General features: G+C 67.7%; 42 protein-coding genes and 7 pseudogenes. 25 read left to right on the forward strand and 24 right to left on the reverse strand.

Going from position 1 to position 43,819, the window contains the following annotated elements:
- Window positions 1-330 precede the first annotated feature (330 nt).
- The 7 genes from BN4348_RS32165 (at window position 331) to BN4348_RS32195 (ending at window position 6,794) form a co-directional block, all read left to right on the forward strand.
- Window positions 331-1,749: a WS/DGAT/MGAT family O-acyltransferase gene (locus BN4348_RS32165; RefSeq protein WP_066908244.1), complete on the forward strand. Its 1,419-nt coding sequence runs from the start codon at window positions 331-333 to the stop codon at window positions 1,747-1,749.
- Between the two features lie 44 nt (window positions 1,750-1,793).
- Window positions 1,794-2,660 (forward strand): polyphosphate kinase 2, encoded by an 867-nt coding sequence (gene ppk2, locus BN4348_RS32170; protein WP_066908248.1) that lies wholly within the window; start codon window positions 1,794-1,796, stop codon window positions 2,658-2,660.
- Entirely contained in the window at window positions 2,660-3,199 is a 540-nt protein-coding gene (locus tag BN4348_RS32175; RefSeq protein ID WP_066908251.1) for a DUF6912 family protein, read from the forward strand. Before ppk2 ends, BN4348_RS32175 begins: the two co-directional genes overlap by 1 nt.
- A gap of 101 nt (window positions 3,200-3,300) precedes the next feature.
- Window positions 3,301-4,446: a ferredoxin reductase gene (locus BN4348_RS32180; protein ID WP_066908254.1), complete on the forward strand. Its 1,146-nt coding sequence runs from the start codon at window positions 3,301-3,303 to the stop codon at window positions 4,444-4,446.
- An 85-nt stretch (window positions 4,447-4,531) separates the two neighbouring features.
- Window positions 4,532-5,821, forward strand: coding sequence for a fatty acid desaturase family protein (locus BN4348_RS32185; protein ID WP_066908258.1), 1,290 nt, complete (start codon window positions 4,532-4,534; stop codon window positions 5,819-5,821).
- A 114-nt stretch (window positions 5,822-5,935) separates the two neighbouring features.
- The gene (locus BN4348_RS32190; protein WP_066908261.1) at window positions 5,936-6,316 is read left to right on the forward strand and encodes a nuclear transport factor 2 family protein; all 381 of its coding nucleotides are present in this window, start codon (window positions 5,936-5,938) and stop codon (window positions 6,314-6,316) included.
- Window positions 6,317-6,452: 136 nt separating this feature from the next.
- Window positions 6,453-6,794 (forward strand): DUF732 domain-containing protein, encoded by a 342-nt coding sequence (locus BN4348_RS32195; RefSeq protein ID WP_066908263.1) that lies wholly within the window; start codon window positions 6,453-6,455, stop codon window positions 6,792-6,794.
- Window positions 6,795-6,870: 76 nt separating this feature from the next.
- Here the strand turns inward: BN4348_RS32195 and BN4348_RS32200 are convergent, their stop codons facing one another.
- Entirely contained in the window at window positions 6,871-7,560 is a 690-nt protein-coding gene (locus tag BN4348_RS32200; protein WP_084453913.1) for a TetR/AcrR family transcriptional regulator, read from the reverse strand.
- A gap of 132 nt (window positions 7,561-7,692) precedes the next feature.
- On the opposite strand from BN4348_RS32200, the gene BN4348_RS32205 reads away from it, so the two are divergent.
- Window positions 7,693-7,998 carry a DUF1330 domain-containing protein gene (locus tag BN4348_RS32205; RefSeq protein WP_066908269.1) on the forward strand — a complete coding sequence of 102 codons (306 nt, stop codon included), beginning with the start codon at window positions 7,693-7,695 and terminating at the stop codon, window positions 7,996-7,998.
- A gap of 82 nt (window positions 7,999-8,080) precedes the next feature.
- On the opposite strand, the pseudogene BN4348_RS32210 reads toward BN4348_RS32205, so the two are convergent.
- Window positions 8,081-8,299 (reverse strand): annotated as a pseudogene (locus tag BN4348_RS32210) (steroid 3-ketoacyl-CoA thiolase); the annotation flags it as partial.
- Between the two features lie 30 nt (window positions 8,300-8,329).
- Window positions 8,330-8,566: pseudogene (locus tag BN4348_RS62340) on the reverse strand (aromatic-ring hydroxylase C-terminal domain-containing protein); the annotation flags it as partial.
- A gap of 76 nt (window positions 8,567-8,642) precedes the next feature.
- On the opposite strand from BN4348_RS62340, the pseudogene BN4348_RS62650 reads away from it, so the two are divergent.
- Window positions 8,643-9,546: pseudogene (locus BN4348_RS62650) on the forward strand (IS5 family transposase).
- On the opposite strand, the gene BN4348_RS32225 reads toward BN4348_RS62650, so the two are convergent.
- Window positions 9,448-10,866 (reverse strand): FAD-dependent monooxygenase, encoded by a 1,419-nt coding sequence (locus tag BN4348_RS32225; RefSeq protein WP_142308611.1) that lies wholly within the window; start codon window positions 10,864-10,866, stop codon window positions 9,448-9,450. The pseudogene BN4348_RS62650 and the gene BN4348_RS32225 overlap by 99 nt on opposite strands.
- A gap of 211 nt (window positions 10,867-11,077) precedes the next feature.
- Entirely contained in the window at window positions 11,078-12,265 is a 1,188-nt protein-coding gene (locus BN4348_RS32230) for a thiolase family protein (RefSeq protein ID WP_066908282.1), read from the reverse strand.
- 95 nt (window positions 12,266-12,360) lie between these two features.
- Here BN4348_RS32230 and BN4348_RS32235 point away from each other — a divergent pair, with 95 nt between their 5' ends.
- Window positions 12,361-12,834, forward strand: a complete 474-nt coding sequence (locus BN4348_RS32235) for a winged helix-turn-helix transcriptional regulator (protein WP_066908347.1) — start codon at window positions 12,361-12,363, stop codon at window positions 12,832-12,834.
- Between the two features lie 139 nt (window positions 12,835-12,973).
- Here BN4348_RS32235 and rsgA read toward each other — a convergent pair.
- A pseudogene (rsgA, locus tag BN4348_RS32240) lies at window positions 12,974-13,756 on the reverse strand (ribosome small subunit-dependent GTPase A); the annotation flags it as partial.
- Window positions 13,753-15,036, reverse strand: a complete 1,284-nt coding sequence (gene aroA, locus BN4348_RS32245) for a 3-phosphoshikimate 1-carboxyvinyltransferase (protein WP_066908285.1) — start codon at window positions 15,034-15,036, stop codon at window positions 13,753-13,755. The pseudogene rsgA and the gene aroA, both read right to left, overlap by 4 nt.
- Before the next feature lie 69 nt (window positions 15,037-15,105).
- Here aroA and BN4348_RS32250 point away from each other — a divergent pair, with 69 nt between their 5' ends.
- Window positions 15,106-15,873 carry an SOS response-associated peptidase gene (locus BN4348_RS32250; protein WP_066908288.1) on the forward strand — a complete coding sequence of 256 codons (768 nt, stop codon included), beginning with the start codon at window positions 15,106-15,108 and terminating at the stop codon, window positions 15,871-15,873.
- A 9-nt stretch (window positions 15,874-15,882) separates the two neighbouring features.
- Here the strand turns inward: BN4348_RS32250 and BN4348_RS32255 are convergent, their stop codons facing one another.
- A complete protein-coding gene (locus BN4348_RS32255) occupies window positions 15,883-17,271 on the reverse strand; it encodes an HNH endonuclease signature motif containing protein (protein WP_066908291.1) in 1,389 nt (462 codons plus the stop codon).
- 162 nt (window positions 17,272-17,433) lie between these two features.
- On the opposite strand from BN4348_RS32255, the gene BN4348_RS32260 reads away from it, so the two are divergent.
- Window positions 17,434-18,300 carry a 3-hydroxyacyl-CoA dehydrogenase family protein gene (locus tag BN4348_RS32260; RefSeq protein ID WP_066908294.1) on the forward strand — a complete coding sequence of 289 codons (867 nt, stop codon included), beginning with the start codon at window positions 17,434-17,436 and terminating at the stop codon, window positions 18,298-18,300.
- Between the two features lie 8 nt (window positions 18,301-18,308).
- Here BN4348_RS32260 and BN4348_RS32265 read toward each other — a convergent pair whose 3' ends face one another.
- From BN4348_RS32265 to BN4348_RS32275, 3 genes are all read right to left on the reverse strand, one after another.
- Window positions 18,309-18,539, reverse strand: a complete 231-nt coding sequence (locus BN4348_RS32265) for a hypothetical protein (protein ID WP_096866051.1) — start codon at window positions 18,537-18,539, stop codon at window positions 18,309-18,311.
- Between the two features lie 85 nt (window positions 18,540-18,624).
- Entirely contained in the window at window positions 18,625-20,046 is a 1,422-nt protein-coding gene (locus BN4348_RS32270) for a phytoene desaturase family protein (RefSeq protein WP_066908300.1), read from the reverse strand.
- Window positions 20,043-21,815, reverse strand: a complete 1,773-nt coding sequence (locus BN4348_RS32275; protein WP_066908303.1) for a DUF3556 domain-containing protein — start codon at window positions 21,813-21,815, stop codon at window positions 20,043-20,045. The genes BN4348_RS32270 and BN4348_RS32275 overlap by 4 nt, the downstream gene beginning before the upstream one ends.
- Window positions 21,816-21,955: 140 nt before the next feature.
- Between BN4348_RS32275 and BN4348_RS32280 the strand changes: the two genes are divergently transcribed.
- Complete coding sequence (locus BN4348_RS32280) at window positions 21,956-23,263, forward strand: helix-turn-helix domain-containing protein (RefSeq protein WP_235852620.1); 1,308 nt, start codon at window positions 21,956-21,958, stop codon at window positions 23,261-23,263.
- Between the two features lie 50 nt (window positions 23,264-23,313).
- Here the strand turns inward: BN4348_RS32280 and BN4348_RS59860 are convergent, their stop codons facing one another.
- Window positions 23,314-23,463, reverse strand: a complete 150-nt coding sequence (locus BN4348_RS59860) for a hypothetical protein (RefSeq protein WP_160040271.1) — start codon at window positions 23,461-23,463, stop codon at window positions 23,314-23,316.
- Window positions 23,464-23,810: 347 nt separating this feature from the next.
- Between BN4348_RS59860 and BN4348_RS32285 the strand changes: the two genes are divergently transcribed.
- Entirely contained in the window at window positions 23,811-24,410 is a 600-nt protein-coding gene (locus BN4348_RS32285) for an HdeD family acid-resistance protein (RefSeq protein WP_066908306.1), read from the forward strand.
- Here BN4348_RS32285 and BN4348_RS32290 read toward each other — a convergent pair.
- Complete coding sequence (locus BN4348_RS32290) at window positions 24,407-25,630, reverse strand: PucR family transcriptional regulator (RefSeq protein WP_084453918.1); 1,224 nt, start codon at window positions 25,628-25,630, stop codon at window positions 24,407-24,409. The two genes, BN4348_RS32285 and BN4348_RS32290, sit on opposite strands and share 4 nt — an antisense overlap.
- A 144-nt stretch (window positions 25,631-25,774) precedes the next feature.
- Between BN4348_RS32290 and BN4348_RS32295 the strand changes: the two genes are divergently transcribed.
- From BN4348_RS32295 to BN4348_RS32310, 4 genes are all read left to right on the forward strand, one after another.
- Complete coding sequence (locus tag BN4348_RS32295; RefSeq protein WP_066908309.1) at window positions 25,775-27,286, forward strand: long-chain-fatty-acid--CoA ligase; 1,512 nt, start codon at window positions 25,775-25,777, stop codon at window positions 27,284-27,286.
- A 2-nt stretch (window positions 27,287-27,288) separates the two neighbouring features.
- Complete coding sequence (locus tag BN4348_RS32300) at window positions 27,289-28,989, forward strand: PHA/PHB synthase family protein (protein WP_066908312.1); 1,701 nt, start codon at window positions 27,289-27,291, stop codon at window positions 28,987-28,989.
- 77 nt (window positions 28,990-29,066) lie between these two features.
- The gene (gene phaZ / locus BN4348_RS32305) at window positions 29,067-29,879 is read left to right on the forward strand and encodes a poly(3-hydroxyalkanoate) depolymerase (protein WP_096866087.1); all 813 of its coding nucleotides are present in this window, start codon (window positions 29,067-29,069) and stop codon (window positions 29,877-29,879) included.
- Between the two features lie 5 nt (window positions 29,880-29,884).
- Window positions 29,885-31,138 (forward strand): acyl-CoA dehydrogenase family protein, encoded by a 1,254-nt coding sequence (locus BN4348_RS32310; protein WP_084453921.1) that lies wholly within the window; start codon window positions 29,885-29,887, stop codon window positions 31,136-31,138.
- A gap of 126 nt (window positions 31,139-31,264) precedes the next feature.
- Here BN4348_RS32310 and BN4348_RS32315 read toward each other — a convergent pair whose 3' ends face one another.
- Both BN4348_RS32315 and BN4348_RS32320 read right to left on the reverse strand, forming a co-directional pair.
- The gene (locus tag BN4348_RS32315) at window positions 31,265-31,753 is read right to left on the reverse strand and encodes a YbaK/EbsC family protein (RefSeq protein WP_066908318.1); all 489 of its coding nucleotides are present in this window, start codon (window positions 31,751-31,753) and stop codon (window positions 31,265-31,267) included.
- Between the two features lie 4 nt (window positions 31,754-31,757).
- Entirely contained in the window at window positions 31,758-32,606 is an 849-nt protein-coding gene (locus BN4348_RS32320; RefSeq protein WP_066908321.1) for an SDR family oxidoreductase, read from the reverse strand.
- Between the two features lie 254 nt (window positions 32,607-32,860).
- On the opposite strand from BN4348_RS32320, the gene BN4348_RS32325 reads away from it, so the two are divergent.
- Both BN4348_RS32325 and rsrA read left to right on the forward strand, forming a co-directional pair.
- A complete protein-coding gene (locus BN4348_RS32325) occupies window positions 32,861-33,511 on the forward strand; it encodes a sigma-70 family RNA polymerase sigma factor (protein WP_167670441.1) in 651 nt (216 codons plus the stop codon).
- Window positions 33,508-33,810 carry a mycothiol system anti-sigma-R factor gene (rsrA, locus tag BN4348_RS32330; protein WP_066908326.1) on the forward strand — a complete coding sequence of 101 codons (303 nt, stop codon included), beginning with the start codon at window positions 33,508-33,510 and terminating at the stop codon, window positions 33,808-33,810. Before BN4348_RS32325 ends, rsrA begins: the two co-directional genes overlap by 4 nt.
- Window positions 33,811-33,828: 18 nt before the next feature.
- Here the strand turns inward: rsrA and BN4348_RS62655 are convergent, their stop codons facing one another.
- Window positions 33,829-33,903 (reverse strand): 50S ribosomal protein bL37, encoded by a 75-nt coding sequence (locus BN4348_RS62655; protein WP_142308634.1) that lies wholly within the window; start codon window positions 33,901-33,903, stop codon window positions 33,829-33,831.
- Between the two features lie 181 nt (window positions 33,904-34,084).
- Between BN4348_RS62655 and BN4348_RS32340 the strand changes: the two genes are divergently transcribed.
- Both BN4348_RS32340 and BN4348_RS32345 read left to right on the forward strand, forming a co-directional pair.
- Entirely contained in the window at window positions 34,085-34,300 is a 216-nt protein-coding gene (locus tag BN4348_RS32340; protein WP_066908359.1) for a biotin/lipoyl-binding carrier protein, read from the forward strand.
- A 7-nt stretch (window positions 34,301-34,307) separates the two neighbouring features.
- Window positions 34,308-35,810, forward strand: a complete 1,503-nt coding sequence (locus tag BN4348_RS32345; protein WP_066908329.1) for a sensor histidine kinase — start codon at window positions 34,308-34,310, stop codon at window positions 35,808-35,810.
- A 57-nt stretch (window positions 35,811-35,867) separates the two neighbouring features.
- Here BN4348_RS32345 and whiB1 read toward each other — a convergent pair whose 3' ends face one another.
- Together whiB1 and BN4348_RS32355 are read right to left on the reverse strand one after the other, a co-directional pair.
- The gene (whiB1, locus tag BN4348_RS32350) at window positions 35,868-36,122 is read right to left on the reverse strand and encodes a transcriptional regulator WhiB1 (RefSeq protein ID WP_023371700.1); all 255 of its coding nucleotides are present in this window, start codon (window positions 36,120-36,122) and stop codon (window positions 35,868-35,870) included.
- 269 nt (window positions 36,123-36,391) lie between these two features.
- Window positions 36,392-37,357 carry a diacylglycerol/lipid kinase family protein gene (locus tag BN4348_RS32355; protein ID WP_066908332.1) on the reverse strand — a complete coding sequence of 322 codons (966 nt, stop codon included), beginning with the start codon at window positions 37,355-37,357 and terminating at the stop codon, window positions 36,392-36,394.
- Window positions 37,358-37,426: 69 nt separating this feature from the next.
- Between BN4348_RS32355 and BN4348_RS32360 the strand changes: the two genes are divergently transcribed.
- Window positions 37,427-37,885, forward strand: a complete 459-nt coding sequence (locus BN4348_RS32360) for a hypothetical protein (RefSeq protein WP_066908335.1) — start codon at window positions 37,427-37,429, stop codon at window positions 37,883-37,885.
- Here BN4348_RS32360 and BN4348_RS32365 read toward each other — a convergent pair.
- The 3 genes and pseudogenes from BN4348_RS32365 to BN4348_RS32370 form a co-directional block, all read right to left on the reverse strand.
- The gene (locus BN4348_RS32365) at window positions 37,837-38,319 is read right to left on the reverse strand and encodes a GNAT family N-acetyltransferase (RefSeq protein ID WP_066908338.1); all 483 of its coding nucleotides are present in this window, start codon (window positions 38,317-38,319) and stop codon (window positions 37,837-37,839) included. The genes BN4348_RS32360 and BN4348_RS32365 overlap by 49 nt on opposite strands.
- Window positions 38,316-38,576 (reverse strand): annotated as a pseudogene (locus tag BN4348_RS61020) (chorismate-binding protein); the annotation flags it as partial. The pseudogene BN4348_RS61020 and the gene BN4348_RS32365, both read right to left, overlap by 4 nt.
- Window positions 38,573-39,043: pseudogene (locus BN4348_RS32370) on the reverse strand (acid phosphatase); the annotation flags it as partial. The pseudogenes BN4348_RS32370 and BN4348_RS61020, both read right to left, overlap by 4 nt.
- Before the next feature lie 111 nt (window positions 39,044-39,154).
- Between BN4348_RS32370 and BN4348_RS32375 the strand changes: the two are divergent.
- Window positions 39,155-39,955 (forward strand): ParA family protein, encoded by an 801-nt coding sequence (locus tag BN4348_RS32375; RefSeq protein ID WP_066908362.1) that lies wholly within the window; start codon window positions 39,155-39,157, stop codon window positions 39,953-39,955.
- 68 nt (window positions 39,956-40,023) lie between these two features.
- Here the strand turns inward: BN4348_RS32375 and BN4348_RS32380 are convergent, their stop codons facing one another.
- Both BN4348_RS32380 and BN4348_RS32385 read right to left on the reverse strand, forming a co-directional pair.
- Window positions 40,024-41,238 carry an Rv3212 family protein gene (locus tag BN4348_RS32380; RefSeq protein WP_066908341.1) on the reverse strand — a complete coding sequence of 405 codons (1,215 nt, stop codon included), beginning with the start codon at window positions 41,236-41,238 and terminating at the stop codon, window positions 40,024-40,026.
- A 118-nt stretch (window positions 41,239-41,356) separates the two neighbouring features.
- Window positions 41,357-42,514: pseudogene (locus BN4348_RS32385) on the reverse strand (DEAD/DEAH box helicase); the annotation flags it as partial.
- A 253-nt stretch (window positions 42,515-42,767) separates the two neighbouring features.
- On the opposite strand from BN4348_RS32385, the gene BN4348_RS32390 reads away from it, so the two are divergent.
- Window positions 42,768-43,487: a ferritin-like fold-containing protein gene (locus tag BN4348_RS32390; RefSeq protein ID WP_066908344.1), complete on the forward strand. Its 720-nt coding sequence runs from the start codon at window positions 42,768-42,770 to the stop codon at window positions 43,485-43,487.
- Window positions 43,488-43,499: 12 nt separating this feature from the next.
- Here the strand turns inward: BN4348_RS32390 and BN4348_RS32395 are convergent.
- Window positions 43,500-43,819: MmpS family transport accessory protein (locus tag BN4348_RS32395; protein WP_235852621.1), on the reverse strand; the 320-nt coding region annotated here is incomplete at its 5' end.

The following is a 43,819-nucleotide window of genomic DNA, read 5'->3' on the forward strand; positions in this document are numbered from 1 at the left end:
CGGGCGCGCGGCGGCGCGGCGGTGCGTGCGCCGACGGCCGGCACTGGGGCACGTCCCGTCGTGGCGGCTCGTAGTCGACGACGGGGGTCACGGCGAAAACGGTCAACGCGCACTCTCCAAGTCGAACGGTCGCACGAGCGCCTGCTGGAGAGGGGCAGACAGCGGTTGGTCAGTGGTCATCATGGCACAGGTCGCGCCGGCGCGTTTCCGCCCCGATCGGGCCGACGCGTACCCGCGCCGAGCTTCGGCCCGGCCGGACGATTACCGTGGGCGGGTAAATCCGTGCACCCAGCGAACCGAGGACGAATTGACAAGAAGGACAGGGCCGTAATGGTGGCTCGGTTGTCGCCGGCGGACGCCTCCTTCTATCGGCTGGAGAACACGGCCACCCCGATGTACGTGGGATCGCTCTCCATCCTGCAGCGCCCGCGGGCCGGGTTGAGCTACGAGACGCTGTTGGCCACCGTGGAGAAGCGGCTGCCCCAGATACCGCGCTACCGGCAAAAAGTCCGGGAGGTGCGCGTCGCGGGGGCCCGCCCGGTGTGGCTGGACGACAACGACTTCGACATCACCTACCACGTGCGGCGGTCGGCGCTGCCGTCCCCGGGCAGCGACGAGCAGCTGCACGAGCTCGTCGCGCGGCTGGCCGCGCGGCCGCTGGACAAGTCGCGGCCGTTGTGGGAGATGTACCTGGTCGAGGGCCTGGCAAAAAACCGGATCGCCCTGTACACCAAGTCCCACCAGGCCCTGATCAACGGCATGGGCGCGCTGGAAATCGGCCACGTCATCGCCGACCGGGCGCGGCGCCCCCCGCCGTTTCCCGAGGACATCTGGATACCGGAGCGCGACCCCGGCAACACCCGGTTGGTCCTGGGCGCCATCGGTGACTGGCTCGCGGGGCCGGGCACGCAGCTGCAGGCCGTCGGGTCCGCGGTGGCCGGCCTGGTGACGAACTATGGCGAGCTGCTCGATGCGGGCCGCCGCGTCGTCGACATCGCCCGCGCGGTGGCGCGGGGCAACCCGCCCAGCAGCCCGCGCAACGCCACCGTTTCGCGGAATCGGCGGTTCACGGTCGCCCGCGGCAGCCTCGAGGACTACCGCGCCGTGCGCGCCCGCTACGACTGCGACATCAACGACGTGGTGCTCGCGGTCATAGCCGGCGCACTGGGCAACTGGATGCTGTCCCGGGGTATGGCGGTGTCCCCCACCGCGACGATCCGCGCGATGGCGCCGCTGTCGGTTTACGCCGACGACCAACTCGACTCGACCGGGCCCGGCCAAACGATCAGTCAGGTCACGCCTTTCCTCGTCGATCTGCCGGTGGGGGAGGCGAATCCGGTGGTGCGGCTGTCGCAGATCGCCCACGCCACCGAATCCAACGCGGCCTCCGCCAGCCTGGTCGACGCGCGCACCATCGTCACCCTGTCGGGTTTCGCGCCTCCCACCCTGCACGCCATGGGGATCCGGGTCGCCACCGACTTCCCGAGCTTCTCCAAGCTCACGTTCAACCTGTTGATCACCAACGCGCCGGGCGCCCAGTCGCAGATGTACATCGCCGGCACGAAACTGCTGGAGACCTACGCCGTGCCACCGCTGCTGCACAATCAGGCCTTGGCGATCAGTGTGACGTCCTATAACGGCATGCTGTATTTCGGAATCAACGCCGACCGCGATGCGATGAGCGATGTCGATCTGCTGCCGGGGCTGTTGAAGCAATCCCTCGACGAACTGCTGGAAGCTTCCCGCTAGTTATCCGGGGTGAAAATCGCTGCCCGGATCTATGATTCGTAATTGTGAGCACCGCGACAAATGACGGCGCGTCGGCCAAGGCGAGCGAAAGCACATCGCCCGCGCCGCCCGCGCATAAACTCTCCAATGCCATCTACCAGGCCGAATTATTCCGGCTGCAAACGGAATTCGTGAAGCTGCAAGAATGGCTGCGGGATACCGGCGCGCGTCTGGTGGTCATCTTCGAAGGCCGCGACGGGGCGGGCAAGGGCGGGACGATCAAGCGAATCACCGAGTACCTCAACCCGCGGGTCGCCCGCATCGCGGCCCTGCCCGCGCCGACCGATCGCGAACGCGGGCAGTGGTACTACCAGCGCTACATCGCCCACCTGCCCGCCAAAGGCGAGATCGTGCTCTTCGATCGGTCGTGGTACAACCGCGCCGGTGTGGAACGGGTGATGGGATTCTGCACGGCGCAGGAGTACGTGCTGTTCCTGCGGCAGACGCCGCTCTTCGAGCAGATGCTGATCGACGACGGGATCCTGCTGCGCAAGTACTGGTTCTCCGTCTCCGAGTCCGAGCAGCTGCGCCGGTTCAGGGCGCGGCTGAAAGACCCTGTCCGGCAATGGAAACTCAGCCCGATGGACATGGAATCGCTGTACCGGCGGGAGGATTATTCGCGCGCCAAGGACGAGATGATGGTGCACACCGACACCCCGGTAAGCCCTTGGTACGTCGTGGAATCCGACATCAAGAAGCACGCGCGGCTGAACATGATGGCCCATCTGCTGTCCACGATCGAGTATCACGACGTGGAGCGGCCCAAGGTCAAACTGCCCAAGCATCCGGTGGTGAGCGGGACCTACCAGCGCCCGCCGCGTGAGCTGTCGAAGTACGTCGACGACTACGCGGCCACCCTGATCGGGACGTGATGATCCAGGTCTACATCCCGGCCACCCTCGCGATGTTGCAGCAGCTCGTCACCGAAGGCTCGCTGTGGCCCGTCAACGGCACCGCGTTCGCGGTCACCCCGACGTTGCGCGAGTCTTACGCGGAGGGCGACGACGACGAGCTCGCCGACGTGGCGCTGCGCGAGGCGGCGCTGGCGTCGCTGCGGCTGCTGGCGTCCCAAGGGGACCGCGCGTCTGAAGGGGCTGAACCGGAGGCCGGTCTGCCGCCGCGGCGCGCGGTGCTGGCCGCCGAAGTCGAGCTGGGCGAATCCGGGGCCAAGTACCGCCCCGACCTGGACGATGCCGTCGTCCGGCTGAGCGCGCCCGTGACGATCGACCAGGTGGTGGCGGCTTACGTCGACAACGCCGCCGCCGAGCCGGACGTCACCAGGGCGATCGAGGTGATCGACGCCGCCGACCTGGGCGACGAGGACGCCGAATTGATCGTCGGCGACGCCCTGGACCACGACCTCGCCTGGTACGCGAACCAGGAGCTGCCATTCCTGCTCGAGCTGCTGTGACGCGCCGATTGTGACGCAGTCGCTGCCCGCGCCCCTCGATACGCCACCGTAAGTTACGGTACCGTAGGCTCTGTGAGGGGCGTCTTGAGCAGGAGTTTTCTATGAGCAAGCAATACGCACCGATCACCGCCAACCTGGCGGACACCAAGCGCCCGGTCGTCGCCGGCGCCGACCGGCATCCGGGCTGGCACGCGCTGCGCAAATTGGCCGCGCGGATCACCACGCCGCTGCTGCCCGACGACTACCTGCACCTGGCCAACCCGCTGTGGTCCGCGCGCGAACTGCGGGGCCGCGTCCTCGAGGTGCGCCGGGAGACCGAAGATTCGGCCACCCTGGTCATCAAACCGGGCTGGGGCTTCAGCTTCGACTACCAGCCGGGCCAGTACATCGGGATCGGGCTGCTGGTGGACGGGCGCTGGCGCTGGCGGTCGTATTCGCTGACCTCGAGCCCGGCCGAAACCTCCGGCGCGCCACGCACCGTGACGATCACCGTCAAGGCGATGCCCGAGGGTTTCCTGTCCAGCCACCTGGTGGCCGGCGTCGAGCCGGGAACCATCGTGCGGCTGGCCGCGCCGCAGGGCAACTTCGTGCTGCCCGATCCGGCGCCGCCGTCCATCCTGTTTCTGACCGCGGGGTCGGGGATCACGCCGGTGATGTCGATGCTGCGAACACTCGTGCGGCGCAACCAGATTGGCGACATCACGCACCTGCATTCCGCGCCCACCGAATCCGACGTGATGTTCCGCGCCGAGCTGGCCGCGCTGGCCGACAAGCAGCCGGGCTATCGCCTGGCTGTGCGCGAGACGCGCAGGCAGGGTCGGCTCGATCTGGCTACGCTGGACCACGAGGTCCCGGACTGGCGCGAACGTCAGACCTGGGCGTGCGGGCCGGAGGGCATGCTTGCCGCGGCCCAGAAGGTGTGGTCGTCGGCGGGCATCAGCGACCGGCTGCACCTGGAGCGCTTCGCGGTGTCCAAGGCCGCACCCGCCGGGGCCGGCGGGACGGTGACATTCTCCCGCAGCGGGCGCGTGGTTGCGGCGGACGCGGCGACCTCGTTGATGGACGCCGGGGAGGGCGCCGGGGTGCAGATGCCCTTCGGCTGCCGGATGGGAATCTGTCAGTCCTGCGTGGTCAGCCTCGTGGACGGCCACGTCCGCGACCTGAGAACCGGCGCCGAGCACGAACCCGGGACGCGGATCCAGACCTGTGTGTCGGCCGCCTCGGGCGATTGCACGCTCGACATCTAAAGGCTACTCACAGGTAACCTACGGATTCGTAGGTTACGATAACGTAGGTAAGTAAGAGGCAAACGACCGCAGAGAGAAGAAGACGATGGCGATCACCGACGTCGACGCATTCGCCCATTTGACGGACGCCGACATCGAAAGCCTGGCCGTTGAGCTGGACGCCATCCGCCAGGACATCGAAGACTCTCGCGGGGCGCGCGACGCCCGCTACATCCGCCGCACCATCGCCGCGCAGCGCGCGCTCGAGGTCGCCGGCCGGCTGCTGCTGACCGCCAGTTCGCGCCGCTCCGCCTGGTGGGCGGGCACCGTCACGTTGGCCGTGGCCAAGATCGTCGAGAACATGGAGATCGGCCACAACGTCATGCACGGCCAGTGGGACTGGATGAACGACCCCGAGATTCACTCCTCGACGTGGGAGTGGGACATGAGCGGGTCGTCCAAGCACTGGCGCTACACCCACAACTTCGTGCACCACAAGTACACCAACATCCTCGGGATGGACGACGACGTCGGCTACGGCCTGCTGCGCGTCACCCGCGACCAGCGCTGGAAGCGCTTCAACATCCTCAACCTGTTCTACAACACGCTGCTTGCGCTCCTTTTCGAATGGGGCGTCGGCCTGCAGCACGTGGAGCTCGGCAAGATCGCCAAGAAGCGCATGGACAACGACGACGCCCGGCAACGCGTCGACGAGTTCCTGGCCAAGGCGGGCCGACAGGTGCTCAAGGACTACGTCGCGTTCCCGGCGCTGACCTCGCTCTCGCCCGGCGCCACCTACCGGTCCACCCTGACGGCCAACGCGGTCGCCAACGTGATCCGCAACATCTGGGCCAACGCGGTGATCTTCTGCGGCCATTTCCCCGATGGCGCAGAGAAATTCACCAAGACCGACATGATCGGCGAAACCAAGGGCCAGTGGTACCTGCGCCAGATGCTGGGCAGCGCCAACTTCGAGGCCGGCCCGGCGCTGCGGTTCATGAGCGGCAACCTGTGCCACCAGATCGAGCACCACCTGTATCCCGATCTGCCCAGCAACCGGCTGCACGAGATCTCGGTGCGGGTGCGCGCACTGTGCGACAAGTACGATTTGCCCTACACCACGGGCTCGTTCCTGGTGCAGTACGGCAAGACCTGGCGCACGCTGGCCAAGCTGTCGCTGCCGAACAAGTACCTGCGCGACGACGCCGACAATGCGCCGGAGACCCGCAGCGAGCGGATGTTCGCGGAGCTGGAGCCCGATTTCGGGGGCACCGATCCCGCGACCGGGCGCCGGCGCGGGCTCAAGACCGCCATCGCCACCGTGCGGGCCTGGCGGCGCACCAGGCGCGCGAAAAAGCAAGCGGCGCAGACGGACACGGGCGACCTGGCCGCCTGACGTTCCGCTCCCAGCGTGCACTCAGCGCGAAATTTTGGGTGATTTTCCGCGGTGAGTGCGCGTTCGGGTTAGGGTGCGGCATCGGCATGTCATCCACCGGGAGGAGAGACGGCCATGGGTGATGACGATGTGCGGGCCGCGTTGCGCCGCCACTGGGCGGCCTCCGACGCCAACGACTTCGCGACGGAGCACCAAATCTACCGAGCCGACGCGGTTCTCGAGTACCCCCAGTCGGGCGAACGCATCCGGGGCCGGGCCAACATCCAGGCGTCGCGCGTTGCCCAGCCGAACGCGAAGCGCTTCACCGTGCGACGCATGCTCGGCGGCGGCGACCTGTGGATCAGCGAACTCGTCCTGACATATGACGGGCAACCGTATTACGTGGTCAGCATCATGGAGTTCGCCGGCGGCGAGGTGGTCCGCGAGACCCAGTACTTCGGCGATCCGTTCGAGCCGGGCCCATCGCGTGCGCAATGGGTCGAGTTAATGGAATGAGGCCCGGCCGGCCGGGCGCGTCATCTCACCCATCGTTGGGCCCGATTTGCTAGCCGGCGGGATCCAGCTAATCTAACTTCTACCGCGTCAGCGCCAGGGGGCTTGGAATCCGTCGTCCGCACCGAGGAGTCAACGAATGAAGAAGCCCGCACGACTGACCGGTTCGCTCGCCGCCGTTCTGGGTGGCATCGCCGCCATCGCCGCCATCGCCGCCCCGCTCGCCAACGCCGACTCGGCGGATGACGCTTACCTGCAGACGCTCAAGGACAAGGGCATCACCTGGCCGAGCGGTGCGGACCAAACGATGGTCCAAATCGGGCATGCGGTGTGCACGGACTGGTCCAAAGGGATGACGTTCGAGCAAACCCTCGCCGACGCCAAGTCGGGGATGCCGCAATTAGCCGACGCCTCGCTCGCCAAGATCATGGGCGCGTCGACGGGCGTGTACTGCCCCCAATACTCCAGCAAGTTCGACTGAGCAGCTGCCGCCGCTGAAGGCTTAGCCCAGCCGCTCGATGATCGTGGCGTTGGCCATGCCGCCGGCGCGAGTGTGGTCATGATGCCGGCGCCGCTGCAGCCAGTTTCGCGACAGCGTCGCTGACGTCCAGCTCCGGGTCGAGTTGGGCTGCGCAGCGTAACGACGTGACGAGGAGTTCGACGACAACTTCTACCATCGCGTCGGGTTCGAAAGGGCGGTCATTCTTCAGCCAGTAGGTGGTGGCCTCATCGAGACCCCCCGCACAGGAGCGCAGCATCAATCGCAGTGCTGGCCGAGCGAGGTCGAGTTCGAGTAGCTGACTCGTCCATTCGATGGTGTGCCAGCGCGACTGATCGAAGATCTCCCACGCTTCAGGGTCGCCGCCACCCCCGCCGAGGACCAACCGGAGTGCAAGGTCGTCGTGCTCGCTGAGGTACTCCAGGTGAGCGCGCAACATTTGCCGAAACCGCTGACCGGGTGTGCCGTCGCTGGGCGGCGGGGTGGCGGCGGCGTTCAGTCGGTTGGCCGCGTCGCGTAGCGCCTCGAGGTAGATGCCGCGCTTGTTCCCGAAATAGTGGAACAGCAGACCTTGGGCGACACCTGCGGTTCGGGTGATGTCGCTGGTCGCGACGTGGTCGAAGTGACGGGCGGAGAAGTGTTCGACAGCGGCGTCGAGGAGCTTCCGTCGAGTCAGTTCGGCCTGCACCTGACGTTGCGTTGCAGGTCGTTGCGCCTGTCGAGTCAGTTTGGCGTTGTGGGCGGTCATTGCTAGATCGTGCGCCAGCTCAACCGGCGAGCACAACTCAACGAAGATAATTCACCGATTCTAACTCATTGACCTCTAATCAATCAGGAGCCTATGTTTGCAGGACCGAAGGAGACACCGAGGAGACCGCTCATGGCCGAACTGAAGGCGTTTGTCATCGTGCAAATCGTGATCAACGACTGGGATGGTTACCGTCGGTACGGAAGCGCCGCTCACCAGGAGATCTTCGACAAGTTCGGCGCGAAGGTCGTCGGCATCGACGACGATGTGGAAATCGTCGAGGGGAGCTGGCCCTGCACGCGGACGGTACTGATCGAATTTCCGAGCAAGCAGCGCGCGCGGGCCTGGTACGAATCCGACGAATATCAGGCGGTGGTTGCCCTGCGCCACGGCTCCGCGACGTCGAACCTGGTCATTGTTTCCGGCTACACCGGATGAGGCGTGGGGAGTAATGACCCGCTGCGCCAACCAACTTCCGAGGTTGGCCGCGGGTAGTGCGGGGCTGCCCGTATGAGGGCGCCTAGCCCGACCGCTCGATGATGGTGGCATTTGCCATGCCGCCGCCCTCGCACATCGTCTGCAGCCCGTACCGGCCGCCGCGCTATTCGAGCGCGTTGACCAGTGTGGTCATGATGCGAGCGCTGCTGGCGCCCAACGGATGTCCGATCGCGATGGCTCCGCCGTTGACATTGGTCTTGGCCAGGTCGGCACCGGTGTCCTGCGCCCACGCGAGCGCGACGGCGGTGCGGAAGAGTACGTCCATAAGCAACTAGATACCGAACCAATGCCTAAGCGCACCAAACAGTTCTCCCAATTCCTCGGGGCCCGGTCTGGCGTGCGACGACGCCCAAGCCACGTAACCATCGGGACGCACCAACACAGCGGTGGCGGCGATCTCACCGACGGGCTGTCCGGCGGCGAGGTTGAGCTGGCCTGCAATATCGGTCACTGCCGCTGTGACGGCGGCGCTCTCGGTGAGATCGACGAGTACTGGCCGCCCATCGCGGGCTAGGGCGTGTCTCCCATATGGGGGTTAGTTTTGACGAGATGCTGTGGGGGTGACGACGGTTTCGCGGTTTCGGTTGTTCAATGACGCTCAGTGGGGACTGATTTCGGGGTTGCTGCCCTCGAACGAGGGACGGCGGGGGCATCCCTTCGGCGATGACCGCCGGGTCGTAGAAGGCATCATCTACCGGTATCGGACCGGTGTTCCGTGGCGGGATCTGCCGCGATCGGAGTTCGGGCCGTGGCAGACGGTGTGGAAACGCCATCGCCGTTACGCCGCGGACGGCACCTGGGACCGGGTACTGGTGAACCTGTTGGCGATGGCTGATGCCGACGGTCAACTCGACTGGACGGTGTCGGTGGACGCCACGATCAACCGGGCTCATCAGCACGCGACGAACACGACACGACCCGATCAGGACACAGGGGGCTGGGTCGAATTACACGAATCTGCCGCTGGCCGGGTGTGAACCCGCAGGTCACGGCATCGGACGGTCTCGAGGCGGGTTGACCACCAAGATCCACACTGCCGTCGACGGCAATGGCCGTCCGCTGGCCGTCGTGGTTACCGGCGGGCAACGCAACGATCAGGCGATGCTGGCCAGCGTGCTTGATGAGATCGTCGTGCCCCGCCTCGACGGGGGCCGCGCGCGCTCACGACCGGATGCGCTCATCGCTGACCGGGCCTACTCCAGCGGTGCAGCCCGACGGATGCTGCGTGGCCGCAAGATCACCGCGGTCATCCCGCAGAAACGCGACGAGATTGCCGCACGGCAGCGACGCGGACAAGCCGGTGGCCGACCACCGGGGTTCGATGAAACCCGCTACAAGCAACGCAATCTCGTCGAACGATCATTCGCGCTGCTCAAACAATGGCGCGCGCTAGCCACCCGCTATGACAAACTCGCCATCGTTTACCGCGCCGCAGTCGTCCTCAGCGCATGCATCACCTGGACCCGCCATATGGGAGACACGTCCTAGCTCCGCGATGCGTTGGGTTGTGCTGGTGCCCGCAACAGCGAAGTCGGGCACCCAGCGTCCAACGAGCGGATGCGCACTGGCGCCAAGAGTGCCCATCGTGTAGCGGTTGTCCGCGCCCGAGAGCAGGTCGCTGATCCGGCTAACGTTATTGCAGTCGGTGAGCATTTCGGAGAAGAGTTCGCGTTGCGCCGTGACTTCAAGTCCCGGTCGAAACAGAGCCAACTGGACCCGGCTTTGCATGATAAGCCGCTCGGCGGCGGGCCGACGCTCGATCTCGTAAGTGGCGAGCAATGCGGGCGGCGCGCGCCCACTGACAACCGCCGCCATCTTCCAGCCGAGGTTGACCCCGTCTTGCAAACTCAAGTTGAGACCCGGTCCGCCGATGGGCGAGTGGACGTGCGCGGCGTCGCCGACCAGCATCACCCTGCCTACCTGGTATCGGGAAGCGATCCTCGAGTTGATGCCGAAGAACCGACGCAGATCAAGTGGTGTGTCAGGCGATGTCCGCCGCAGCGGCACGTCGGAGCCGAGCACACGCTCGGCGCTGGCCTCCAGCTCGGCCAAGCTCATGGATGGCTCATCAGCTCTTTCCTCGCTGCGCTGTTCGCGGGCCGCGATGTCCAGTTCGTAGGTCATCACCGCCACACGGCTTCCCATCGCACCGCATGCGAACACACCTCGGTCGGTCCGGTAATACCGCTGGGGTGGAAGGTGATTGGATTCGGGTGAGTCGCTGACCGGTTCAAGCCACTTGTCGGGCGGCAGCACGTCGAAGCCGATCCGGACAACCAAGTCGTAGGAAGACATTCCGGGAAACTCAATGCCGGCGAGGTGGCGCGTTTTGCTGTGGCCGCCGTCGGCGCCGACCAAGTACTTGGCGGTCATGTCGTAGGCGCCGTCCGGCCCGGTGACATGCACCGTGACGCGGTCTTCGTGTTGGTCGAAACCGGTCAAAGCGTGACCCCAACGAATGTCCACGCCGTATTCGTCGGCCCGTTCGGTAAGCACTTGAACAAGCCCGTGCTGTTGAATCGGGACGACGAAAAGTTGGGAGTCCGGCACTGCGGCGAGCTCCAAGGGAAAGCCCGCGAACATCGCGCGCTCCGCGGGCCGGGGCGGTTCCGCTGACCCGGTGAGTGCACCGTAGAGACCTCGGTGATCAAGGATTCGAGCCGCTTGGCCCACGATGCGGTTGGCGCGCGCGCTGGGATTGGGGCCGGGTGCCGGGTCCAACATCACCGGCCGGACCCCGGCCAATCCCAGTTCGCAGGCCAGCATCAATCCATCCGGACCAGCCCCGGCGATGACGACATCAGTCACTTGGCCCGCCCAACTTCCAGCTAGCCTCCCTGATCACCGCAACGCGACGAAGTCCTCGAACGCCGAAGCGCCTGACACGCCATTAAGCCGACGGTTGCTGCCAAGTCGGAACGATACGTGTGCAATAGGACTCGGTAAAGGGCACGCAAGCGTAAGCGCCGACTGTACCCGTGGCTCGCGAGGCAGCGGCCTTTGTATCGCCGACTCGGAGTTAGCCCAGCCGCTCGATGATGGTGGCGTTGGCCATGCCGCCGCCCTCGCACATCGTCTGCAGCCCGTAGCGCCCGCCGCGCTGTTCGAGCGCGTTGACCAGTGTGGTCATGATGCGGGCGCCGCTGGCGCCCAACGGATGTCCGATCGCGATGGCGCCGCCGTTGACGTTGGTCTTGGCCAGGTCCGCGCCGGTGTCCTGCGCCCACGCGAGGACGACGGGCGCGAACGCCTCGTTGACCTCGAACAGGTCGATGTCGGCCAGCGTCAGCCCGGCGCGGCGCAACACCTTCTCGGTGGCCGGGATGACCCCGGTCAGCATGTAGAGCGGGTCGGAGCCCACCACGGTCGTGGTGTGGATCCGCGCCAGCGGGCGCAGACCGAGCCTCTTGGCGGCCTCGCTCGTGGTGATCAGGACGGCGGCGCTGCCGTCGGACAGCGGCGAGGAGTTGCCGGCCGTGATCGACCAATTGATCTGCGGGAAGCGCTCTTTGGCGGCCTCGCTGTAGAACGACGGCTGCAGTCCGGCCAGCGTCTGCACCGTCGTGCCCGGCCGGATGATCTCGTCGGTGCTCAGCCCGGCGATCGGGATCAGCTCGTTGTCGAAGAGCCCGTCCTTGGTGGCGCGGGCGGCCTTGTCGTGGCTGCCGGCCGAGAACTCGTCGAGCTGGGTGCGGGAAAAGCCCCACTTGGCGGCGATCAGTTCGGCGCTGATGCCCTGTGGCACCAGGCCGTCGGGGTAGCGGCGCGCCATGTCCTCGCCGAACGGGTTGGAGCCCGGCAGCACCGAGGTCCCCATCGGGACGCGGCCCATCGACTCCACACCGCCCGCGACGACGAGGTCGTAGGCGCCGGCGAGGACGCCCTGGGCGGCGAAGCTGATGGCCTGCTGGCTGCTGCCGCACTGCCGGTCGATCGTGACGCCGGGGACCGACTCGGGGAACCCGGCCCCGAGCAGCGCGTTGCGCGCGATGTTGACCGCCTGGTCGCCGACCTGGGTGACGGCGCCGGCGATGACGTCGTCGAGCTGCGCGGGGTCGACGCCGGTGCGGGCCACCAGTTCGCGCAGGCTGTGGGCCAGCAGGTCGGCGGGCAGCACGTCGTGCAGGGCGCCGCTGGCCTTGCCCTTCCCGATCGGGGTGCGGACGGCACCGACGATGACGGCGTCGCGGCCCTGGTAACCGGTCATGACTCCTCCTTGAGCCTCGAGCTAAGTATTACTCGCTGTACCCAGGTAAAACATCTAGGTACACTAAAATCAACCCAGACCGGGAGGTGATGTACATGACATTTCTGCAGGGCGCCCTGGCGGACCGGGAGAAGTGGTCAGCGGTCGGTGAGTGCGCGATCGAGAAGACCATGGCGGTGGTCGGCACCAAGTCCGCGATGCTGATCATGCGCGAGGCCTACTACGGCACCACCCGGTTCGACGACTTCGCGCGCCGGATCGGCATCACCAAGGCGGCCACGTCGGCGCGGCTGGCCGAACTCGTGGATCTGGGCCTGCTGGAGCGGCGGCCCTACCGCGAGCCCGGACAGCGCGGCCGCGAGGAGTACGTGCTCACGCGGGCCGGTGTCGATTTCATGCCGGTGGTCTGGTCGATGTTCGAGTGGGGCCGGCGCCATCTGCCCGGCCGCAACCGCCTGCGGCTCACCCACCTGGGCTGCGGCGCCGAGGCCGGCGTCGAAATCCGCTGCACCGAGGGGCATCTGGTGCCGCCCGGCGAGCTCGGCATGCGGCTGGCCAAGTCTGGCTGAGCCCCCAAGCCGCGTCGGTCGGCGAGGGTGCGCAGATCTACGCCATTTCCGGCGTGTCGCCGGACCGACACGCACGCTCGCCCGGCTGGTCAGCTTTCCCGGAGCGCCGCGAGCAGCCGGCGCGCCGCGGCGACGCGNCGAACGAGCGGATGCCCGGGGTGTCGACCACCCACCCGGAACCCGCGAGCGGCAGCGCCACCGACTGTGTCGACGTGTGCCGGCCCCGGCCCATGTCGGTCACCTCGCCGACGGCCCGATCCGCCTCGGGCACAAGGCGATTCACCAAAGTCGACTTGCCGACTCCGGAATGGCCCAGCAGCACCGTGATCTTGCCGGCCAGCAGGTCGGCCACCGCGAGCAGCGGATCGTCCACGCCGGCGGCGACCACCGTCAGGTCGAGGTCCACGAACTGCTCGGCGAACGGCTCCGGCGCAGCGAGGTCGGTCTTGGTCAAGCACAGGATGGGCGCCAGGCCGCCGGCATAGGCGGCGATCAGCGCCCGGTCGACCAGCCCGGTGCGCGGCGGCGGGTCGGCCAGCGCCACCACGATCAGCAGCTGGTCGGCGTTGGCGACCACCACCCGCTCGGTGGGATCGGTGTCATCGGCGGTGCGCCGCAACACCGTTCGCCGCTCGCCACGGCGCACGATGCGGGCCAGCGTGTCCGTCCGCCCGGACAGGTCGCCGACGATGTCCACGTCGTCGCCGACGACGATCGGGGTGCGGCCCAGCTCGCGGGCCCGCATGGCCGTGACCCGGCGCTCGGGCCGGCCGCCCAGCACGCACCCCCAGCGACCGCGGTCGACGCTGACCACCATGGCGGACTCGGCGTCGGCGTGCTCGGGGCGGGGCTTTGTGCGCGGTCGCGAGCCCCGGCCCGAACGGACCTTGACGTCGGACTCGTCGTAGTCGCCCGGCCTCACATGCCGGGCTCCAGCATGCGGGCCCACAGCTGCGGAAACTCCGGCAGCGTCTTGCCGGTCGCGCCGATGTCGTCCACCTCGACCCCGGCGACCCGCAGCCCCACGATCGCGCCGGCCATCGCCATCCGGTGGTCGGCGTACGCGCGCCACCTGCCGGGCCGCAGCGGCGTCGCGGTGATCACCAGGCCGTCGGGCGTTTCGGCGCAGTCGCCGCCGAGGCGGTTGATCTCGGCGCTCAGCGCGGCGAGCCGATCGGTCTCGTGGCCCCGCAGGTGGGCGATGCCGGTCAGCCGCGACACCGAGCCGGGGGTGGCCAGCGCGGCCAGCGCTGCCACCGACGGCGTCAGCTCGCCGACGGCGCGCAGGTCGACGTCGAAGCCCGGGTAGTGGACCGACCCCTGGACTTCCAGGGACGAATCGGTTTGCCTCACAACCGCGTTCAGCTTGTCCAGGACGCCCAGGATGTTGTCGGCGGGCTGCACGCTCACCGCGGGCCAGCCGGTGATGCGCACCGACCCGCCGGTCACCACGGCCGCCGCCAAAAACGGGACGGCGTTGGTCAGATCCGGCTCGACCTCCCAGTGCCGGGCCGCGACCGCGCCGGCACGCACGCGCCAGCGGTTCGGGACGGAGTCGTCGACGTCGACCCCGGCCTGCCGCAGCATGACCGTCGTCATCGCGATGTGCGGCGCCGACGGCAGCTGCGATCCGGTGTGCTGGACGGTCAAACCCTGCGTGAACGACGCGGCGCACAACAGCAGGCCGGACACGAACTGCGACGACGCCGACGCGTCGATGGCCACGGTGCCGCCGGCGACCGATCCGTCGCCCCGAACCCGGAACGGGAGTCCGCTCCCGTCGACCTTGACCCCCAGGCCGCGCAGCGCGTCCAGCAGCGGCGCGATGGGCCGGGCCCGGGCCTGCTCGTCGCCGTCGAACTCCACCACCGCGTCGGCCAGCGCCGCCAGCGGCGGGACGAACCGCAAAACGGTTCCGGCCAGGCCGCAGTCCACCGTGGCGTCGGGTTCGGGGGAGATCCGGCCGCTGACCGTTAGGTCGGATCCGGCCCCGTCGACTCGCAGGCCCAGGGTGCGCAGGGCCCCGATCATCAGGTCGGTGTCCCGGCTGCGCAGCGCCCCGCTGAGGGTCGAGGCGCCGTGCCCCTGCGCTGCCGCCAGCCCGGCCAGCACCAGTGCCCGGTTGGTCTGCGACTTCGAGCCCGGAACGGTCACCGTCGCGTGCACCGGTGCGGTGGCGTGCGGGGCGCTCCACGTGGTCACCGGTACATCATCGCCTGTCGCCGCGTTCTGCAACCAATAGGAGTGTGTGGCTCTGCCACTATGGGAGTCATGTGTGGGCGGTTTGCGGTCACTACGGATCCGGCGAAGCTGGCAGAGAAGATCAAGGCGATCGACGAGGCGACCGGCACCGTCCCCAACGCCGATGCGCCGAACTTCAACGTGGCGCCGACCTCGACCATCGCGACCGTCGTCACCCGGCATACCGAGCCCGACGACGACCCAACCCGCCGCGTCCGGCTCATGCGCTGGGGCCTGATCCCGCCCTGGGCCAAAGCCGGCGCCGACGGGACGCCGGAGGGCAAGGGCCCGCTGCTGATCAACGCCCGCGCCGACAAGGTCACCAGCTCGCCCGCCTTCCGGTCGAGCGCCAAGTCCAAGCGCTGCCTGATACCGATGGACGGCTACTACGAATGGCGCGTCAATCCCGACCGGGACGGCAAGAAGTCCCGCAAGACGCCGTACTTCATATACCGCGAGGATGGCGAGCCGCTGTTCATGGCCGGGCTCTGGTCGGTGTGGAAGCCCAAAGACCAGAAGGACGCCGCGCCGCTGCTGAGTTGCACGATCATCACCACCGACGCCCCCGGGGAGCTCGCCGAGGTCCACGACCGGATGCCGCTGGTGGTGCCGGAACGGGACTGGGACCGCTGGCTGAACCCGGACGCCCCGGTCGATGAAAAGCTGCTCAGCCGCGCGCCCGACGTGCACGGCATCCGCATGCGCGAGGTGTCGACCCTGGTCAATAACGTGCGCAACAACGGCCCGGAGCTGCTCGAACCGGTGGAAGAGCAATCGGAGCAGATGAAGCTGCTGTAGCGCGGATCGCTATGCCGCGCCGGGACTCTCGCCTTCGTCGTCGTCGTCGGGGTGGAGGAGTTTTTCGGGATGCCAGTAGGTGTTGGTGCGGGGTTGGCCGCGGTCTAGATGGGGTGGTGGGATCCATTCGGTGTCGCCGTGGGTGTTTTTGCGGGTGCTCCAGCCGCCGGGTTGGATGATGCGGTGTTGGGTGCCGCACCCGAGGGTGAGGTTGTTGATGTCGGTGGCGCGGCACACGGCGTAGCCGATGACGTGGTGGACTTCGCAGTAGTAGCCGGGCACGGTGCAGCCCGGGGCGCTGCAGCCGCGGTCTTTGGCGTAGAGCACGAGTCGTTGGGCCGGGGAGGCCACGCGTTTGGTGTGATAGAGCGCCAGCGCTTTGCCCTGGTCGAAGATCGCCAGATAGTGGCGGGCGTGGCGGGCCTGGCGGATCACGTCGCTCATGGGCAAGATGGTGCCCCCGCCGGTCAGGCCCTTGCCCGCGGCGGCTTCGAGTTCGGCCAGCGTGGTGGTGACGACGATCGAGGTGGGCAGCCCGTTGTGCTGGCCCAGCTTCCCCGACATCAACAGGGCGCGCAGCGCGGTGTTGATGGCGTCGTGTTGGCGCTGGGCTTGGCTGCGCGAGTCGTTGTCGATGGCCTCTTGGGTGGGCGCGCCATCCACGCACGCGGTGTCGTCCTCGGGGTTGCACATGCCGGGGGCGGCCAGTTTGGCCATGACGGCCTCGATGGTGGCGCGCAGTTCGGGGGTGATCATCGCGCGCAGTTCCGACATGCCGTCGGCTTGCTGGTTGCCCAGCACCAGTGCGCGGGCGCGGGCGCGGTCCTCATCGGTGTAGGTGCCGTCGGGGTTGAGGCACTCGGCCAAGGTGGCGGCGAGGGCGGCGAGTTGTTCGGGCCGAAACTGGGTGCCCTGGGCGGCCAGCAGCGCTTCGACTTGCTCGCGGGTGGCCGTGTCGATCCAGCCGGGCAGCTCCTTGAAGAACTTGCGGATCACCGCGACCTGACCGGGGCCCAGGGTGCCCTGGCGTTGGGCCGCGGCGGAGGCGCCCAGCAGCGCCGGCATCGGTTGGCCGGTCAGGCCGTGGCGCGGGCCCAGATCGGCGGCCTCGGCGATGCGCCGGGCGGCCTCGCGGCTGCCGATCAGGGTGGCCTCGGCGATCGCGTGCTCGAGCTTGCCGCCTAACTCGGCGGGGGTGGCCTGGCGGCGCAGCGCATTGATCACCGGATGCTCCAAGGCCGGCAGGCGACGGCGCCACCGCCCGACGCGCTCCAGCAACCGCAGGTGCTCAGGGGTGGTCAATGCCTGACAATCGAACTGGGCCACCGTCTCGAAGGCGGCGTCCAGGGTGTCCAGCGCGGCCGACAGCGCCTCGCGATCCACACCGTTGCCAGCCATGCCGCCAAACTAACCAAGCCCTCCGACAAAAACGGCCGCGTTGTGACCACTGAAACCACAGTGGCCCAAGTGATTTGAATCTGTGCGCCTGGGACAAGATTCAGGGCATCTTTGTGGTTCGGCGACGGATTTTTGCGCGCGGGCGGGACTTAGGATCCGAGTGTGACTGGCACGTACACCTACACGTTCGAGGACATCCAGAACCGCCCGGCCGCGGTGATCGGGGCGGGAACGCTGGGCCGCCGCATAGCGCTGATGTTCGCCAGCCGCGGAGGAACCGTGCGGATCTTCGCGCCCCGTGCCGAACAGCGCAACTCGGCGATCCGGTACGTGCTGGAGACGCTGCCGAAGGTGTTGGCGCAGCGGGGTTTTGGTGACGTGGGTGGTGCGATCGGCGCGGGATCGCTGGAAGAGGCATTGGACGACGCCTGGCTCGTCGTCGAATCCGTCCCGGAGAAGCTCGAGATCAAAAAAGCGACGTGGGACCAGATCGACCACGCGGCGCCGCCCGACACCATCTTTGGCACCAATTCGTCGTCGTACCCGTCGCGCCTGATGGCCGACAGCGTGCGGGACAAGACGCGACTTTGCAACACGCACTTCTATATGCCGCCGGAGGCCAACGCCGTCGACCTGATGTCCGACGGCCAGACCGACCGCGGGCTGCTCGACACGCTGCTGAGGGTGCTGCCGGAGTTCGGCGTCTTTCCCTTCGAGGCGCGCAAGGAATGCACCGGCTTCATCTTCAATCGGATCTGGGCGGCCATCAAGCGCGAGTCGCTGGCCGTGGTCGCCGAGGGCATCGCCCGCCCCGAGGACGTCGACGGGATGTTCAAGGTCAACTGGGGCGTGCCGGCCGGGCCGTTTCAGATGATGGACATGGTCGGGCTCGACGTGGTGCTGGACATCGAAAACCACTACGCCGAAGAGTTCCCGCAGCTACCGGAACACGTGCGCGAGCTGTTGCGGAGCCATGTCGATGCCGGCCGGCTCGGCGTCAAGACCGGCCAGGGGTTCTACACGTATTGACGCCGCGCTCAGTTGCTGAGCACCAGCCGCCACTGGCCGGCGGCCGTGCGGTCCGGGACGCACCAGAAGTTGTTCCAGTTGCCCGGCGTCGCAGCCTTTACTCCCGGCCCGGCATTTTGACAGGCCTCATGAGTCGGGTAGCTGCCCTCGGTCTGAATGGTGTCCGCCGTGCTGACGCCTACGCCGGTGGTCATCAAGCCCGCGAGTGCCAGCGCGCTGGCGGCGACGAATCGCTTCATTTCGATCCAATCCTCCTGTGGTGCTGCGTGTAACCACGCGGTAGTGCGAGTGTAGTCACTTGACTACACTCGCACAAGGCCTGTGTCATGCCCGCCGGGCCAGTTCGGCAAGCGCCAGCCGGGCGGCGTTGGCGCCGCACATGCCGTGGGCACCCGGCCCGGGAGGGGTGGCCGCCGAGCAGATGTACATGCCGGGAACACCAATACTGTATGGGGATAACGTTATTCGCGGTCCGAAGGTGAGCTGGCGGATGTCCTTGGCGCCGGTCATGATGTCGCCGCCGTCGTAGTTGGGGTTGTAGGTGGCCAGCTGCGCCGTGGAGCGAACCGCCCGGCCGACGACGCGTTCGGCGAAACCGGGGGCGAACCGCTCGATCTGGGCGACGACCGCCTCGGTGGCGTCGCCGGCGTAGCCGTGGGGGACGTGCGCATAGGTCCACACCGGGTGCGTATCGCCCACGGAGCGTTGCGGATCGGCCAGATACTGCTGACCGACCAGCACGAAAGGCCGCTCCGGCATCCGTCCGGCGTGGATCTCGCGCTCGGTCGCGGCCAGTTCGGCGTAGGTCCCGGCCACGTGCACCGTGCCGGCCCGGTGCGCGTCCGGGTTCGCCCAGGGCACGCCGCCCTCGACCGCGAAGTCCACCTTGAACGCGCCGGGGCCGCGGCGGAAGCTCGTGAAGGCGCGGGAAACACGGGGCGGCAAGCGATTTGCCAGGATCCCGGCGACCGCCTCCGGCGCCAGGTCGAACATCGTGACATCCGCGGGTGGCAGCTGCGAGGCCGCCCTGACCCGCACGCCGGTCTCGATCTTGCCGCCCAGGTCGGTGAGCAGCGCCACCATCGCGTTGGTGATGGACTGCGATCCCCCTTCGGCCACCGCCCAGCCGTGCCGGTGGCCCGCGGCGATGATGCCCATCCCGATCGCGGACGTCATCGGATAATGCAATGGCCGGAAGGCATGTGCCGCAACACCTCCGAACAACGCCCGGCCCGCTTCGGTGCGAAACAGCCGCGCGAACGTCGACCCGGGAAGCAAGGTGGGCGCACCGAATCGGGCCAGTATCAGCGGATGATCCGGCAGCCGCAGCAGCGGCCCCATGATGTCGTCGCTCAAGGCGTCGAACCGGGCGGCCGAGTAGCCGAACGCCAGCCGCCACCGCGACCCGTCGCGCCCGAGGCCGGCCGCGGTCTCGTCGACCGAGCGGTGCAGCACCCCGGCGCCGCCGCCGTCGAGGGGGTGGACGCAATCGACCTCCGGCCAGCGCCAAGTCAGGCCGTACCGCTGCAGGTCGAAGCGGCTCAGGAACTGCGATCCGACGGCCATCGGGTGGATCGCCGAGCAGTGGTCGTGCAGCAGGCCCGGGACGATCGCCTCGAAGCTGCGGGCGCCGCCGCCCACCTCGTCGGCGGCATCGAGCACCGTGACCTGCACGCCCTCGGCGGCCAGGCAGATGGCGGCGGCCAGCCCGTTGGGCCCACCCCCCACCACCAGCGCGGTGCTCATGCCACCGCTCCGCGCAGCGTCCAGCCGACCTGCGTCGGGATGGGGCCGTTGGGCAGCCAGGGCTGCTCGGCGACGGCGTCGGCCACCTTCCAGGTCCCGCGTTCGATGACCCCGAGCGCGGCGTCGATCAGCTGGTAGTGCTGAACGCCGCTGCCAAATGCCTCCGACTCCACCCAGGCGATGACGCATTCGCCCGGCTCAAACGCGGCTTCGCTCTGCATGGCCTTGATCAAGTCTTCATTGTGCAGGTGACCGTCGCCGAAGTTGAAGCCGATCAGGGAATTGCACACGAACTCACCCTCGCGCACGGTGCGCGTGTCGACATCGGGCAGGTGCGTCAACAGCAGCGAGAACAGGCCGCGCCCCTGGCTGTGCATGCTGCGCCAGGCGATCGTCTTCTGCAGGGTGATCTCGGCCCACGTGGGTTCGTAGCCCGCCGCGACGAACTGGTCGATCTGGTTGGACGCCGTGCGGGTGACCCGGTTCAGCTTCCGCTCGGCACCGGGCGCGAAGGCCCACAACGCCGAAGCCCAGTTGCCCGCGTACTGCCGCATCGCGGGCAGGAACGACACCTTATCGGGCCGCAGGTTGCCCAGCACCGGGTAGAACAGCAACCCCACGGCGATGACGAGCGCCAGCCACGGCGACGTCATGTTCCACGGGGCGTACCCGTTCCAGTTCGGGAAGCCCAGGAACAGAAAGACCGCGCTGTAGGCGAAGACGACGTTCCATTCCAGCGGCACCGCCAGCGGGAACGTGGAAATGATGAACAGGTGGAACCCCACCATCAGCAGCGCCGCGGCCAGCGTCAGCCACCTGTTCGTCGAGAAGAACAGGGTCAGGGGAGCGATGACCTCCACCGTGGTGCCGTTGACGTGTGCCATGAAATCCGCCAATTGCGACGGCCGCATGTCGCGCCCGAATTGGCGGTAGTGCGCACGCCGCACCGATTTGGGCGCGAATATCGTGTTGCTGACCATGGGCGGAATGACGTTGGCGAAGTGCTTACCGAACTTCGAGAAGCCGGCGCCGACCCACACCAGTACGATCACCATCTTCAAAGCGACAATCATGTTGGTGAAATTCGAGTACGGCAACACGGCGAAGACGACCATCACCGGCAGATACTGTTCTCCGCGGGCGGCCAGGAAGATGGTCTTGTCTCGCAGGCCGATGAGCACCAGCAGGGCGATCGGCGCGAGGAGCAATGCGGGGTCAATCAGCCCGGACACGTTGTGCGGCAAGGCCTTTGACAGCGAGTCGCTGTGCACCCCCGGCGACAGCAGGGCGACGGCCAGGCTGGCCAGCAGCGCCAGGTATACCCCGATGTCGAACCAGGTCCGCCGGTCGCCGCCGGTGAACGGCACCCACTTCCACGGCCGCAGCCGGATGGTGCCCGGCCGGGCCCAGAACAGGATGCCGCCGGTCATCGGCTTGACCTTGCCGGCCAGCGGACCCCACGAGCCGGCCACGCCGATCGCCTCCAGCAGCACGGTCCACAGGATGACCTTCTGGTAGACGATGGGCTGGTTCCACCACTCGGACACGTGCCAGAACGCGGGCAGCCCCGACGTCGCCGTCGCGACGGTGATGCCGCCGATTGCGAAGAACACGACCAACTTCACGACGTAGATGGTGTGCACCATTTTCGGTGAGCCGAAGCCCCTTTCGCCCCAGTCGAGGGTGAGGATGCGCATCCGCTCCGTCAGCGGCTTCTGCAAAAAGGTGTCCGGGTCGACGGCGGCGAGAACCGGTTGTGTGAATCCCATTTCGTTGGCTCCTTCGGGCGTCGCGAGCGAGCGTGGCGGCAACGCTAGGCGCGATGGGCGCCCCGACACAGTCGCGAATCGACAAAGCCGCGGGCCACAGTTATCGCCAGAAGACAACGCCGGCGTCTAACGTCATTGGGGTGAGGAAATCGCAGCTCGCTGCCCCGCAGGCCGGGGCCGGGGTGCGGGGATGCGTCGCCGAGGTCGCCGGGCGACTACACGCCAGGCTGGCCGACGTGACGTCGGAGATTCATCGTGCCCTCGAGGCCCAGATCCCGGATCTTCCCCGGGAGGCGCGGATCATGGAGCTGCTCGGCGCCAGCGTCGAGGGAAACGTCGACACCATGCTGCACGCCCTGCGCTACGACATCGCCGTCGAGCGCGTCGAGGCGCCCACCGCGGCGCTGGAGTACGCGCGTCGCCTCGCGCAGCACGGGGTGCCGGTCAACGCGCTGGTGCGCGCCTACCGGCTGGGTCAGCGCCGGATGAACGAGCTGATCTTCGCCGAACTGCACGGCGTCGAAATCCCGGACGGGATGCGGGTATCGGTGATCGAGGCGATGAGCGCCGCGATGTTCGGCTACATCGACTGGATGTCGCAGCAGGTCGTCGCGGTCTACGAGGACGAACGCGAACGCTGGCTGGAGAACCAGAACAGCCTCCGGGCCCTGCGGGTGCGTGAGGTTTTGGCCGCCGGCAAGGCGATTGACGCCGATGCGGCCACCACGGCGATCCGTTATCCGCTGCGGTGGCACCACCTGGGGCTGGTGATGTGGTACCCGGAGCAGGGCGGCGCGGGTGACGAACTCGGCCGGCTGCAACGGTTTCTGCGCGATCTGGCCGACGCGGTCGGCGCCGATGCGGCGCCCCTGTTCGTGCCCGCCGACCAAAGCTGCGCGTGGGGATGGCTGCCCTACCGGGCCGCCGTCGCCGCCGCCGCGGACGTCGTCGCGAAGGCCCGCCGCTTCACGCTGACCCGCCCGGATGCGCCGGGCCTGGCGATCGGGACGTTGCACGCCGGCGTCGACGGCTTCCGCCGGTCGCACCGGGAGGCGCTCGAGGCCCGCGGCGTCGCGGTCGTCGCCGGGCGCCCGGATCCTCCGGTTCCGATGATCATCGCCGCCGGAGACCCCGGCTTGTCCATCGTGGCGCGGCTGGGCGGCGATGTGGCCGCGACCCGGGGCTGGGTGGTCACCGTGCTCGGCGACCTTGCGAGCGACACCGAGAACGACGCGCGGTTACGGAAGACGTTGCGGGTCTTCTTGGGCTGCGGTTCCAGCTACAAGATCGCCGCCGAGGAACTCAACATGCACTCGAACTCGGTCAAGTACCGGGTCGGCCGCGCCGTCGCCCGGCGTGGCCGGGAGATCGGCGCCGACCGGCTCGACGTCGAGGTCGCGTTGCTGGCCTGTCACTGGTACGGCAGCGCGGTGCTGCAGGCGAAATAAAATCGGGGCCCCACCTGTGGTGGCGGGCCCCGGGATGGTGCCGGCGCAGGTCATGCGGCGGCGGCCTGCGGGTAGCCGGCCGTCCGAGCCGGCCGGTTGGTCCCCAGGATGGCGTGGCCGGCGGTGATGATGGCCGGGACCAACACCGGGAACAGCACGAGGACAAGCATTGCGGTGATGGCCAAGATGCTCGCGATCATGATTTGCTCACTTTTCTCCGACGGGCGGAATGTTGGGATAGGTTGTGGCACTGCGTAATCCGACCTCTGTGATCGGATTCGAGATCAGCTGGTTCGCTGAAGCGCGGCGCCGCGCTTGACGAGAAAAGTACTGGCGCCGCCGCGGGGCGGGAATGTCGTCGAACGACCAACTTGGGACGCGTCGTTGTCTTCCGGCAACAAAGAGGTGTCGGAGGGCCCAATGACAGCGCGATCGGGCCCCTACACCCTCGATTTCATCCCGTCGTTGTTCGCGATACCTGTGCGCGATGCCGAATTGTGTCGCTGCGGACATTTCTTTGATGTCGATTTTGGCTAATGATGTTCACATGACGCACAGCAATCAGACCGTTTTCGAGGGTCCACTGCAGCAGCTTGCTCGCAGCGCGTGGCAGGTGCTTCTGCTCATCGGTGTCCTAGCGGTGGCACTGGGTGTCATCGTGCTGGCCTGGCCAGGCAAGACACTGTTCGTGGCGGGTGTCCTGTTCGGCATCTACCTGGTGGTATCCGGAATCGGATACGTGTTTGCCGCCTTCGGTGTGCACGCCGGCGGTGCGATGAGAGTGCTGACTTTCATCACCGGCATTGTGTCGCTGGTGCTGGGTTTCTTCTGCTTCCGCGACAAATTCGAGGCGGTCACGCTTTTAGGCATCTGGATCGGCGTCAGCTGGCTATTCCGGGGGATGACGTTGCTTGCCGCGGCGCTGTCGTTCGACCACCTGCCCGGCCGCGGGTGGCAGGTGCTGTCCGGGTTGATCATCGTCATCGGCGGCGCCGTCCTGATCGTCTCACCGCTCGACTCAATCGCGATCCTGACCCTGGTCGCCGGCTGCTGGCTGATCGCCATCGGCGTCGTCGACGTCATCACCGCGCTCCAGGTTCGCCACCGGACCAAACACGCGGCGGAATCCCTCGGGGCCACCGCTTAGGGCAGTCGTCGATCGACCTCGAACGCCAGGCACAGCTCCGCGAGGTCCTTCGGCCGCGCGAGTGATCGGCCGGCCAGCTCCTCGATGCGATGCAGACGGTGCCGGACGGTATTGGGATGGCAGTAGATCTTCGCCGCGGTGTCGTTGGCGGAGCCGCCCGCCTCCAGCCAAGCCTGGAAGGTATCGAGCAAGACCGTGCGCTCCTCGGCCGGCAGCGCCATCAGTCTCCCCAGTACCGACGACCTGATCCGCGTCATGACCTCCGGCGCGCTGACGGCCGCGACTGCGAGGGTGGAGTCGTCGAAGACGGTGACAAGCGAGTCGGGCGACGGTTTTCCGGCGACCGCCAGCCGGGCGAACCGCAGCGCGTCGCTGGTCTCGGCCAGCTCGTGGAACGGCGGGCTGATGCCGACTCGGGCGGTCGCGGCGTGCTGGAGCACCCCGACAACGGTGCCCAAGGTTTGTGCAGTCGCGGTGCCCCTCAGATGGACGATGCCGACCTGCAAGTCCGGCAGCAGCCGCCACGCCGACCGGATGTCGCGGATCGACAGCTTGTTCTCGATTGTGGGCAACCCCAGCTTTCCGATCGCGGGCAGCTCCGCTGCCACCACGACATAGGGTCCCGACGTGGGAAGCCGCAGCAAATCCGCTGCCTCCCAAAGGCTTTGACTATCCGTGATTCTGTGGGCCAGCAACGCTTCTACCAACGCCGATCGTTCTTCCTCCCGCTCTAGAATCTGCGCGGTCAGCTGTTGGCGGTATGCGCTGGCCATTGCCTGGGTAAAGGTGTCTTGTGCGAAGAACACCCGCGCGGTCGCATCCAGGATCGAGTCGGTGGGTATTGCCGCGGCGCGCGCAGCGGCGAGGGTCTGCTCCCACATGAATCGGAATCCGATCCGGTATGCGGTCATGACTGCCGGCAGCGGCACACCGGCGAGCGCGCGTGCGGTGCCGGTGCGTTCGGCAGGCGACACGTCGACGTCGCCGTCCCCGGCGAGCGAGTCGAAGATGAACGTCACGTTCGCCACGCAACTTTCGGCCACTTCCCCTTTCGCGACGACGCTGCCGTCCCGGTAGGCGTCGATCTCGCTGCAGAGCAGGTCTGCCATCGCCATTCCCAATTTGCTCGCGCGGGCCAGCATCAGTTTGCCGAGCGCGACGATGTGCGGGTCGGGGGCGGCGCCGCGCCGGTCGCCGACAGGGTGTGTTGTCGTGCTCATATCCCCAAACCCTATGCCCGCGCGCCACCCGATGTGACGGGTCACTGCGAACCGGCGTCAGTGTTGTTTCGGCAAACATTGTGGCGCGAAGCCGCCGAGGCGACCCTGGAAGTAGGCACTATAAGCACTTCCCGGAGGCACCTCATGACCGCCCTCAGCGCAAACCTTGTTGCATCGATGGACCGCCACCCCGACCGCGTCGCGCTGCGCTGCGACGACCTGCAATTCTCCTTCGCTGAGTTCCACGCCGCAGCTTCGCGCGTGGCGACGCTGCTTGAGCAAGCCGGAGTCGAGCCAGGCGACCGGGTGGGCATAATGCTGCCCAACACGCCCGCATTCGCCATTGCGTTTTACGGGATCATGTATCGCGGCGCCGTCGCGGTCCCGATGAACCCGTTGCTCAAGGCACGCGAGGTGAACTTCTACCTGTCCAACAGCGGCGCCAAAGCACTGTTCGGGACACCCGCCTTCGCCGACGAGGCCAGCGCCGGTGCCGACGAAGTGGGCGCACAATGCTGGATCGTCGACGACGCCGGGCTGATGGACCTGATCGCCGACCTGCCCGAGCAAGCGGCTCCCGTCGAGCGCGGCGCCGACGACGTCGCGGTCATCCTGCACACCTCCGGAACCACCGGCAAGCCCAAGGGCGCCATGCTCACGCACGGCAATCTGGGCCGCAACGCCGAGGTCGGCGTCGACACTCTCGTCGAAACAGGGCCGGACGACGTGGTGATGGGCTGCTTGCCGCTCTTTCACGTGTTCGGCCTGACCTGTGGCCTCAACGGAGCGGTGCTGGCCGGCGCGATGTTGACGCTCATCCCTCGGTTCGAGCCGCGCAAGGCAATCGAGGTGATCGAGCGCGACGGCGTCACGGTGTTTGAAGGCGTGCCCACGATGTATTCGGCGCTGCTGAGCGTGGCGGACGAGGCCGCCGCCGAGGCCGCGCGGACGTTGCGGGTCTGCGTGTCCGGCGGTGCGGCGATGCCGGTGCAGGTTCTTACCGACTTCGAAAAGGCCTTTGGCTGCACCGTTCTCGAGGGCTATGGGCTGTCCGAGAGCTCCCCGGCCGCGGCGTTCAACCATCCGCACCGGGAACGCAAGGTGGGCTCGATCGGTACCCCGATCGAAGGCGTGCAGATGCGCGTCGTCGACCTCGACGGCGCCGAGGTCCCCCAAGGGCATACCGGCGAGATCCAGATCCGCGGCCACAACGTGATGAAGGGCTACTGGAACCTGCCCGACGCAACCAAGGCCACCATCACAGCGGACGGTTGGCTGGCCACCGGTGACGTCGGAAGGGTCGACGAGGACGGCTACTTCTATATCGTCGACCGGACCAAGGATCTGATCATCCGCGGCGGCTACAACGTCTATCCCCGCGAGATCGAGGAAGTGCTCTACGAGCACCCCGCCGTCGCCGAAGCAGCGGTCATCGGCATCCCGCACGACTCGTTGGGTGAGGAGGTCGGCGCGGCTGTCGCGCTCAAGAAGGACGCGGAAGTGCACCCGGACGAGCTGCGCGAGTATGTCAAGGCCCGGGTGGCCGCCTACAAGTATCCGCGCCAGGTCTGGCTCGTCGAGGCCCTGCCCAAGGGCCCCACCGGCAAGGTTCTCAAGCGCGAAATCATCGTTCCGACGACGGAAAGCACACGATAGCCATGGCAACCCCGAAGGATCCCACGACCAAAGTCGACGAGCTGGCTGCGCCGCTCGACCTGCTTCTCACCAGCGCCACAAAGCCATTCGCCAGCCGGATGATGCCCAACGCCACCTGGGCCCGGTTCGCCGGCAACCTCGCTGCGCACCCTGGCGCGGTGGCCGACCGGGTTGGCGCGCTGACCCGTGAACTCGGCAGCATCGCCGCCGGCAAGTCGCACCGCGTTCCGGCACGCGCCGACAAGCGCTTCGCCGATCCTGCGTGGCAGGACAATCCGCTGCTGCACCGAATCATGCAGGGCTATCTGGCCGGCGCCGAGACCGCTGATGGCTTGCTCGCCGACGCCGACTTGGATTGGCGTGACAACGAGAAGATGCAGTTCGTCGTCGACAATTTTGTCGAGGGCCTGGCGCCCAGCAACAACCCGCTGATCAGTCCGCTCGGCTGGAAGGCGCTGATCGACACTGGGGGTCTGAGCGCGGTGCGCGGTGCCAAAGCCTTTGCCCGGGACATGCTTTCGAAACCGCGGGTGCCGGCGATGGTCGAGCCCGACGCCTACGCGGTCGGGGAGGACCTGGCCATCACCAAGGGCGCCGTCGTACTGCAAACCTCGGTGTTCGAATTGATTCAATACGCCCCGCAGACGCCCAAGGTGCGCGCAATCCCGTTGCTCATGGTGCCGCCGGTGATCAACAAGTTCTACATCATGGATATCGCGCCCGGGCGCAGCATGATCGAGTACTTCGTTCAGCAGGGCCAGCAGGTCTTCGTCATTTCGTGGCGCAATCCGCAAGCCCGCCACCGGGATTGGGGCTTCGACAGCTACGGCGCGGCGATAGTGGAGGCGATGGACGCGGTGGAGAAAATCACCGGGGCCGACAGCGCCCACCTGTTGGCGACCTGCTCGGGCGGCATCCTCGCTGCGATGACGGCGGCTCACTTGGCCGAAATCGGCGAGGGCAATCGGGTCGCGGGCCTGAACCTGGCGGTAACCGTGCTGGATGAAACCAGGGCCGGGTTCGCGGCGGCGGCCATGAGCGACCGGGCGGCGCAGGCGGCGATTCGAGTTTCGGCCAGGAAGGGCTACCTCGACGGGCGCGACATGGCGGAGATGTTCGCCTGGCTGCGTCCGACGGACCTGGTGTGGCGTTACGTGGTGAACAACTACGTGCAGGGCCGCAAGCCGGCGCCGTTCGACGTGTTGTTCTGGAACGCGGACACCACCCGGATGGCCGCCGCGCTGCACCGCGACCTGGTGCTGATGGGGCTGCGCAACGCGCTGGTCACCCGTGGCGGGGTGAGCATGCTGGGCAGCCCCGTCGACCTGGCCAAGATCAGCTCCGACGCCTACATCGTCGGCGGCGTCGCCGACCACATCTGCCCGTGGCAGGCGACCTATCGCAGCGCACGCCTGCTCGGCAGCAAGGACAACCGCTTCGTGTTGTCCACCAGCGGTCATATCGCGGCGCTGGTCAACCCGCCCGGCAACCCGAAGGCGTCTTTCCGCACCGGCCCAGTCGACGTCGAGGATCCCCAACAGTGGCTGGATGCCGCCGAGAAGCACGCGGATTCGTGGTGGCCGGACTATACGGCCTGGCTCGCCGAGCGCAGCGGCCCGGAGATCGACGCCCCGAAGATGCTTGGTGGGAAACAGCTTCCGCCACTGGGTCCCGCCCCGGGCAGTTACGTGATGGAAAAGTGACGAAATTGGAGTCCAAGGCTGCCGACCAGCGTCAGTCGACCAGGGAGCGGCGACGTCTTCGTGCGCTACCGGTGAGTCTGTTCGGCGAAGAGTGCTATATCGCCACCGGCGGGCAGCGGATCCGGGTGAACGTGCGGTGGGGAACCGGTGTGCCGCTGGTGCTGTGCAACGGCATCGGGGCAAGCCTGGAAGTGCTCGACCCTCTGGTTGAGCAGCTCGATCCGGATACCACGGTGGTCAGATTCGACGTGCCGGGAACCGGAGGATCGCCCACATCCCTTGTGCCCTACGGGTTCCCGTATCTTGCCTGGGTGCTGGGCCGCGTACTAACCGAGCTGGGAATCGGCGTGGTGGATGTGCTCGGTCTGTCCTGGGGTGGGGCGCTTGCGCAACAATTCGCCTTTCAGAACCCGCGCCGATGTCGGCGTCTCATTCTGGTGGCAACGGGCACCGGGGCGCTGATGGTGCCCGCCCATCCGCGGGTGCTGGCGAAAATGGCCACTCCGCGCAGGTTTTCGGACCCGGACTACGCCGCATCCATTGCCGGTGAACTCTACGGCGGCACCGTCCGGGCTCACGGTGAGGACGTCGCGCGACTGTTTTTGCACCAGCTGCATGCCGGGTCGAAGATCGGCTACCTCCACCAGCTGCTCGCGGGTGCGGTCTGGACCAGCCTGTTCGCGCTGCCCGCGGTGCGGCAGGAGACGTTGATCGTGGCGGGCACCGACGATCCGATCATCCCGGTTGTCAATGCGCGCATCCTGCACGCTTTGGCGCCGCACTCGCGTCTGCACCTGCATTCCGGCGGGCACATCGACCTGGTGCACAACGCGGCAGAACTCGCGCCCGTCATCGAGCAATTTTTGAGCGAACCGGGAGAACGACCATGACGACGATGTCAGAACAGTTCAGCTCGTTTGAGGCACGAGGCGCCAAGGACGCCGATCCGACGACAGCCTCGCTCGTCGAGGACATCGCCCGCGCCCGGGGGACGGACTACTTCCTGATGAAGGATCAGCTGACCGACCACGAGAAAGAGATCATGGCAAAGGTCCGGGCGTTCGGAGAGGCCGAAATCCTGCCGGTCGTCAACGACTACTGGGAACGCGCCGAATTCCCGTTCGAGCTGATTCCGAAACTCGCCGAGCTGAACGCCGTCGGCGACTACAACCTGGGGGACTGCGGGTGCACACCGATGACCGCGGTCGCCAACGGACTCGTCAACTACGAGCTGTCCCGCCTCGACGGCAGCATATCCACGTTCTTCGGCGTACATGTCGGGCTGGCGATGCAGTCGATCAACATTCTCGGTTCCGAGGAGCAGCGGCAGCGCTACCTACCGGCGATGGCACGCATGGAGAAAATCGGCGCGTTCGCGCTCAGCGAGCCCGACCATGGCTCCGACGCCGTCATCCTCGAGGCCACCGCCGAGCGGAATGGCGACGAGTGGGTGCTCAACGGCCGCAAGCGTTGGCCGGGCAACGCCGTGTGGTGCGACTTTATCGTCGTGTATGCCCGCGACACCGCGGACAACCAAGTCAAGGCTTTCGTCGTGGAGAGGGACAACCCCGGCTACGCGGCGACCAAGATCGGCGGCAAGATGTCGCTGCGGATCGTGCAAAACGCGGACATCACCCTCACCAATTGTCTTGTGTCCGAAGACGCCCGACTGCAGAACTGCAACAGCTTCAAAGACGTTGGCAAGGTGCTTGCCGGCACCCGCAATTTCGTCGCGTGGGCCGCAACCGGACACGCCGTCGCGGCCTACGAGATCGCGCTGACCTACGCCCTGCGGCGCAAGCAGTTCGGCAGGCCCATCGCCAGGACCCAGATGATCCAGTCGATGCTGGTGGAGATGCTCGCCGACCTCACCGCGATGCAGCTATACAGCATCCGCATGGGCCGGCTCATCGATGAAGGCAAGGTCGAGGAGACGATGGCCGCGCTGGCCAAGTACTACTGCACCGTCAAGGGCCGCAACGTATGTCGACTGGCGCGCGACGTGTTGGGCGGCAACGGCATCACGCTCGACTTCCATGTCATGCGTCACCTGTGCGACATGGAGGCCCTGGTCACTTACGAGGGAACCGCCGAGATCCAGTCCCTGATCGTCGGCAGGCACATCACCGGCCAGAGCGCGTTCGCCTGACCAGCCAAGAGGATTCCCGGCAGCAGTTGAGCGCCGGTTCGCGGGCAACGGCGCCATCGCGGCGCCGCTCGACGAGATTCCGTCAATTCCGGCTACGCCGCGAATTTCCGCCTGCCGCCTACGTGCTCAGACCTGGATGTCCGCGGTGACCGCACCCGTCAGCCGGATCAGATCCCGGGGTGACACCGCGACGTCCCAACCGCGCCGGCCCGCGCTGCAGTAGACCCGCTCGCGGGCGAGCGCGCCGGCGTCGACGACGGTGGGCAGCGACCGGCGCTGCCCGAACGGCGAAATGGCGCCGACTACGTAACCGGTGGCCCGCTCGGCGGCCGCCGGTTCGGCCATGGTTGCTTTGGCGACCCCGAGTGCGGCGGCGGCCGCCTTCAGCGACAGCCGGGCCGGCGCCGGCAGCACCGCGACCGCCAGCCCGTCGGGCACCGCGATGACCAGGGTCTTGTAGATCTGCTCCGGCGCCACGCCGCGCGCATCGGCCAGCGCGCGCACCGCCTCGAGCCCGAACGACGATTCGCGGGGATCGTGGGAGAACCTGACGACCTCGTGCGGCACGGCGGCCCGTAGCAGCGCCGCGATGCCCGGCGTGGCCGCGGCTACCACGCTCTTATGGCCCGGTGTATCCCGGCGGGTTGACGCCGTCCACCCAGAAGTCGACGCCGAGCTTCGAACCGGGAATGCAGTCGTACACCGACAGGTCGGTGACGCCGGACTCCACCAGCACGTCCTCGCACAGCAGCGTGTTGCCGGTGTACTCGCGGGCCGGCTTGTTGAGGATGACGTAGGCCGCGTCGGAATAGACCTCGGGCTTGCGGGCCCGGCCCATGGCCTCGTCGCCGCCGAGCAGGTTCTGCACCGCGGCCGTCGCCACCAAGGTGCGCGGCCACAACGTGTTCGACGCGATGCCCGCCTCGCGCATCTCCTCGGCAATTCCCAACGCGCACAACGTCATTCCAAACTTGGCCATCATGTAGGCGGTCGGCTTCAGCCACTGCTTGCCGAGCAGCACCGGCGGCGACAGCGTCAGGATGTGCGGGTTCTCCCGGCCCTTCAAATGGGGAATGCAGGCCTGCGACACCGCGTACGTGCCTCGCACCTGGATGCCGTTCATCAGGTCGAACCGCTTCATCGGCACCTCGGTGATCGAGCCCAGGTTGATCGCCGACGCGTTGTTGACGCAGATGTCGATGCCGCCGAATTGCTCGACGGTCTTGGCCACCGCGGACTCGACCGAGTCCGGGTCACGGACGTCCCCGACGATCGGCAGGGCCTGCCCGCCCGCCTCCTCGAGCTCCTTCGTGGCGGTGAACACCGTGCCCGGCAGCTTCGGATGCGGCTCGGCGGTCTTGGCGATCAGCGCGATGTTGGCGCCGTCCTGGGCGGCGCGTTTGGCGATCGCCAGGCCGATACCGCGGCTGGCACCGGAAATGAACATGGTCTTGCCATTCAGGGACATGGCGTCACATTAACGCCACACCCGAACCGGCCGGATTGGGCCCGGGAAATAGCCGGCCGCCCGCGGCTGTTAAAGAAGTCGGTTTCTGATGCAGATGCGGCGGGCTCCGGCAGACTAGGACAGACACTGTCGGGGGCAGCCTTTAGATTGGGAGGAGCAGTCTGGTGCCAACGGCGACGTGCCTGCTTGAGCGTCCGGCGGCGCTGCTGGTGCCGCCCGGCGACACCGCTGCAGAAGGGACCGTGTTAATCAAGATGGCCGATACCGACGGCGCAGGGGATTTAGAAGCTCCCGAAGCGGCACCGCCAACCGAAACCGACGAGGAACTCACCGCGCGTTTCGAGCGCGACGCGATTCCCCTGCTCGACCAGCTGTACGGCGGCGCGCTCCGCATGACGCGCAACCCCGCCGACGCGGAGGACCTGCTGCAGGAGACCATGGTGAAGGCCTACGCGGGATTCCGCTCGTTTCGGGCCGGCACCAACCTCAAGGCGTGGCTGTACCGGATCCTGACGAACACGTACATCAACAGCTACCGCAAGAGGCAGCGGCAACCGGCCGAATATCCGACCGAGGAGATCACCGACTGGCAGCTGGCATCCAACGCCGAGCACTCCTCGACGGGCTTGCGTTCGGCGGAGGTCGAGGCGCTGGAGTCGCTGCCCGACAACGAGATCAAAGAGGCGCTGCAGGCGTTGCCGGAGGAGTTCCGGATGGCCGTCTACTACGCCGACGTCGAGGGATTTCCGTACAAAGAAATCGCCGAGATCATGGATACGCCGATCGGGACGGTAATGTCACGGCTGCACCGCGGCAGACGTCAACTGCGGGGCCTTCTGGCCGACGTGGCCAAGGAGCGTGGTTTCAACCGCGGCCAGCAGGCGCACGAGGAGGTGTCGTCATGAGCGAGTTCGCCGGTCCCACCGACCCGCGCGCCGACGACAGCCACTCCCACGGCCTCGGCTGCGCCGAGGTGATCGCCGAGGTGTGGACCCTGCTCGACGGTGAGTGCACCCCCGAGGCCAAGGAGCGGTTGCGTCAGCATCTCGAGGCGTGCCCCGGCTGCTTCCAGCACTACGGGATCGAGGAGCGGCTCAAGGCTCTGATCGCAACGAAATGCACAGGCGACAAGGCCCCCGAGGGCCTGAAGGAACGCCTCCGGCTGGAGATCCGCCGGACCACCATCATCCGCGGAGGCGAGTAGCGCCTACCCGGAATCGGCCTAGGAATTGGGCCGCTTGCCGTGGTTGGCCTTGTTGTACTTGCGGTCGCGCTTCTTCCGGCCACGCTTGGCCATCGTCATCCTCCGTGATTTCTTCGTCAAGAGAGGGCGCCGCGCGCCCGTTAGCTTGTCTCACAGTGTCTCACGGCCGGCCGCATGCGGTGTAACGCCCCGCGTCCCGCGGTCGGAACCGGTCCTATGGTTCGATATACATGACCTTGATGCGACAACCAGCATGCGGACGAGTGGGGTGAAGATGGCGGAGGATGTTCGCGCCGAGATCGTGGCCAGCGTGCTCGAGGTTGTTGTCAACGAGGGTGACCAGATCGGTAAGGGCGACATCGTGGTGCTGCTGGAGTCGATGAAGATGGAGATCCCCGTCCTCGCCGAGGTCGACGGCACGGTCAGCAAAGTGAGTGTGGCGGTGGGCGATGTCATCCAGGCGGGTGACCTCATCGCCGTGATCAGCTAAGGATTGGATGTCCACTCTCGGTGACCTGCTTGCCGAGCACACGATGCTGCCGGGCAACGCGGTGGACCACCTGCACGCCGTGGTGGGGGAGTGGCAGCTGCTGGCCGACCTGTCCTTCGCCGACTACCTGATGTGGGTTCGCCGCGACGACGGCGTGCTGGTGTGCGTGGCGCAGTGCCGCCCGAACACCGCGCCCACGGTGCTGCAGACCGATGCGGTGGGGACCGTCGTCGCCGCCGACCGGCTGCCGCTCGTCGACGAGACGTTCCAGCCCGGTGCCGCCCCGCGGGAAAGCGATGCGGGCCAACAACATTCGTGGCAGCTGCCCGGCCAACACGTCGAGTCGTCCCCGGTGCGCTATGGCGGCCACGTGGTGGCGGTGGTGACGCGGCATCAGACCGCGGAAGCGGCCGACCGGACCCCCGGCCAGCTCGAGACCGCGTACCGCGACTGCGCCACCGATCTGGTGCACATGCTCGCGGAGGGCACCTTCCCCGACGTCGGGGACGTCGTGATGTCGCGCTCCACCCCACGGGCGGGCGACGGCTTCATCCGCCTCGACGTCGACGGCGTCGTCGCCTACGCCAGCCCCAACGCGTTGTCGGCCTACCACCGGATGGGCCTGACGTCGGAGCTGGAGGGACACCATCTGGTCGACGTGACGCGGCCGCTGATCTCCGATCCGTTCGAGGCGCAGGAAGTGGCCGAGCACGTGCGGGACCTGCTGGCGGGCGGCCGGAGCATGCGCATGGAGGTCGACGCCGGCGGCGCCACGGTGTTGCTGCGAACGCTGCCGCTGGTGGTGCACGGCGCCAGCGCCGGGGCGGCGGTGCTGATCCGCGACATCACCGAGGTCAAGCGCCGCGACCGCGCCCTGATCTCCAAGGACGCCACCATCCGCGAAATCCACCACCGGGTGAAAAACAACCTGCAAACGGTGGCGGCGCTGCTGCGCCTGCAGGCGCGGCGCACCGCCAACGCCGAAGGGCGGGAAGCGCTGATCGAGTCGGTGCGCCGCGTGTCGTCGATCGCCCTGGTGCACGACGCGCTGTCCATGTCGGTGGACGAGCAGGTGAACCTCGACGAGGTCATCGACCGGATCCTGCCGATCATGAACGACGTCGCCTCGGTGGACCGGCCGATCCGGATCAACCGGGTCGGCGACCTCGGCGTGCTGGACTCCGACCGCGCGACGGCCCTGATCATGGTGATCACCGAGCTCGTCCAGAACGCGATCGAGCACGCTTTCGATCCGGCGGCCCAGGAAGGCTCGGTGACCATTCGCGCCGAGCGCTCGGCCCGCTGGCTCGACGTCGTCGTGCACGACGACGGGCGCGGACTGCCGGACGGATTCAGCCTGGAGACCTCCGACAGCCTCGGCCTGCAGATCGTGCGGACCCTGGTGTCGGCGGAACTGGACGGCACGCTGGGGATGCGGCACGCCGCCGCCCGCGGCACCGACGTGGTGCTGCGGGTGCCGATCGGCCGCCGGACCCGGCTGCTGTTGTAGCCCACGCAACAGTGCGGCCCCGACGATGGTCGGGGCCGCACTGTTAGCGATCTGGGGTCAGACTCCGCTGCGGGCCTTCGTCCGGGCGTTGCGACGCTTGAGAGCGCGCCGTTCGTCTTCGCTCATGCCCCCCCAGACGCCCGAGTCCTGGCCGGTGTTCAGCGCCCAGGAAAGACATTCCGTGGTCACCGGGCACCGATTGCAGACCAGTTTCGCGTCAGCGATCTGCGCGAGCGCCGGGCCGCTGTTCCCAACCGGGAAGAACAGCTCCGGGTCCTCGTCGCGACAGACCGCCTTGTGGCGCCAATCCATAAGTTATTACTCCTCACTGAGTGCGCAGCAAGGCGCACGGCCGTTTTTCTTCGCTGTTAACGCGTGCACAAGAAAAGGGGCCGCACCCCTCCATAAATTTCTGCATGCAACCTTTCGATCGTTTCACAGGCTCAACAGATGTCAATAGTGTGAGTAAGCTCGTGGGCTATCTCACTTCAATGATTTCTTAGTCAGGCCCTTACACCGTTGTACTACACTGACGGGCCGTTTCTCGCGAACGATTTTCCGGGCCGATTCGTTTTCCCAGCTCAACGGTAGTTTTTGCCCGGGGGCGCGACGACCGCCAGCGCATCGGGAACCGACCTGAACGTCATCGATTCGCGCAGGCCGAGGTAATCGCCGTCGAACTGGCTGGCCACCGGGGCCCCGGTGGCGGTCACCCGCACGCACGGGGCGTCGTCGTCGCGGATCAGCTGTTTGGGGTTGCCCTTGGGCCCCTTGCCCAGGAGCTGGCCGACCAGTCTCAGCGTGGGCAGCACTTTCATCTCGGTGAGCGCGAACACACCGAGGCCCGACTCGAAGCTGCAGTCGGGGTTGGTCACCAGCGGCCGGCTGTTGCTATAGGTCCACGGGCTGGTGTTGGAGACCCAGGCGAAGTGCACGCCGGGGATGGGATCGCGACCGGCCAGTTCGACGGTCAGGGTGGGTTCGCGGCGCCTGAAACCCACCGTGACGGGTATCGCCACGCGCCAATACCGCAACGCGTTGACCGTGACGCCCTTGTTGCGCTGGGCTTCGACCGCGGCGACCACCTCGGCATCGACGCCCATCCCGGCGTTGATCACGGCCCACCGCTCACCGCAGTCGATCAGGCTGATGCGGCGCCACGCCGGGTGGCGGCGGTAGTCGTCGAGCAGCTGGATGAGCTGGTTGGTGGCGGCGACCGGATCCGGCGAAATGCCCAGCGACCGCGCCAGCACGTTCGCCGACCCCCCGGGGACCACCGCGAGCGCGGGCACCGGTCGCGTCGGCGCCGCCCCGGGGCGGCCCAGCATCCCGTTCACCACCCCGCTGACCGTGCCGTCACCACCGTGCACGACGACCAGGTCGACCCCGTCGTCAACGGCCCGCTGGGCGAGTTCGGCCCCGTGCCCGCGATGGGTGGTGTGTTCGACGTTGAGTTGCAGGCGGCTTTTGAGCGCGTGGGCAAGCAGGTCGCGACCGGCTGGAGTGGTGGAAGTGGCTGTTGGGTTCACGATCAGCACGGCGCGCATGATGCACGAGCTTATGCGGGGCGGTTAAGGCCCCGCTTTGGGGCAAGCGCGCCTGACTACGCTGGCGTTGTGAATCCCGCCCCCGCCCCGTCGGTCGTGCGCGGCGCCGGGCTCCTCGTGGCCGCGCAGGGCCTGGCCGCCCTGGTCGTGGCCGCGGCGCTGGTGGTCCGGGGCATCGCCGGCGCCGACCAGCGGGTGGTCAACGGCTCCCCCGCAAGCGGGTGGTACCCCCAGGGCACGGCGCTGTGGTTCGTTCTGGTCGGTGGCGTGGTGCTCGCCGCCGGGCGCGCGCTGGTGATCGGCAGGCGCTGGGGCCGCGGCCTGGGGGTGTTCACCCAGTTGCTGCTGCTCCCGGTGGCGTGGTATCTCGCGGTCGGATCGCACCGGCCGGCCTTCGGCATCCCGCTGGGCGCGGTGGCGGCCACGGTGCTGGTCTTGCTGTTCACCCCGGCGGCCGTGCGCTGGGCCGCCGGCCGCGATCAGGGCGGTCCGGCCAGTTCGGCCAACGGCGGGCCGGACAGCCGATAGGTGGTCCACTCGCGCTGCGGCGCGGCGCCGACACCGTCGTACAGCGCGATCGCGTCGACGTTCCAGTTCAGCACCGCCCACGACAACCGCGTGTAGCCGTTGTCGAGGCATTCGGCGGCCAGCGCCGCCAGCAGGGCACGGGCCAGGCCGCGGCGGCGAAAACCCGGTCGCACGAACAGGTCTTCGAGGTAGATGCCGGCGACACCGTCCCAGGTGGAGAAGTTGACGAACCACAGCGCCATGGCCGCGATCTCGCCGTCGACTTCGGCGACGTGTCCGTGCACGGCCGGTGAATCACCGAAAAGCGCTGCGGAAATTTGTGTTTCGGTGACGGTGCATTGCTCCGCGGCGCGTTCGAATTCGGCCAGGGCGTGGATCATGCCAGTGATAGCGGCGGCGTCGGCCGGTATGGCGCGGCGGATGTTTTGCGTCATTGCTCCACCTCCAGCGCGTTCAGGATGGTGGCGAATTTCGTTGTGGTTTCCGCGACTTCGGCGTCGGGGTCGGATTCGGCGACAATGCCCCCGCCGGCGCGCGCCAGGGCGGTGCGGCGGTCCGCCGAGAGCTGCGCACACCGGATGGACACCACCCAGTGGCCGTCGCCGCCGGCGTCGCACCAGCCCACCGCGCCGGCGTAGAAACCGCGGTCGCCCTCCAGCTCGGCGATGAGCTCGGTGGCCGCCTTGNGCGCGTGATCACCGAGCGCGAGAAATGGCTGTGGCCCACGAAAACCACGTCGCGCGAGGTCATCTGCCCAAGCGCCAGCGCGACGGCCGCATCGGCGCGGTCGCTGACCTGTTGCACGCTCTCGCCGCCGGGGCATCCGTGCGTCCACACCAGCCAGTCGGGGTCGAATTCCCGGATCTGCGGGGTCGTCAGCCCCTCGTAGGAACCGTAATCCCATTCGGCGAGCAGCCCAGACACCTCGTCGATGGCCAGCCCGGCCAGCTTGGCCGTGGTCAGGGCCCGGATGCGTGGGCTGCTGATCACCAGCGGGTCGGCGAGGTTCAGTTCTCGCAGGACGCGGCCGGCGAGCTCGGCCTGGACCCGGCCGTGATCGGTGAGCTCGAGATCCGTACGACCCGTGTGCTGGCCGGACTTGGACCACGGCGTCTCGCCGTGGCGCAGCAGGACCAGCCGGTGGTTGTAGACGCCCATGCCGACCGATTCTGCCGGACGCCCATGCCGGACGCGTCGCCCGAAGCGCTCGGCGTTCGAACATGCCAGGATGGGCACTGTGACCGCGGCAACAAGGAGGGGCGGGCGCTTGTGAGTAAGACCCGGATACTGGCGGTGGCCAATCAGAAGGGCGGCGTGGCCAAGACGACGACGGTCGCCTCGCTGGGCGCGGCGATGGCGGACGCGGGCAAGCGCGTGCTGCTCGTCGACCTCGATCCGCAGGGTTGTTTGACCTTCTCGCTCGGCCAGGACCCCGACAAGCTGCCGGTGTCGGTGCACGAGGTCCTGCTCGGTGAGGTCGAGCCGAACGCCGCCCTGGTCACCACGATGGAGGGAATGACGCTGCTGCCGGCCAACATTGACCTCGCGGGCGCCGAGGCGATGCTGCTGATGCGGGCCGGCCGCGAATACGCCCTGAAGCGAGCGCTGGCCAAGCTCGCCGAGCAGTTCGACGTGGTCGTCATCGACTGCCCGCCGTCGCTGGGCGTGCTCACCCTCAACGGGCTGACCGCCGCCGACGAGGTCATCGTGCCGCTGCAGTGCGAGACGCTGGCGCACCGCGGCGTCGGCCAGTTCCTGCGCACGGTCGCCGACGTCCAGCAGATCACCAACCCGGAGCTGCGGCTGCTGGGCGCCCTGCCGACGCTGTACGACGCCCGCACCACCCACACCCGCGACGTGTTGCTCGACGTCGCCGACCGCTACGAAATGCCGGTGCTCGCCCCGCCGATCCCGCGCACGGTGCGCTTCGCCGAGGCCAGCGCCTCGGGTTCGTCGGTGATGGCCGGGCGCAAGAACAAAGGCGCCGCCGCCTACGGCGAGCTGGCCAAGGCGTTGCTCAAGCACTGGAAGACCGGCAAACCGTTGCCGACCTTCGCCGTCGAGGTCTAGCGATTGAGTGTGCGCTGACGGCGCGATCTTTCGCGTCGCCACCGTGGATGCACACGGCCCGACGCGGGTCAGCCCAACGCCACGACGGTGTCACCGCGCTGCTCGAACACCCGCGATCCCGAAACCGCCGGGACCACGGTCGCATCGCCGGGCGCCCGGTCCACCGGGATGTAGCGTTCGTTCGCGCCGCTGAGCGGGTCGTAGACCCCGATCGCGCCGGTGACCGGCACCAGCAGCCGGCCGGCCATCATCACGCCCGGCCCCAGCGGCGCAATCGTGTCGCCCTTGGCGATCGTGTAGCGCAGGGTCATGTTCGTCGCGTCGAAGACCATCAGGGAATCGCCGGTCCACCACGTCACCATGTTGCCCGTCTGCGACACCGCCGCCGAGCTCGACGGCGGCCTGGGCAGCAGCGTGCTCGCCACGGTGGTGCCGGTGTCGTCGACCACCTCGACCCTGGGCTGCGGTGACGGCAGGTACACCGCCGTGGTGTTCTCCCAGACGGCGAGCACCCGGGCCCCCGAATCGGCCGCGATCCCGGGTTCGGCGACGACGTGTTGCTGAGGTTCGTCGTCTTCCTTGCCGGGGCGCAGCAGGACCAGCCGCAGGTCGGCCTGCCGGGCGCAGCTCTCCAGCACCGAAACCGCCGACGAGCTGGCCGCCGCCGAGAGCAGCCGGCAGCCCGAGTGCGGCCCCCGCGCCGAGGGCTTCACCCGGGCGTCGGTCTCGCCGTAGGCCAGCATCCGGACCATGTCCGAGCGCCACAGCTCGAGCCGCGTGTCGCCCGCCGACAACACCGTGGTGCCGTCGGAGGAAAGTCGCACGCTGGGGTCGGCGTAGCCGCTGCGGGTGGCCCCGCGCCGGCCCGTGGACCCGTCGAGCGTGCTGACCTGCCCGCAGCCGCGGTCGTCCCTGAAGACGGCGACGGCGTAGTGGTAGACCCAGGACACCCCGCACAGCTTGCTGTCGCGGGCGTAGCTCCAGAGGGACTTACCCGTGCCGGGGTCACGCCCGTCGACCCGGCGGCCGTCCCCCGTGGCGACGGTCCCGCTGACCACCACGGGCGCGGTGGTGCCGGGGCTTCGTGCGGTCCACAGTTGCTTCAGGGTGGCCGGGACCTCCCGCGCGGGGGTCGGGGCCGGCGCCGGAATCGCGGCAGGGCGGCTGATGGTGGCCCGCGCGTCGCTGGTCCACCAGATCAACGCCGCCCCCAGCGCGATGACGACCGCGATCGCCGCGGCGGCCGAGATGTCGCCCTTGGTCCGGCGTTCCGGTTTGACCATGCGGCGGCGCGGGCCTCAGTTCGTGGTGGCCGCGGTCGTCTGCGAGGCCGGATTGCGGCGCCGGCGGCGGCGCCGGGGGGCCCCGGCGTTACTCGCGGGTGCACCGGAGGCCGTCNTCGGGGGATTCCAGGCCCAGGGCCTTGTCGATCATCGTCCAGCGGGGCAGCTCGTCCCAGTCCACCAGGGTGACGGCGATGCCGGTCTTGCCCGCGCGGCCGGTGCGGCCGATCCGGTGCACGTAGGCCTGCTCGTCCTCGGGAATCTGGTAGTTGATGACGTGGGTGATGTCATCGATGTCGATGCCGCGGGCGGCCACGTCGGTGGCGACCAGCACGTCGACGTCGCCCGCCCGAAACGCCTTCAGTGCCTTCTCGCGGGCGATCTGACCCAGGTCGCCGTGCACGGCTCCGACCTTGAAGCCCCGCTCGGCAAGTTCGTCGGCGACCTTCTGCGCGGTGCGCTTGGTGCGGGTGAAGATCATCGTCGCGCCGCGGCCCTCGGCCTGCAGCACGCGGCTCACCAGCTCCACCTTGTCCAGCGCGTGCGCGCGGTAGACGAACTGTTCGGTGGTGTCGTGCGTGGCGGCCGAGTGCGGCGCTTCCGCGCGGATGTGGGTGGGCTGGTTCATGAAGGTGCGGGCCAGCGTGATGATCGGGTCCGGCATGGTCGCCGAGAACAGCATCGACTGCCGTTCGGCGGGGATCTGACGCAGGATTCGCTCGATGTCGGGCAGGAAGCCCAGGTCGAGCATCTCGTCGGCCTCGTCGAGCACCAGCGCCGACAGCCCACCGAGCTGCAGGTGCCCCTGCTGGCACAGGTCGAGCAGCCGGCCGGGGGTGCCCACCACGACGTCGGCGCCGGCGCGCAGCGCATCGATCTGCGGCTCGTAGGCGCGTCCGCCGTAGATGGAGACCACCGACAGCGCGCGGCCGTCCTCGGCGGTCAGGTATTTGGCGGCCGCGGCCAGGTCGTCGGTGACCTGCAGGCACAGCTCGCGGGTGGGCACCACGACCAGCGCCCGCGGGGCGCCGGTGAGCGGCCTGTGCGCGGCGCCGTCGGTGATGCGCTGCAGCAGCGGCACCCCGAAGGCCAGGGTCTTGCCCATGCCGGTGCGGGCCTGGCCGATCACGTCGTCGCCGGCCAGCGCCATGGGCAGGGTCAGTTCTTGGATGGCAAAGGGGCTTTCGATCCCCTTTTCGGCCAGTGCGCGGACGATTTCGTCGCGAACGCCAAGTTTGGCAAAAGTGAGTTCAGTTGTGCTGTCGAGTGCGGTCATACGTTGGGGACAAGCCTTTCGGTGACGGTATCGGTGCTGTCGGTGTTTCTCTGTCGCGGTCACGCGCGCACGAGTTCCGACTCCGAATACGTCGCCGAGTCGCGGCCCTGTGGCAGTCTGGGCCAGCTGTGCACGCACATTTCGCCGGCACTGGCGGATCGAGATTGAAGAATTCGGCCAATACCTGTGTCCATGATAGCTGGTCGAAAGCTGGCACCCATTTTGTCCTAATCCCGCCGACTACAGTGTTGCCATGACCCCGCCCCTATCCGGGCCCTCCGGAGCCGATCTGGAAGCCGGCCAGGTGGACGATCCGCCCGCTTCTCGGCTGTCGGCAGATCACCCGGGCGTCAACGAGTTGTTCGCCGTGTTGGCCTACGGCGAGGTCGCCGCGTTCTACCGGCTCACCGACGAGGCGCGGATGGCGCCCGATCTGCGCGGACGGATCTCGATGGCGAGCATGGCCGCCGCCGAGATGCAGCACTATGAGCTGCTGCACGACGCGCTGGAAAGCCGCGGCGTCGACGTGGTGTCGGCGATGTCGAAGTACGTCTCGGCGCTGGAGAACTACCACCGGCTGACGATGCCGAGCACGTGGTTGGAGGCCCTGGTCAAGACCTACGTGGGTGACGCGCTGGCCGCCGACCTCTATCTCGAGATCGCCGACGGGCTGCCCGACGAGGTCGCCGACATCGTTCGCGCGGCGCTGGCGGAGACCGGGCACTCGCAGTTCGTGGTCGCCGAGGTGCGCGCCGCGGTGACCACCAGCGGCAAACAGCGCAGCCGGTTGGCGCTGTGGTCGCGTCGCCTGTTCGGCGAGGCGATCACCCAGGCGCAGTACGTGCTGGCCGAGCACGACGAGCTGGTCGACCTGGTGGTATCCGGCCCCGGGGGGTTGGGCCAGCTCACCGCGTTCTTCGACCGGCTGCAGCAGACGCACGACCGGCGGATGCGCGAACTCGGTCTGAGCTGATCCGGGACCGCCTCAGCGGGTGCAGGTCGCCACGACCCCGTTGTTGGCCGACACCACCACCGGTTGGCCGGCGGCATTGATGACCGAGCAATTGAGCTGGCCGTAGAAGCTGGTCGCGACCACCGACACCGTCGCCACGCCCGGATTCAGGACGATCACCTTCGACCATGGCAGCGACACGTTGAACTCGGAATGCGGGTAGCCCCGGGCGTCGGTGTAGACGACGTTGACCAGGTCCAGCAGCTGTTTCGTCCCGGTAACGCTGTAGACGACCGTGCGCGGGTTCAGCGCGACCGGGGGCGGGGCGCCCGGCGGCGGCGGCGCGGCGGTCG

It is taken from the genome of Mycobacterium interjectum, assembly GCF_900078675.2.
GTDB lineage: Bacteria > Actinomycetota > Actinomycetes > Mycobacteriales > Mycobacteriaceae > Mycobacterium > Mycobacterium interjectum.

Excerpts from the sequence above, each read along its gene's own strand:
- BN4348_RS32165 (WP_066908244.1), top strand. The coding sequence starts at position 331 with ATGGTGGCTCGGTTGTCGCCGGCGGACGCCTCCTTCTATCGGCTGGAG.
- BN4348_RS32175 (WP_066908251.1), top strand. The coding sequence starts at position 2,660 with ATGATCCAGGTCTACATCCCGGCCACCCTCGCGATGTTGCAGCAGCTC.
- BN4348_RS32180 (WP_066908254.1), top strand. The coding sequence starts at position 3,301 with ATGAGCAAGCAATACGCACCGATCACCGCCAACCTGGCGGACACCAAG.
- BN4348_RS32185 (WP_066908258.1), top strand. The coding sequence starts at position 4,532 with ATGGCGATCACCGACGTCGACGCATTCGCCCATTTGACGGACGCCGAC.
- BN4348_RS32190 (WP_066908261.1), top strand. The coding sequence starts at position 5,936 with ATGGGTGATGACGATGTGCGGGCCGCGTTGCGCCGCCACTGGGCGGCC.
- BN4348_RS32195 (WP_066908263.1), top strand. The coding sequence starts at position 6,453 with ATGAAGAAGCCCGCACGACTGACCGGTTCGCTCGCCGCCGTTCTGGGT.
- BN4348_RS32200 (WP_084453913.1), bottom strand. The coding sequence starts at position 7,560 with ATGACCGCCCACAACGCCAAACTGACTCGACAGGCGCAACGACCTGCA.
- BN4348_RS32205 (WP_066908269.1), top strand. The coding sequence starts at position 7,693 with ATGGCCGAACTGAAGGCGTTTGTCATCGTGCAAATCGTGATCAACGAC.
- BN4348_RS32230 (WP_066908282.1), bottom strand. The coding sequence starts at position 12,265 with ATGACCGGTTACCAGGGCCGCGACGCCGTCATCGTCGGTGCCGTCCGC.
- BN4348_RS32235 (WP_066908347.1), top strand. The coding sequence starts at position 12,361 with ATGACATTTCTGCAGGGCGCCCTGGCGGACCGGGAGAAGTGGTCAGCG.
- BN4348_RS32250 (WP_066908288.1), top strand. The coding sequence starts at position 15,106 with ATGTGTGGGCGGTTTGCGGTCACTACGGATCCGGCGAAGCTGGCAGAG.
- BN4348_RS32255 (WP_066908291.1), bottom strand. The coding sequence starts at position 17,271 with ATGGCTGGCAACGGTGTGGATCGCGAGGCGCTGTCGGCCGCGCTGGAC.
- BN4348_RS32265 (WP_096866051.1), bottom strand. The coding sequence starts at position 18,539 with ATGAAGCGATTCGTCGCCGCCAGCGCGCTGGCACTCGCGGGCTTGATG.
- BN4348_RS32270 (WP_066908300.1), bottom strand. The coding sequence starts at position 20,046 with ATGAGCACCGCGCTGGTGGTGGGGGGTGGGCCCAACGGGCTGGCCGCC.
- BN4348_RS32275 (WP_066908303.1), bottom strand. The coding sequence starts at position 21,815 with ATGGGATTCACACAACCGGTTCTCGCCGCCGTCGACCCGGACACCTTT.
- BN4348_RS59860 (WP_160040271.1), bottom strand. The coding sequence starts at position 23,463 with ATGATCGCGAGCATCTTGGCCATCACCGCAATGCTTGTCCTCGTGCTG.
- BN4348_RS32285 (WP_066908306.1), top strand. The coding sequence starts at position 23,811 with ATGACGCACAGCAATCAGACCGTTTTCGAGGGTCCACTGCAGCAGCTT.
- BN4348_RS32290 (WP_084453918.1), bottom strand. The coding sequence starts at position 25,630 with ATGAGCACGACAACACACCCTGTCGGCGACCGGCGCGGCGCCGCCCCC.
- BN4348_RS32295 (WP_066908309.1), top strand. The coding sequence starts at position 25,775 with ATGACCGCCCTCAGCGCAAACCTTGTTGCATCGATGGACCGCCACCCC.
- BN4348_RS32300 (WP_066908312.1), top strand. The coding sequence starts at position 27,289 with ATGGCAACCCCGAAGGATCCCACGACCAAAGTCGACGAGCTGGCTGCG.
- BN4348_RS32310 (WP_084453921.1), top strand. The coding sequence starts at position 29,885 with ATGTCAGAACAGTTCAGCTCGTTTGAGGCACGAGGCGCCAAGGACGCC.
- BN4348_RS32320 (WP_066908321.1), bottom strand. The coding sequence starts at position 32,606 with ATGTCCCTGAATGGCAAGACCATGTTCATTTCCGGTGCCAGCCGCGGT.
- BN4348_RS32325 (WP_167670441.1), top strand. The coding sequence starts at position 32,861 with ATGGCCGATACCGACGGCGCAGGGGATTTAGAAGCTCCCGAAGCGGCA.
- rsrA (WP_066908326.1), top strand. The coding sequence starts at position 33,508 with ATGAGCGAGTTCGCCGGTCCCACCGACCCGCGCGCCGACGACAGCCAC.
- BN4348_RS32340 (WP_066908359.1), top strand. The coding sequence starts at position 34,085 with ATGGCGGAGGATGTTCGCGCCGAGATCGTGGCCAGCGTGCTCGAGGTT.
- BN4348_RS32345 (WP_066908329.1), top strand. The coding sequence starts at position 34,308 with ATGTCCACTCTCGGTGACCTGCTTGCCGAGCACACGATGCTGCCGGGC.
- whiB1 (WP_023371700.1), bottom strand. The coding sequence starts at position 36,122 with ATGGATTGGCGCCACAAGGCGGTCTGTCGCGACGAGGACCCGGAGCTG.
- BN4348_RS32355 (WP_066908332.1), bottom strand. The coding sequence starts at position 37,357 with ATGCGCGCCGTGCTGATCGTGAACCCAACAGCCACTTCCACCACTCCA.
- BN4348_RS32365 (WP_066908338.1), bottom strand. The coding sequence starts at position 38,319 with ATGACGCAAAACATCCGCCGCGCCATACCGGCCGACGCCGCCGCTATC.
- BN4348_RS32380 (WP_066908341.1), bottom strand. The coding sequence starts at position 41,238 with ATGGTCAAACCGGAACGCCGGACCAAGGGCGACATCTCGGCCGCCGCG.
- BN4348_RS32390 (WP_066908344.1), top strand. The coding sequence starts at position 42,768 with ATGACCCCGCCCCTATCCGGGCCCTCCGGAGCCGATCTGGAAGCCGGC.